Raw genomic sequence first — 57,671 nt, 5'->3', positions numbered from 1 at the left:
ATTAAACCCACGGACGCTCGAACAATACGGCTTCGGGCCGGCCCTCGAAGAACTCCTTGACCGGATCAATGCAACGGGTGCTATAGAGGCTCATCTCAGCCTGGATGATACGCTCACCCGGTTGCCTACCGACACTGAAACAATGCTCTACAGGATTGTCCAGGAACTGATCAACAATACGCTGAAACATGCCAACGCTACTCAGATAGATATTACTTGTCGCTACTGGGATGACCGGATCTACCTGACCTATGCCGACAATGGACAGGGTTTCAATTACGAGCGCGTTCGTCAGGGCTTAGGCATTGGCAACATTGAATCCCGGGTGGCTATGCTCCAGGGAGTTATTCAATGGCAAACGGAGCACGAAAAAGGAACGTCTGTAATGGTCCTGTTACCACTTCCTTACGCTGATAAAAAGCTACGACATATACAGACATCAATGAACATTCAGACCTCCTAGCTCTCTTTACCTGCCTCATTACCAATTTACTACACGTATCTGACAATAGTCTATACTATTAGAGACTCAATTAGTTGTTTGTAAATTGAATACTGCATATAAGTATTCATTTAGTTCGATAAAAGAGTTATAAGCAATCGAAAACAGCGCATTGGGCTCATCTTCTACATCCTTGAGGCGCTTCAAGACATTAACGTAGTGACCTTGGCGGAAAAGGAACGTCTGAGTTACAAATATTAGCTAATGCGCCTTTCATTATGGAAAAAGTAAGAAGAAATCGTGCTAAAACAACGCAGCGTATAATCGATGCCTTTGAGGAAGTACTCGCCGAGCGGGGCCTGCAGGCTGTTGGCGTAAATCGTGTTGCAGAACGGGCCGGTGTTAGTAAAGTGCTGATATACCGTTACTTCGGCGGATTAGAGGGTCTAATTGCTCATTATATACGAATGGGCCGTCTGTATCCAAGTTTCACGGAGGCTGTCTTACAACAGATACGCCCCAACAACGAGGATGAGCTCAGCCGTTTGTGGCATCGCCAGTTAACCCAGTTGTTCCGGCAGTTCCGCAATAACAAAGCGAGTCGGGAGCTTCTGAAGGCGAACACGATCGAAAACGACCCAATTGCCGACATCGCCAGCCAGGTACAAGACGAAGAAATCACTCGGCTTATCAACCAGTTTTCGTTTGTCGAGAATGTTGACAACGCCGCTATTTCGGCCGTCACATTCGGGGCAATGTCATACCTTACCTTGATGGCAGATAACAACCGGACCATGGCTGGCATTAATCTGCGCAGTGAGGAAGGTTGGAAACGTATTGAGAATGCGGTGAAACTGATTTATATCGCCCTTGGTGAAAAGGCTGTTCAGACGGAAGCCGTCACCTTTGTCAAGTCAGAAAGTGTAATGGACATACAATGGAAGTAAGTAGCGTTCGGCAGTGGCCCGGTTCTGAAGGGCCAACTGCCGAACATTACTTACTTCACAACGATTGTTCTGTGGTCTATGCCCACTCCCTTAATTGTTAATGACTTCCATTTTTTAGGAAGACGGCTTTTTAGCTGACCAATACCGGCGTCTGTAACATCTACCCCGCCAAAACCATTGATAACAGCTTGCAGCATCCCTCCAGCGCCTGTTGCAAAATAAGGATTCGTACCGCCTGCCGTTTCAGACAAGACGCCAAACGGGGGAACTTCATTAGGCTTATAGCTCCGCACAAACCATTCATAGCCTTTTTCAGGATCACCCGTTCGCGTATAGAGCGTCGATAAAACAGACCAGCCCATAGCTGGCCCCTCTGGTGAGTACCGGGGCGTGTAATAAGCCAAATCCTTCCGAATTTTGGCTTCGTCGGTCACGATCTTAAGTGGATAGGCCAGTAAGTTCACATCGGCCTGTTTAATCATTACACCATCGTAAGTTCTGTTTTCCTTCGTTGTCCCGTCCGGAAAGGTCAGAATCGGGATGCCTGCCGCAATTGCATTCCATTGGGCATTGGGTGCTATACCCAGTTCCTGAGCCGCCTTGGTTGCCATTCCCAGCACGGTCTTTACCATACCATTAGTGAACGCGTTATCATCAATGTTTTCCTGCCATTCGTTCGACCCGATCACGTTGTTGATATGGTACTGGCCGTCAGTGCCTTTCTCGACCCGGCTTACCCAAAAATCGGCTACTTCTTTCAACATGGGGTAGCCACGAGTACGAAGCCATTCTTTATCCTTCGTGATCTGATAATACGTCCAGAACGACCAGCCTACGCAGCCGGTAATATGGTGTTGAAACGGCCCTGTCAGTGCCCAGACCGGGGTAGCTTCCTGCCCGTCGGCATCTGATTCCCAGGGAAACATAACGCCTGTGTAGCCGTGACTGAACGCATTCTGACGAGCCATAGCCATACGTTCGTAACGGTACTCAAGCAACGATTTAGCCAGTTCAGGCTTAAGGATGGCCAGCGGCGGATACATCCAGAGTTCAGTGTCCCAGAAAACGTGGCCATTATAGCCAAGTCCCGATAACCCCATTGGCGATAGGCTGTAGGCTGTTCCTTCACGAGCAAACGAGTATAGGTGATACAAGGCCTGCCGAACGGCCCGCTGCGCATCCGGGTCTCCATCAATGATGATGTCTGACTGCCAAAGCTTATCCCATTCTGCATTATGGCGGCTTAGCAGTCGTTGAGTACGTTCCAAGGCGGCGAAGATGGTTAGCCGTTCGGCTTCATTATGCGGATCGGCCGTGTGGGCGGTCGACGATACCGAGCCAACTACACTGAATCGGTAAGTTTGCCCGGCTTTCAACTGCTTTTTGAATTTGGCCAGGTGCATATTATAATCCCAGTCTTCGTGAATCACGTCGGGTTCCTGACCGTGCGGTTCTTCGAACAGAAACGAGGTCGACGCAGCCACGGTATGCCGACCAGTTGGGCTTTTGGCTACCGACGTTAACAGGCGGATGGTCACGTGCGGCCGGTCTATTTCTGAATAAAAATTCTTTACCTCCTTCAGATTCTCCGGCGACTCGAGCACCGACATCGGAATTATTTCACAATCTTTCTTTGCCGTGATTTCCACCTGGGTGAGCGCCGAGAAAGGAAGGTGGCGCAACGCCAGTACCGTCTGCCTGACACTGACTTTATCGCTGAAATCGAAGGTAGTCGTCAGGGCTGCCTTCTGCATATCAAGTGTTTGCCGATAATTGGCAATGTTTCGCTGGCTAATGCGCTGGCCATCGACGTCGAGGTTCATATTAGCAAAATTGAACACCTTCAGGATATTCGAGACGCGCCCCCGACCATACGTGTCGAATGCACCGTTGAGCACCACGTCTTTGACCTTCATTGGTTCGGGCGACGATACGAGCCCGATCATGCCGTTAGCAACAGTGATACCGTAGTAGTTGGCTGGATTTATGTTTTGCGCCACAATTTGCCAATCGGCATTTTGGGCGTACCCAGAAACTGACAGCAATCCGACCAACCCACCGATTAAGGCAAGGCCTAACTTGTATTTACGTGTTATCATACTTTGTTTTAGTCAAAATAATGCCAAAATAAGCATAAAAAAGCATACCACGGCAGGATATAGCCCTTCCTTCTGCCTATTTGGACAGCCAACTCCCTGCCGAGGTAATGAGCTGGAGTAGCCGGTCAGTATATTTAGCTGGTCATTACTCTATTCAGGGGTACATTTCAGGTAGTTGGCAAAAACGTATATCCGTTTTACCAGTCAGACTTACCTGTGTAGATCATGCCAGAGGGAGACGCCGGTTCGAGTAAAGCGTATAGCAGTAGTGCATCTCCACAAGAACAACCCTTGACCAGGCCAAGGGCGAATGCCGTTTCGGAGCTTATTGGTCGAAATAAGATATGGTGCCCGGCCGCTGATGAGCATATGAAGAGTGTGGCCTCTGGGGCCGCTATGTACCTGAATGTTTACCCTGTGCTACTCTCTTTTGGAAAAAGAGAGTTGAAATCCTTTGCACCGTCTGGTAAACTCTATATTGTTTGTCATGGGCATGAAGCACTGCCTATTTTTACCAACTCAATGGGTAAATGGACGGCCGAAAACATCGCCGAAATGCTTGAATTAGATGGATTAAGCAAGGAGCAACAGGTAATTGAGTTGCTGGTGTGCTACGCTGGTTTATCCGTGAATAGTATTGAAAGGCTAAAGAAGATACAAGCTCTTCAGTCGGAAGCTGCCCGTCTTGGAGCGGGGAAAGAGCAGTCAGCCGCTATAGCTGCACTGGTAAGGATGCAGAAGGAACCTAGTGAGTTGAAACCTTACAGCAATCCGCAGCAGGTTATGCCCTTAGCCAACCAGTTGTTTAACGCACTGACATCCAGAGGTTACACAAAACTGAAACTGATCAGCTATAAAGCTAAAGTATCACAGGCAATTGATGCCAATGGGGTTCTAGTTGACCTACCGGGCTATGCTGGTCCAAAATCAGTTAAGCACCTGCCCGGCATTATTCACGTTCTAGAGCAGGCAAAACCGTCTGGTAGCTCAAGCAGTAGCGCATCCAGTAGTTCGAATGGTTGATTGGAACAACGCACAACGAGCCCATTAATCAGGCATGTAGGTTACTTGTACAACTAATGCCGATGTGCCATCCTGATTACTCCGTTGCCAGCCGATAGCTAACGGAAAACTTTTTGAGAGAAATACTTCCAAACCCAGCGCCAATTGACCCACATCATGCTGGCCCGAAATCCAGTCGCCAATCAAGTGCAGTTTCTGGTAAAATATTCCGGCTTCAAAGCCTGCCTGAAAGCCGATCTGCTGACCATCGCCCAGGTAACGAACATGTCCCGTATAGGCGCCAACGGTTAGTTTATAGTGGTCGTCGTGGAACTGCTTATTCAGGTTGACGTACCCATAGCCCACAAACCGGCGCTGGGTTTTATCGGGCGTCAGGTTGTATCCTGCCTGCCCGCCTACACCTACGTGAAAGCCGCTCGGCAACTTAAAAATTTTCTGCCCATTCAGCATGAACAGCGGTGAGTACGCCCGTTCGCTCGTTGAATCGTTGCGAAGGATACGGCTTTGATCGGGGTAATAATCAAGGTTAAGCAGATTCGCTCCGACCTCCCAATCTTTACCCAGCCCGTAGTCGAACGTGGTCAGCGAACGGTAGTAATCCTGAATCGAAAACTGCTGTTGTACCGTGAATTTGTGGGCTTTAGCTACATCTGATTCAGGTACGTTGAGGTACGATTCCTGGGCTAGTACGGTAGTCGTATAGAAGCAGAATATACTAAGTAGAAACGCTTGAATTAATCCGGTTTTCATACATACGTTGTGTTTAATCCTTTATTAATACTAATTACTACCACCAGTATACGTTCACTGTTTTGCGTATTAATTACCTTTTAATTACAAGTTTTTCCAGCATGTAGGATATTTGTGAGTTGCTTGGCCTCGTACTTGGTTAATGCACGTGCAGTGTCGATTTTAAAGTTTATTAACTCAGCCTCACATCGACACTCCACTAATTTTGTAGGGTAAGTGAGCCTTTCCTCCGTAACATGATTCGTAAATTAACCGCTCTATTTTGGGGCGTGGGTGCCCTCATCGTCACAACGGCAGCAACAGCGCAGGATACATTGTCGTTAACGCTGTTTCAGGCCGATAGCCTGTTTCTTCGGCATAACTTACAGGCCCTGGCAGGACGATTTCAGATCGAGTCGGCACAGGCACAAATTGTTCAGGCACAACTCTATGAAAACCCTATTGTCTCGCTTGAGTTCAACGCGTTCAACCCGGTGCTTGGGCAGGCATTCGATGTGGGGCAAAACGGCCAGAAAGCCCTGTCTGTCCAGCAAACGATTCTGCTCGCCGGCAAGCGCAGCAAACGAGTAGCCGTAGCCATTCAGCAGGCTCGCCTCACTGAACTTCAGTTTGCCGATTTGCTGCGCACTCTTCGTTTCGATGTCCATAGCCGGTTTTTCTCCGTCTTCTTCACAACAAATACCCTCCAGGTATACGCCCAACGGCGCATACGACTGACAGAAACGATTGCTGCTTTTGAAAGGCAATACGCCAAGACCAACGTCGCGCTGAAAGAGCTGGTCCGCCTTAAAGCCCTGCTGCTGCAACTGACCAATGACCAGTTGGAACTGCAAAATCAGTTGATCGATCAGCAACGTGACCTCCGCATTCTGCTTCAAACTACGCAGTCGATACGGCCGGTGCTGGCCGTTCGCGATACCGCCCGCTACAATCGGCCACTACCTACGCTGCAAAATGCGGTAAACTTCGCCTTCGATAACCGGCCCGACCTACAGGCAAGCGCCGTGGCTATTCAACAGGCTGATGCCAACGTAAATCTGCAACGGGCACTGGCAAAACCAGACCTGCGCGTAGGGGCGCTATACGACCAAAATGCCAGCTACGTAAACAACTACATCGGCCTGACAGTCGGTATGGATCTGCCGATCTTCAACCGGAATCAGGGCAACATCCGGTCGGCTATCGCACAGGGGCAGTTTACCCGGCTCGGGCAACGTACCCAGCAAACAGTGGTCGAGAATGAAGTGCGGGCTTCGCTGGAGCAGATTCAGCAGACCAATGCCGCCTTTCAAAGCATCGACCCCAATTTTCCGGCTCAGTTCGACGAGTTGAGCCAGAACGTATTACGCAATTTCGAGAAGGGAAATATCGCGCTCATCGAGTTTGTCGATCTCTTCGAAACGTACCTGGAAAACGTGCGCCAGCTAAATCGCCTCCGGGCCGACCGCATCACCGCCTACGAACAACTTACCTACGTAATAGGCACCGACCTGTTCAAGTAACCAATTCTCATGAAGCCATTTTTTTTACTGATTGCCTTGTCGCTGGTCGCCTGCTCCAAAGAGCAAAAAATGGCTACCGAAGCGCCCAAAACTGCTTTTTCGTTAACCGATACGATGGTAAGCCGCCTCCAGACGGAGGCTGTAAAGCCGTTGCCAATCCGTAGCCAGCTTCGACTGATCGGCCGCGTGGTGCCCGACGAAAACCGGCTTATCCGGGTGTTTCCGCTCGTGGGTGGTAATGTGCGCGATGTACGGGCAGAGCTTGGCGATTTTGTTACCAAAGGGCAGGTATTAGCCATCATTCAGTCGAGCGAGGTGGCAGGCTATAACAGCGAACTGGCTCAGGCTCAGGCCGAACTGCGATTAGCGCAAAAGAATTTACAAGTAGCGCAGGACCTGTTTGCCGACAAGTTAAGCTCAGAACGGGATGTAATTGCCGCCCGCAAAGAAGTGGAGCGCGAAGAGGCTGAGTTGTCTCGTTTGCGCGAAGTGTTGCAAATCTACGGAGCCGATGCAAAATCGCAATCGGTGGTAAAAGCACCCATTTCGGGCTATGTGCTGGAAAAGAATATTAACCGGGGTATGCAACTGCGTTCTGACGATGCCAATGCGGTCTTCACCATTTCGCAACTGAACGAAATCTGGGTAATGGCCAACGTCAACGAGTCGGATATTGGGCAGATTCGGCTCGGCCTTCCAGCGCAGATACGTACCCTCAGCTACCCGGACAAGGTGTTCCGTGGGGCGGTCGACAAGGTCTATAACGTGCTTGATCCGGCCACCAAAACCATGCAGGTACGTATCCGGCTGGCCAACGAACAGATGAAGCTAAAGCCCGGCATGAACGCAACGGTTCTGCTGGCTTTCGAAGAAGGGGGCTCTATGCCGACTATTCCTACGAAAGCGCTCATTTTCGATAAGAACAAGCAGTTTGTCATGATCTACCACGACCGACAGCATATCGACACCCGCGAGGTGCAGGTCTACCGATCATTGGGCGATATTGCCTACATCAGCAGCGGCTTGCAGGCAGGCGACAAGGTCATTACCCAGTCGCAGCTACTGATTTATGACGCGCTAAATGACTAAAGAGTAAAAGAAGCAACAAGCGAAAGGTGAACGTTTTATTACCCGAAAAAGGGCTTCAGCAAACTCATTCACTCTTTTGTTCTTTACCTCTTTTACTCATTGAGAGCTATGAATAACTTCATCAAGTCAATCCTGACGTTTTCTTTGAAGAACCGATTTTTCGTGTTTTTCATGGTTGGCGCACTTACCATTGCGGGGGTAGTCAGCTACCTGAAAACCCCCATCGAAGCCTTCCCAGACGTTACAAACACCCAGATTATCGTGGTGACGGAATGGAACGGGCGGAGCGCCGAAGAAGTCGAGCGATTCGTGACGGTGCCCATCGAAGTGGCCATGAACTCGGTGCAGCGCAAAACCAACGTGCGGTCGATCACGATGTTTGGGCTGTCGGTGATGAAGATCATTTTCGAAGACGATGTTGAAGATTTCTTCGCCCGGCAACAGGTCAACAACCTCCTGCGCACTGTTTCCCTTCCCGAAGGTGTAGAGCCTGATATTCAGCCGCCTTACGGCCCAACCGGCGAGATTTTCCGCTACACACTCAAATCACCCACCCGCGATACCCGCGAACTGTTAACCATTCAGAACTGGGTGATCGACCGGCAGTTGCGGGCCGTAGCGGGCGTGGCCGACATTGTGGCTTTCGGTGGCCGTGAAAAGACGTATGAAGTGAGCGTAAACCCGCTGCTGCTTCAGAAATACGGTATCACGCCCTCTGAAGTATACAACGCCGTAACACAAAACAACCTGAACGTTGGCGGTGACGTGATCGAGAAAAACGGACAGGCTTACGTCGTACGCGGAATCGGTCTACTGAACAACATCGATGATATTAACAACATTATTGTCGACGAACAGGGTGGATTACCGGTACTGGTGCGCGACGTGGCCGAAGTTATTGAATCGAATCAGCCGCGCGTGGGGCAGGTAGGCCTTGATAAAAGCGACGACGTGGTTGAAGGCATTATTGTGCAGCGTAAGGGCGAAAACCCGTCGGAGGTACTGGGTCGGGTGAAGGAGAAAATTGCCGAACTGAACGACAAAATTCTGCCCGACGACGTGGAGATGGTCACTTTCTACGACCGCGACAACCTGATGACGTTCTGTACCGAGACGGTATTGCACAACCTCGCCGAAGGCATTCTGTTTGTAACGGTGATCGTGTTTCTGTTCATGGCCGACTGGCGCACGACGGTCATCGTGAGCATTATTATTCCGCTGGCGCTGCTTTTCGCGTTTCTCTGTATGCGCTTGCGGGGTATGTCGGCCAACCTGCTGTCGATGGGGGCGGTTGATTTTGGTATCATCATCGACGGCGCCGTGGTGATGGTGGAAGGCATTTTTGTGGTGCTCGACCACAAAGCGCATAAGGTTGGCATGGAACGGTTCAACAAACTGGCTAAGCTGGGCCTTATTCGTAAGACCGGCGCTGAACTGGGCAAGGCCGTTTTCTTCTCGAAGCTGATCATTATCACCGCCTTACTGCCCATTTTTTCGTTCGAAAAAGTGGAAGGCAAGATGTTTAGCCCCCTGGCCTGGACGCTGGGTTTTGCCCTGCTCGGCGCACTTATTTTTACGCTGACACTGGTGCCGGTTCTGTGTTCGATGCTGCTGAACAAGAACGTAAAGGAGAAAAATAACTTCATCGTCAACTTTTTCAATCGTAGCATCACCAGCGGCTTCACCTGGACGTATGCCCATAAGAAAACCAGCATCCTGGCGGCGCTAATCTTCATGGGTCTCAGCTTTGGATCGGCCACCTTGCTGGGTACCGAATTTCTGCCTCAGTTAAACGAAGGCGCCTTGTGGGTAGAAGCCAAATTGCCCATGAGTTCGTCGCTGGGCGAGACCGTGAAGATGGTACACACGCTGCGCGGTAAACTGATGGAGTTCCCGGAAGTGCGGGGCGTTTTGTCGCAAACGGGCCGTTCTAATGACGGTACCGATCCGTCGGGCTTTTATTACGTGCAGATGCAGGTGAACCTTAAGCCCAAAAAAGAGTGGGCCCGCAAAATCACCACCGACGGTCTGATCGAAGAAATGGATGCCAAATTGAAGCAGTTCCAGGGCATCAACTACAACTATTCGCAACCCATCATCGACAACGTGGCCGAGGCCGTTGCCGGGATGAACGCCAGTAACGCCGTCAAAATATTTGGCAGCGACCTGGCCGAACTCGATAAATACGCCGATCAGGTAATTGAAGCCATCCGCGACGTACCTGGTATTAAAGACGTGGGTATTCTGCGAAATGTGGGTCAGCCCGAACTCAGTATTTATGTTGATAAACAGAAGATGGCGTTCTACGGCGTTCGGGTGGGCGATGCCGAGGCCGTAATTGAAATGGCAATTGGTGGAAAAACAGCCACGCAACTCTACGAAGGTGAACGCCGGTTCGACATTCGGGTACGTTACCTGCCCGATTATCGCAAAAACGAAGAGGACATCGGCCTGTTGATGGTTCCCACCATTCGGGGCGACAAGATTCCATTGAAAGAGATTTCGACCATCAAAACCCTGACTGGTCCTGCTTTCGTATATCGCGATAAAAACAAGCGGTTCATTGGCGTGAAGTTCTCGGTTCGCGAACGCGATCTGGGCAGCACCATCGTCGATGCCCAGCAGCGGGTACGCGAAAAGGTGAAGTTTGATAAAGGCTACGAGCCTGAATGGACGGGTGAGTTCGAGAATCAGGTACGTGCCTCGAAGCGACTTGGGCAGGTTGTACCGCTGAGCCTGATGGCCATCTTCGTAATCCTGTTTGTGCTCTTTGGCAATGCCAAAGATGCCGGCCTGGTGTTGCTCAACGTGCCGTTTGCCCTGATTGGCGGCATTCTGGCCCTGCATGCTACGGGCACGATCTTCGGCATTTCGGCGGGCGTGGGCTTCATCGCGCTCTTTGGTATCTGCGTTCAGAATGGCGTTATCCTGATTTCTGTTTTCAACGCCAACCTAACTGCCGGCATGACCCTCGATCAGGCCATCTCCGACGGGGTGCAGTCGCGCATCCGGCCCGTTGTGATGACGGCCATGATGGCGGCCATTGGGTTATTGCCTGCGGCCGTAAGTACGGGTATCGGCTCCGAAACCCAGAAACCGTTGGCCATCGTAGTTATCGGCGGACTTATCACAGCCACTATACTCACCCTCCTGATTTTCCCGATCATTTACCGATTCTTCAACCGGAACACAACGCATACAGCCCGTCGCGGTGGTAAAAAGCGCAGGCAAACGGCAGAAGTAGCGTAAGGCCGTAGTTGCCATTTACTGCACCCGCAAATCAACCGTGGCTTCGTCATCTTCACCCGTTGAGGTTGGATAGCCATTTCCGGGTGTGCTATCGGGATCGGCGGGCGTGGCAAAACGTACCTGAGCCTGGGTTTGCTTCAACCCGGCGGTTGTTACTTTGGCCCTGAAACTAAATAAACTGGAACCTCCAGCAGGTAGCGACAGGCTCGTTCCGGTGATACCGCCACCGCCAGGCCCCATATCGTTGCTATCAACGAATTGCATGCCCGTAGGCAAATAGGCCGTTGTGTTAACGTTACTGGCCGAAGAACCGCCTATGTTCGTCACAATGAGCGTGTAGGTAACTATGTCATTGAGGCTGGGGGTTCGATTACTCACCAGCATCCGCAAGCTAAGGTCGGCCAGATTGGCAACGGGCGTTGGCTGGTTATTCCGTACCGCAGGCAACGGCATTTGATTGGGGTTAGGCGACGCATACGTACCTGAGCCCGTCCCCACGCGCAGGTCAAGCTGGGTGGCATCATCCTGGCCATCGCCAGTGCCAGAGCCCGGTTGGCTGTCGGGGTCAGGGTTATCACTCTGTACAATCTCGGCGGCTACCAGGTACATTCCATCAGCGGTGGCCTGTATCCGAAACGATTGCGTTAGTTGCTGACCCGCTTCCAGAATAGGTAACGTACCTGACACCATACCGTTACTCACCGTTACACCGCCCGAAATGGCCGTCGCGATCAGGTTAGCAGGCAAGCGGCATTGCCAACGGGCATTCGTTGCCCGTACAGAGCCCGTATTTCCTACCGTCAGAAAAATAGATGTGGTATCATTCACTGAAAGAACCCGCCGGTGGGCTATACCAATCAAATCAAGATCGGCTTTCGGCAGTAATGTTACGGTCGGCGTCGGCGCTCCGGCCACTACCGGACTGGTCGAGACAACCCGTATGCGATACGTACCCAGCGCAAGCGAGTCGGGCCAGCGAACACGAATAGGAGAGGTGCTACCACGTCCCACTGTCGCGCGGAAGCGGCCCTGATTATCCAGAATCTGCACATCCCATGCATTGCCTGCATTGAACGTACCTGATTGCATAAAGGTGACTTTAACGCTATCCCCGGCAGAAAAAGCACCCCCATTGATTGCTGTTACATCACCCGTTGAGGCAAATAGAAGGGGTAGAATGGGCGCGGCCGTCTGAAAGAATGTGTCGTTCAGGCTATTGTTCCAGTTACGGGCAAAGCGGGAAAGCCCCATGTTGGCAGGAATAGCCTGCGGATTTAAAAAATACTGTGGATGAGGTGATGGACGAAGCGCGTTACTAAAATGAACATCCTGCTGCCCGCCATGTCGGTTGATGATGGTGTCGTTCAGCGGGCCTTCGAAGACATTGAAGCTTGGCGTTTGAATCACCTGCCTTTGCTGTGCTATCACGTCGCCGTTGGTTACCTCGCCTGTAAACGAAACGCGCGCCACCACCCAGGGCATCGACCGGTTATTGAAATCATGACGTACCTGCCGAATCAGTGAATCGAGGCGAGCCGCATAGAGGGGTATCGTCGATGGTCGAATATTTTCCGATTCGCCCTGATGCCATAAAACGGCCCGAAAACCGCCCGACGCACCGTAGTAGTTCATGATCTGCCGCAGATTAGTGTACGGCTGAAGGTTGGGCCAGTTCACAACGCAATAGAACAGATTACAGGCCGGAACGCCTTTGGCTGTATTGCTCCAGTTATCGATCGTCGACGCATCCCAGCCGGCGTTGTAGAACATGACAGGTACGTTGAACCGGTTAACTATGTAATCGCCCAACTCACCCCAGCCCCAAGAGCTTTCGCCCATTGGAAATACCCGTCTCCCAGCCGTTAGCGGCGTGTAAGGCGCAAATGGCATTGGATCGCCTGACGAAAGCAGGGCCAGATAGGGAGGCGGGTAATAATGGTTGATGGTGTCGATAGAACTGACCCGGTCAGAAACAGCTCCCAGATCGTTATCGCCGATACCGAAACCACGTGAGTTAGATTGGCCAGCCAGGATAAATACCTCGCCTATACCCACAGGTTGCACAGATGCCTGCGCTATTGTTACGCCACCGCGTATGGCTCGCACGGTCAGAACATACCAGCCACCAGAGCCTGTCACAGACCCCATCACTGCCCCCGCCAACGAATTTGACTGAATAGTCTGCCAGGCAGTAGCTGTTCCCTGCCCTGCAACAACCGGGCTGAGTTGCGCCTCCACCCGATCGGCGGGTTCACTTAAGCGGGCAGCAATGTAGACTCGCCCCTGGTTGTCCAGCCCTCGCTGAGTGACGAAACGGCTGGTCGGAAACTGAATGGACAACTGAGCCAGGGCAGACCAGGGAATAGCCAGCAGTAAGCAAAACGGACAGAGAACGCGGAGACAAATCATCAATGAACAGACAAACCTAGTGACATATGCATATAGTCTATTATCGGAAATCAGAGACAGGCTTATGCAAAAGTAGACTGGTCTGCATCTATTAAAAATCAAAGGTAATAGACTGAATTCGTACACCCAGATTAAACTATGCAACGACGTGCTCCCCCAATAGTACAATTAGGTATGATTGCTTATCTGGCCATGATGGTCTATACACTTCATTGACACTCAATATGTATACGGCAAAGATTATGTCTTCGCCTATCGGTTTTTGTCCTATGAATTAGTGAGAAAATTACAATTCACGATTTTTTTACACAAGAAGCGTGTCCGTATATGGACAGAAAAAACGTAGATTTGTAAGCGTGTTTAGTGGGCTTTTTCGGAATTTTATTTCCCAAAACGTCACAGTTGTAAAATTTTCACTTTTTTTACGTTCAAAACCTAACTTTCAATTCAACCCCAACAGTACACAGTTCAATGAAGACACAATCTGCAACCCCCGCACCCGCTAAGGCAGCCGCACCGAAGAAATCGTCAGGTGGTTTGAACCCAGTGTTTGTAATTCCCATTCTGTTCATCATCGCCGAATTGGTTTTCCACTTCATCTTTGGCGATGGTAAGCACTTCCAGGATGGCGACAACACGAAACTACCCCTACCCGGTGATTATTTTGGAACCGTTTACGCTGGTGGTTTTATCGTACCTATTCTGTTCACTTGCTTCCTTTGCGTGTTCGTTTTCTCAATCGAGCGTTTTATCACCATCGGCCGCGCCAATGGTTCAGGTTCTATTGACGACTTCGTTCGTAAAGTAAAAAGCCAGCTCGACCGGAATGAGGTGTCAGCCGCTATTGCTGAGTGCGACAAGCAGAAAGGCTCGATCGGCAACGTGGTGAAGACGGCTCTGCTGAAATATCAGCAACTGACGACAGAAACCAGCATGAACAAAGAGCAGAAACTGGTTGCTCTTCAGAAAGAAGTAGAAGAGGCTACTACGCTGGAATTGCCAATGCTGGAGAAAAACCTGACGATCATCGCTACGCTGGCATCGGTATCTACCCTGATCGCCCTGCTTGGAACGGTATTAGGTATGATTCGCGCCTTCGCCGCCATGGGTGCAACAGGCCAGCCTGACACAGGTGCGCTGTCAACGGGTATCTCTGAAGCCCTGGTAAACACGGCTATCGGTATCGGTACGGCAGCTATTGCTACGATCATGTACTCGTACTTCACGAGCCGGATCGATACGCTGACTTACAACATCGACGAAATCGGCCTGAGCATCCAGCAAAACTTTGCTGCGCATAACTAAGCCGGCTTCTGACGTTAGTTAACACGGGTGGCCCGCTCAGACGGGTGGGCCTACCCTTAACGGAACAATTCAATGCCAAAAGTTAAAGTTAAACGGGCCAGTTCATCAGTCGATATGACAGCGATGTGTGACGTAGCCTTCCTGCTACTCACCTTCTTCATCCTGACTGCCCAGTTTCGGTCGCAGGATGCTGCCGCGATCGAAACACCTTCGTCGATCTCGTCAATCAAGGTGCCCGATACGGACATCATGACGATTGCCCTCGACAAGGAAGGTAAGATCTACTTCGGTGTGGATGGACAGCCAACCCGTATCGCTATGCTCGAGAACGTAGCTGCCGCCAAAGGCATCACGTTCAATGACAAAGAGAAGAAAGAGTTTGCGCTGATGAGTAACTTTGGTATGCCCATTGCCCAGCTAAAATCATACCTGAACCTGCCTAAAGAGCAGCAGGCCAAGGTGAAGCAGCCCGGCATTCCAACCGATACTACGGGTGCAGGTCCAACCAATGAGCTTAAAGACTGGGTGTATAACAGCCGCAAGGCTAATAACGACCTCCGGATTGCGCTTAAAGGTGATAACCTGGCCAAGTTCACGAACTTCAAGAATGTTCTGAGTACGCTTCAGGCGCAGAACATCAACAAGTTCAACCTGATTACGGGTACGGAAGCTCCGCCAGCAGGCTGGAAAGCAGACTAATAGACACGTAGTTTATCTATTTGTCCTGTCCGTTTTGTGGAATTCAACACACAGTTGCATCCAATGAATGGATAACGATTAGAAACGATAAACACCTAAAACATTTTTTCTCATGGCAGAAATTAGCACCGGTGGTGGTGGCAAGCATGATGGTGGTAAGGTACGGTCCAAGAAAGCATCAACCCGTGTCGATATGACGCCGATGGTTGACCTCGGATTCCTACTGATTACCTTCTTCATCCTGGCTACCACCCTCAGCAAACCATCCTCGATGACGCTGAACGTACCGGATAAAACACAGAAAGAAGAAACGGAGCCGCTAAAGGCCTCCAACGTAATGACGGTTTTTCTGGGTAAAGACAACAAAGCTTACTACATCATGGGTAAGGCGGCGTCGGAAGATCCAGAAGTTAAAACCGTTTCAATGGGCTACGACCTTCGTAAGGCGATCCAGGAAAGCGCAAAATTAGCACCAGCTGATAAGTTCGTCGTAGTGCTAAAACCAACGAAAGAGTCTACTTATAAAAACATGGTAGATATTCTGGACGAAATGGCAATCATTAAAATCAAACGCTATGCGCTGGTTGATGTATTGACAGACGATGAGAAGACGCTGTTGAAAGACAAAGTAAAACTAGAGATCTAAGCCATGGCAGAAAACCCAAATCAGGCAACACTCGATGATATCGTGTTTGCCGACCGGAATAAGGCCTATGGTGCCTACGCCCTACGCAAAGGCTATCCCGCTGTTGTTACTCGTGCGCTTATCATCGGTTCAGCAATCACCGCATTGGCCCTGTTTGCGCCAACGCTGCTCGATATTCTGACGCCAGAAAAGACCGAAGAAGCAATGGTGGAGGTGGATTTGATGAAGCTGCCACCGCCGCCAATCGATCCAAACGAGCCGCCTCCACCGCCACCACCACCAGTTGAATTGCCGAAGGTGAACACGGTGAAATTCCTGCCGCCGGAAGTAAAGCCTGACGAAGAAGTACCCGAAGAAACGCCACCTCCTGCCGTTGAAGAACTGAAGGAAGCCGTAGCTGCGGAGAAAACCCAGGAAGGCGACCCTAACGCTGAAGAAGTTATTGCCGCGCCAGAAGAATCTGCTGGTCCATCGAAAGCCGAAGTAGTGGTTGAGGCACCTGCTCCTAAAGACGATGAAGTCTTCACGGTAGTAGAACAAAACCCGGAGTTTGTTGGTGGTCAGGCAGCTATGTACGCCTGGTTGGGCAAGAACATCAAATACCCGGCTGCCGCTTCGCGGGCCAACATTTCGGGTAAAGTGTTTGTAAGCTTCACCGTAAATACCGACGGGTCGATTACCGACGCTCAAGTGCTGAAAGGCCTTGGCTTTGGTACCGATGAAGAAGCGGTTCGGGTTGTAAAGTCAATGCCAAAGTGGAAGCCAGGCAAACAGTCGGGCCGCCCAGTTCGTGTAAAATACAACCTGCCAATTAGCTTCCAGTTAGAGTAAGCATGAACCGCGACACTAATCGCCTTGCCGAAACGCTCCGACTTACTTTGTCGGTTTTGGCATCGGTCGCATATCTGGGAGGAGGCATCGCACTGATGGCCTCCTCTCAGTCTTTTGGGATCGCCGCTTTAGAAGGGCCTTTGCGCTATGCACTAGCTGTTCTGTTGATCGTATACGGTGTCTACCGGGCCTACCGAGCCTATCAACAGTTTCGCGATCAATAGATTGCGTACAAATGAGTCATCCTACTATGAAAAAACCGTTGCCAGCGCATCTAACGGGTGTACAGGCAACGGTTTCTCTGTCTTACCGCCAACAAGAGTGATCTCACGCACATACCTTTTTTCCAGCCTTCTTGCCCTCGTATTGCTCGCGACAGGTTGCAAGAAAGAGAAAAAGCTGGACAGCCCTTCGCAGGGCCAGATTACGGTCGCCGCTGACGAATCGTACCAACCGTTAACGGAAGAAATTACGAGGACCTACGAATTGCTCTATCCACGAACAAAATTTGAACTGGTCTTTAAACCAGAGCGGGAGGCAATCCGTCTAATGCTTGAAGACAAAGCGCGGATTTGCATTGTGTCGCGAAAACTGAATGCGAACGAACAACGCGGGCTGGATCAGCACAAGATCATCGGCTCAGCTACCCGGATTGCTACGGATGGTGTAGCCCTGATTATTAATAAGGCGAATACAGACTCGTTAATGACTGTGCAGGAGTTGGCCGGACTGTTTACCAAACAAATTACGCTCTGGTCGCAGTTAAAGGGAGGAAACCAGTTGGCCCCGGTAACATTAGTATTTGATAACCCAAACTCGAGCAACCTTGATTATGTGTTGACCAAGTTTGGGGTTAAAAAGCTCGACGGATTGCGCATTACAACCGCCAATTCGAATCGGGGCGTGATTGATTACGTTCGGCAACATCCCGATGCCATCGGTTTTATCGGTGTCAACTGGATTAGCGACGGTGATGGGCCTTTATCGGCAGAATTGTCGAAAGACATTCGGGTAGTGGGACTTTCCGAGAAGGAAAATCCCGGTTCACGGGCTGATTATTTTCAGCCTTTTCAACAGTCCTTAGGATTAAAAGACTATCCTTTGCGTCGCGATGTGTATATTTTGAGCCGTGAAGCCCACCCTGGCCTCGGTAGTGGACTAACCAATTACCTGATTAGGGATGCGGGAAGCCTGCTTATCGAAAAATTAGGGCTTTGGCCTCAGGTACCGTATAATAGGGAAGTGCGTTTTAGATAAGCAGTCAATTTTTTCTGTTTACACGCAATTTTTTAGTTTTGCGGCTTGTTTTACGATTAAAGCACCCTTCGTTTTTTTAACAACCTACGAATGCGAATGAACCAACCCAAAAACGCCCTGCTGGCTACCTTGTTCATAGGTGCCGCAACGTTGGTACCAGCCACCGCTCAGGATATTGCATCAGGTTTGAAAGACCTTGAAGCTGAGCGCGTTCCGAAGGCCGAACAAACGTTCAAGCAATTGGCGTCAACGGCTCCAACCGCCGAGAACCAGTTTTATCTGGGCTATTTTCTGCTGAAAACAGGAAAGCCGGATGAAGCCAAAGCGGCTTTCGAGAAAGGATTAGCAGCTGACCCTAAGAATCAGCTCAATAACGTTGGTCTGGCCGGTGTAGCCTTGACCAAGAAAGATTTGGCTACCGCCAAAGCTAAAACAGACGAGGCTGTTGCCGCCACAAAAGGCAAAAACAGCGACGTTCTGTTCCGTGCCGGTGAGATGTACACGCTATTTGAAGGCGACAAAGGTGCTAATGATCCAGCTCGTGCTATCGAATTGCTGGAGCGCGCCAAGGTATTGGACAAGAAGAATCAGAACGTTGAGATTCCAATGGCGATGGGCGATGCCTATACCCTGCGGAATGAAGGTGGACCAGCCGTAAGTCGTTACGAAGAAGTAATTGATGGAGCAGTAGCCGCTGCAGCCAATAACACAACGAAAGCTGAATCCAACGCCAAAATTGGCCAGTTGTATCTGCGCAGTAAACAGTATAAGCTGGCTCAGGAGTTTTTCGAGAAAGCACTGGCTGCCGACCCTGAATTCGCCCCTACGTATCGGTCATATGCAGACGCACTTGTAGGTTCTAAAGCTTATAAGAAAGCGTCGGACATTTACGATAAGTACGTTCAGAAAAGCGGCACTAAAGATCCTGAGTTGCTGCTAAACGTAGCCAAGTACTACTTCCTGGCGGGCGATCACCAGAAGTCGCTCGACTACCTTGACAAGCTGAAAGGACAAGTTAAAGACCCGATCATTGATCGGATGACTGGCTGGTCAAGCTTCGCTTTGGGCCGCAACGACGTAGCTGTTGAGTCGCTGAACAAGTTTGTTAGCACAGCTCCTCAGAAAGTAATCTTTGACGATTACAAATACCTTGGCCGTGCCTATGCGCAACTTGGTACACCTGAAGGCGATTCGCTGGGTATCGTAAATCTGTTGAAAGCAGCTCCAAGCGATACAACTGAGAACCTGTACAAAGAGGTGGCTGATAAGTATTACGCTAATAAGCGGTACGACAAAGCGGCTCCTTACATGCAGCAGGCCATCGGTATGGAGAAAAAGCCAAGCAACAATGATTATTTAAGGCTTGGTTTGGCTTACTATCAGTATGGTCTTCAAGTGCCTAAGTTGATTGCTGATACCGCACAGCAGCAGGTTGCCCGTAAGCTGGCCTTCATGCAGGCAGATACGGCTTTTGCTCGCCTGGCAGAAAATGCAGAAAAAATCGGGACTCCTTATCCATTAGCGTATTATTACCGGGCACAGGCAACCTACTTTGCCAATGGTCGCGAAGCGTCATTGGTAAGCGGTGCTCCGGTTCCTCTCTATGAGAAGTTCATCGAACAGGCATTGGCAGCTCAGGCAAACCCTGAAACTGGCGCTACAACTCGTGAGCAGAACCGTAAATACCTGATTACGGCCTACCGGTATCTGATCAACAACAGCATTGCCAAGAAAGACGATGCCAAGGCGAAAGAGTATGCCAATAAGGTACTCGAGCTAGACCCGAACGACAAGGATGCAAAAGAATTTTTGAATCCTACACCGCCTCCGGCTCCAGCCAAACCGGCCGCAAAGCCAGCCACGAAAGCAGCTCCTAAAAAAGGATCAGCTAAGTAATAGTTAGTAACGAGTTTGAGCGGAAGGCGCGGGCAGGTTTGTCCGCGCCTTTTCGTTTTGTAAATTTGTCGCCGTTGCTTTTTTCAAACGCAACCTAGCATCCCCCCTTGTAGCCGTATGCTCAATCTTGTACTGTTTGGTCCGCCGGGTGCCGGCAAAGGCACACAGAGTGAAAAATTAATTCAGAAGTACCAACTCGTTCATCTGTCAACGGGTGATTTATTGCGGTCACAGATTGCAGCAGGAACGGAGTTAGGTCTGCGGGCCAAATCATTGATGGATCAGGGTCTGTTGGTTCCTGATGAAGTCGTGATTGGTATGATTGAAAGCAAACTGACTGATAATCAAGACGCTGCCGGTTTCATCTTCGATGGTTTTCCACGTACGGTAAAACAAGCCGAAGCACTTGACGACCTGTTGGCGCATCATGAAACAGGCATTACTACAATGGTGGCCCTAGTTGTCGACGAAGAAGAACTGATCCGTCGTTTATTGAAGCGAGGTGAAACATCTGGTCGACCGGATGATAAAGATGAAGCAACGGCGAGACGCCGGGTTAGCGTCTATAATAACGAGACAATGCCTGTCGCCGAACATTATGCGCAACAGGGTAAGTATGCGGCCATTAGTGGCGTCGGGACAATTGATGACATTTTTGAGTTGGTCTGCCAAAAAATTCAGCAGGCACAACTCAGTTGAGTACGCTGTTCATGTGTTTTACGTTTAATGCACCATTGCTGCGAACAGCCCACACATAAACAATTAAACAGCCTAACGGCTACTTCATGGCTTCATCCAATTTTATTGATTACGTAAAAATCAACTGCCGGTCGGGACATGGCGGCGCGGGGTCTATGCACTTTCGGCGCGAAAAGCACGTACCCAAAGGCGGACCGGATGGCGGCGATGGCGGACGAGGAGGCCACATTATCCTTAAGGCAAACTCGCAGTTATGGACACTGCTACACCTAAAGTACCAAAAGCATATCAAGGCAGACTCGGGAAACGGTGGTGAAGGAGGGAGGCGCACCGGTGCCGAAGGCAAAGACGTTTATATTGAGGTACCGCTAGGAACGATAGCCCGCCACGCCGAAACCAACGAGGTGATGGCTGAACTGACTGAAGACGGTCAGGAGATCATTTTGCTGCCTGGCGGACGTGGTGGCCTCGGCAATAGTCATTTTAAATCGTCTACTCAACAAACGCCTCAGCACGCCCAACCCGGCGAGTCGGGACGCGAAGAGTGGGTTATACTGGAATTAAAGTTACTGGCCGACGTTGGATTAGTCGGTTTCCCCAACGCGGGTAAATCAACCCTGCTCTCTGTACTGTCAGCCGCGCGGCCTGAAATAGCTGACTATCCTTTCACAACGCTGGTTCCCAATCTGGGCGTAGTGGCTTACCGGGACTACAAATCGTTTGTTATCGCTGATATTCCTGGTATCATCGAAGGGGCTTCACAAGGTAAAGGGCTCGGCCTTCGTTTTCTAAGGCATATAGAGCGCAATTCAGTCTTGCTCTTTCTAATTCCGGCGACAAGTGAGGATATAGCGGCCGACTATCAGGTATTGGCGAACGAGTTAGTCGCTTTCAACCCTGAACTGGCCGACAAGACAAGAATACTTGCCATTACGAAGATAGATCTGGCCAATGATGAGATACTAGACCAGATACGAAGTAATCTGCCGATTAATGTACCAACTGTATTTATTTCATCAATTCAACAGTATGGATTGATTGAATTGAAAGACCTGCTTTGGAAAACGCTGACTACACCTGTTGATCCAACCTGATTATAATTTTCACGAGTTACGCAGTTCTTTAGGAACCCGTAACTCAAACAAGCGTGTGGTCGCTCTAGATAACGCTTGACAAATGGCCGCTCATTTGCCCATGAAACAGTTCGCATTTAGTTGCACTTTAACTCTTTGTCTGCTCACTACTTTTGGTGCATTCGCTCAACTTCAGGTTACATTTCCGCTAAGCCGGGCCGTTTTTCAGCGCAATACAGCCAACAACGCTTCGGTCAGTATCACGGGTACGTATTCGACCAGCATCACGCGAATTGAAGCCCGGGCCGAAGCCCGCAATGGGCAGGGTACTTCTACAGATTGGCAAACTATTGTCGCCAATCCACAGGGGGGCGTGTTTACAGGTGCGTTGACCATGCAGGGTGGCTGGTATAACCTATCCGTTCGGCTCATGCGCGATAACCAGGAGGTAGGCACGCAAACGGTCGAGCGCGTTGGAGTAGGCGAAGTATTTATCGTTGCTGGCCAGTCTAATGCAGGGAGACTAGGCGAAAATGAACGGCGTGATGGTGTGTCAGCACAAGATGACCGGGTTAGTAGTGTCATTTTTCAGTATAATGATAGTCAGTATCCAGCTGATGCTCCTGTCCCTGTTTTTTCGCACTTGGATGGACCTAATGATATTGCTCCATGGGGAATTGGCTCGTGGTGCTGGGGACCACTTGGTGATTTACTGACAGCACGGCTGAACGTACCTGTGCTATTTTTTAACGCAGCCTTTTATGGAACATCCATTAGAAACTGGGCGGAGACAGCGACCGGTGAGCGAACGTTGAGTGATTACGTTCCTATTTATTATCCTCCCAAACAACCCTATTTCCATCTAAAACTAGCCTTACAGAATTATGCCAATATGATGGGAGTCCGGGCTATCCTTTGGCAACACGGCGAAGCTGACAATCAGTTTGATACCCCTGCAAACGTATATGCAGAAAGACTACAGATTGTCATTGATCAGAGTCGGACCGATTTAGGTAAAAATGTACCTTGGGTAGTTGCCCGTGCATCATATACCGATAGATTTCTGTCTGATAAAAACATAATCGACGGGCAAAATCTGGCCATTGCTAATAAACCCAATACGTTTGCTGGCCCTAACACTGATCTCATTCAGATTCCCAGATCACGAGCACCCCTATTTGATGATACACATTTCGATAATCAAGGATTAAAGGAAGTAGCTGCCGCCTGGGATGCCAGCCTGACCAGTGCGTTTTTCAGCAACGCCATCCCTGCCAACCCGGCACCGCCGCCAATACTGACTGTTGCCTGCGCAGGCAACAACGCGGTTACGTATTCCGTCACGAATTATCAGCAGGTCTTTTGGGATTCTGGAGAAACAAGTCAATCAGTGACAAAACCGGCGGGTAGTACCATACGCGCTAAGGTGAAAGATGCGCTCGGAAACCTCTACTATACCCCGGTAATTACGTTACAGGCTGCGCCAACCATTCAGGCCGACGGGCCAACTAAGTTCTGTGAGAACGGTCGGGTGAACCTAACCACAAGCAGCGATCAGAATTTTGTCTGGAGTAATTCATCGGTTAGTAAAACGATCAGCGTGACCAGTACAGGTACGTATTCCGTATCGGTAAAAGACGCCAGTGGCTGTACGTTTACGTCTAACTCAATCGCCGTTTCTATTAATCCGCTCCCGGCGAAGCCAACCATTACAACAGAAGGAGCACTCACTTCCTGTCAGGGCGATAATACAACACTGCTCGCTAGCCCGGCCGCCAGTTATAAGTGGAGCAACGGGCAGACTACGCAGCGCATAACAGTTAGCCAAACGGGCAGTTATTCGCTGACAGTAGCCGACGAGAACGGGTGCCTTTCGCCTGCTTCTGTGGTCGTTAATGCTACCGTTAACCCCCGCCCAAATCCGTTGTCTATTAGCTTTGCCGGGCCAACTACGTTCTGTGGCAATCAGGTATTGACGCTGAACGCCAGCCCCGAAGCCAACTACGAGTGGAGCAATGGGCAAACTACGCAAAGCATCGTGGTTAACCAGTCGGGCAGTTATACGGTTCGAACCCGAAATCAGTTCAACTGCCCGTCTGTGCCATCAAATGTGGTAGCTGTAACCGTCAATCCATTACCGGCTACCCCTATTGTCAGCAGTGAGCGAGCCACCACGTTTTGCCAGGGCGATAACACCGTATTGACCGTAGCCAATACGTCGGCCGCTGGTTATAACTGGAATAATGGAGCCCGTACCTCACGCCTAACCGTAACCCAGTCGGGCAGCTACTCGCTCACCATTTCAGATGGAAACGGCTGCGTATCGGCCCCCTCGAACGTGGTAAATGTGCTGGTCAATCCGGTACCGGCTACACCGCAACTGACAGCCAGCGGTAAAACTATTTTCTGCGCCAACGAATCCGTCACGTTGACGTCCAGCCCGGAAGCCAATTACGAGTGGAGCAGTGGACAGGCTACACAAAGTATCCTGGTAAACCAATCGGGTAGTTATTCGATACGTACCCGAAATCAGTTCAACTGTTTTTCAGAGCGCTCAGGTCCCATCAACGTAACCGTAAACCCGCTTCCGGCCCGGCCAACTATTACCAGTACGCAGGCAACAACATTCTGTCAGGGTGCTAACACTGTACTGGTGGCAAGTCCTGGGGTAGCTTATAACTGGAGTACCGGCGAGCAAACCCAACGGGTAACTATTAGCCAAAGCGGTAACTTCTCCTTAACCGTATCGGATGCTAACGGCTGTGTGTCGGTGCCTTCGGCCATAGTGCAGGTGGTTGTGAATCCGCTTCCCGAAACGCCCCGCCTAACGGCCAGCGGTTCCACTACATTCTGCGCTAATGAGTCAGTAACGCTAAGTTCAACCATTGAGGCCGCCTATCTCTGGAGTACTGGCCAAACTACGCGTAGTATCGGTGTCAACCAAATGGGAAGCTATTCGTTACGAACCCGGAACCAGTTCAACTGCGAATCGGCCCAGTCGAACGTTGCGGTAGTTCTCGTAAATCCGTTGCCAGCGGCCCCTATCATCACGGCCAGAGGAGCCCTTACGTTCTGCGAAGGTAGCAGCGTGACCTTACAAACAAATTCATCATTACGTACCATATGGTCGACCGGCGATTCCACGCAAACGCTGGTTATTATGCGTCCGGGCGTCTTTACAGCTCGCGTTCGGGATACCAACGGTTGCGTATCGCCCACTAGTTTGTCGATCACCACAAACACGCGTCTTCGGCCGCAGGCCCCACAGGTAACCCAAATTGGCACGTACCTGCTGGAGGCCAGTGGTGCGCCCACGAGCGAACGATATTACTGGCAGCGTGATGCCGATTCGTTAACTGTTGCTACGGCTCAACTGCGTGTGGCGCAAACGGGTGTGTATAGTGCACGAACCGCCATCACCTATGCGCCCTCGCTGGTTTGTTTATCATTACCCTCTACCAGTTTTACGTATCAGCTACCCATCGGCAATCAGAATATCAGCCTGTATCCGAACCCTAATCCTGATGGTAACTTTTTGATCGAAACGCTGATTGATCTGAGCAACACGACGGTTACGGTGTACACACTGAGCGGGCAAAAGGTCTATCAAACAACACCGACATTGCTGGATGGACGCCGACAGATTTCGTTGTCTATGCTATCTCCGGGGTCATACCTGATCCTAATCCAGTCGGGAGGTACTAAAGTGACGAAGCGTGTACAGATAGGTCTGTAATAATCACCGGCTGAACACGTTAACTTTGTGGCCTACTGGTAATAGCACCAGTGGGCTTCTTCGGGTATTGACCGTCGCTTGATTACCTCCAACTAACTTATGAAAAGCATTTCTATACGCTGGATTTTTTACGGACTTATAGCTTGTTTATTTACGTCTTCAGCCCTGGCTCAAACAGTAGCTACCGGTATAGACATTACATATCCTGAGAGCAGAGCCGTTTTTCAGCGCGACAACGACAATACCAGCACCATCTATGTATCTGGCTCGTATTATCAACCCATCGACAGCCTTCAGGTACGTTTAATCGCTGAAGTGGCCGGTCAGGGAATCAACACGGAATGGCGAACGCTGCAACGATCTGTTCAGGGCGGCATTTTTCAGGGACGAATAAAAGGAACGGGCGGGTGGTACCGGCTGGAAGTCCAGGGCTTCTACAATGGAGCTGTCATAGCTACCGATGTGGTTCGTAAAGTGGGCATTGGCGAGGTGTTTATCATCACGGGTCAGTCAAACGCACAGGGATTTCAGGATTTTGGTGCCATCGGTGCGGCCGATGATCGGGTAAACTGCGTTAGCTACAACAACACCATCGCCAACTCACTGGCCGACCCGCCTGCGCCCGTTTTCGAGCAGTTAAGTGCTACGTCAGTGATTGGTATGCGGGGGCAAAGTGCCTGGTGCTGGGGCCGACTGGGCGACCTGCTGGCTCAACAGTACAACGTACCTGTATTGTTTATCAACACAGCCTGGGCGGCCACAACCATTCAGAACTGGATCGAAAGCTTCGACGATAAGACCACGAAGAACATATTTGCGCTTGGCACACCAAATGAGAATATGCCCAAAGGAATGCCCTATGCCAACCTGCGTATTGCGTTGCGCTATTACTGTTCATTGCAGGGCTTGAGAGCCGTGTTATGGCACCAGGGCGAATTCGATAATTTCCCGCAGCAAACTGAACGTACCGCCTACCGACAAGCACTCGAAAGCCTGGTTGGCAAAACTCGTTTCGACACAAACCGCTACCCGGCCTGGATGCTGGCCCGCGCCTCGCGGACGGGCTTTCCTTCGCCTGGCTGTATTGCTAAATGCAACGGTAACCCAGCCTGCGAAAAACTATGCGCAGACACCAGCTTTGTCTCAGACAAAGTAATTCTGGGGCAGAATGATGTAATCAACTCCTTTAATAACAACGTCTATGCGGGACCCTTTACCGATAATATTCAGCCAAACCGCCCAGATGGTGTTCACTTTTCCGGCGATGGGCTAATTCAACTGGCCAATGCGTGGTATCAAAGTATGAGCCCCGTATTTTTCGCCAGTGCGATTCCATTACTTCCACAGCCACAGCCAGTTGCTACGGTAGCCTGCGGTCCGTCAGACAACAGCGTAAACATAAGTTTGCCTACGGGCTATAGCAGCTATACCTGGCGTACCGGCCAAACAGGCCGTACCCTAACCGTCACGCAGCCAGGGCAGTATGAAGCCACGCTGAAAGATGCGTATGGCAACACGTACCTCTCGCCAAAGATTGACGTGCGAGCGCCCATTCAACCAGTTGTTCCTACGGTGTCAGTGGCCAGCCAGGGCAGTGCTGTTGCCGCTACTCAACAGCAAATCTGCGCCGACTCTGTGTTGTCGCTTGTGGCTAACGTACCTGCACAAAGTGCGGCGCAATGGAATAATGGTATCAACCAGAAAGTGCTAAATATAGGAAATGCAGGCACCTACAGCGTGAGAGCCATAAACCCCTATGGTTGCCGCTCAGCCAACTCGCCCGGCATTAGTCTTACTATTCGCCCCAAGTTGGTAACGCCTTCGATCACGCAGTCTGGCATTTATAGCTTGCAGGCTACCCTGCCTGGTTACCCTAACAATGAACAGTTCGACTGGCGTCGGGGTACCACACTGCTCAACAATCAAAACAGCGCGGTAGCCAAAGTAGTCATCACAGGTACGTATTCGGCCCGGTCGAAGGCAACATTCACGCTGGCCGGTGTGCCTAACCTGACTTGTTACTCCAATTTCTCGAATGAGATACAATTTGTCTCTACAGAGAATTCAGAGGGGTTGAGCGTCTACCCAAACCCGTCGTCAAACGGTTACATTGCTGTTGAGACCATCGAAAACCTGCAAAACGTTGATTTAACAGTACATACGCTAGCCGGTCAATTGGTTTACTCAGCCAGAGTACCTTCGTTCGACGAACGGAAGCTGATCAGTGTAGCTGGTTTTACATCCGGCCAGTACATTGTTCGTTTAAAAACCGCTGGCTTCAACGTAGCTCGTCGCGTTCTGATTCTACAGTAAGCCGTTTTATGCCTAACTTGCAATCGTAATAAAGCCCGTTCGTCGTATGAACACCGCATCGTATTTGCCCTCCGATTATATACCCATCTTTATTCAGCTAGGCCTGGCTCTGGGATTCATCGTCACCACGATGATTGTTACCCACAGTATTGGCCCGAAGCGCCATAGCCAGAAAAAAGACGATCCATTCGAGTGTGGCATTCCAGCGCAGGGCGATGCCCGCGCCCCCATTTCGATCAAGTACTTCCTGATCGCTATTCTCTTCGTTTTATTCGACGTAGAAGTAATCTTTTTGTACCCCTGGGCTGTTAACTTCCTGAAGCTAGGTACCACCGGATTTATTCAGATGATCCTGTTTATGGGTCTGCTTCTGGCTGGCTTCTACTACGTTATTCGGAAAGGTGTTTTGAATTGGGAATAATCACCCTGAACTTTTTATTATGTCATCATCTGTTAAGATGGTAGCGTCTCCAGAAGGCCACGAAGGGTCAGGATTCTTTGCTACCTCTCTCGATAAAGTTGTTGGTATGGCCCGGGCAAATTCGCTCTGGCCTTTGCCATTTGCCACCTCTTGCTGTGGTATTGAGTTCATGGCCACCATGGGATCACATTACGACATTTCCCGGTTTGGTTCTGAACGTCCAAGTTTCTCGCCACGGCAGGCCGACCTGCTGATGGTGATGGGAACAATCGCTAAAAAGATGGCCCCGATCGTGAAACAGGTATACCTGCAAATGGCCGAACCCCGCTGGGTGATGGCTATGGGAGCCTGCGCCAGCAGCGGCGGTATTTTTGACACGTACAGCGTACTTCAGGGTATCGACCGGATCATCCCCGTCGACGTATACGTACCTGGTTGCCCACCCCGCCCCGAACAGGTAATTGAAGGGTTGATGCAAATTCAGGAAATGGCCCGTAACGAATCAACACGCCGCCGTAACACCGAAGAGTATCAGTTGCTATTGAATTCATACGGCATTCAGTAGTCGGCCTCTTCTAGTAAAAATCCCCACCCCTATGCTCACAAACCAGGCCGTAGCCGAAGACCTGATTAAGCAGTTTGGTGCCGACGTGTACGATTTTGATGAGCCTTATGGCCTTCTTACGCTGTCGACATCACGGGAACAGATTGTTCCTATTCTGCGGTATTTAAAAGAACATAAGACGTATCAGATCAATTTTTTGACTGATATAACCGGCGTCCACTATCCTGATGAGCCGGGTCGCGAATTCTGTGTTGTTTATCACGCCCACAGTCTGGCCGAGAACTTCCGGGTACGTATCAAAGTATTCCTGAACGAAGCTGACCTGCACATTCCAAGTATGACGGTGCTGTATGCCTCGGCCAACTGGATGGAACGTGAAACCTTTGATTTCTTCGGCATTCAGTTCGACGGTCACCCCAACCTGACCCGGATTCTGAACATGGAAGAGATGGATTACCACCCGATGCGCAAACAGTACCCACTGGAAGACGGCACCCGGGAAGATAAAATTGACGCGTTGTTTGGACGATAAATAGAGAGCGAAAGACTAAAAGAGCGCGCATCTGGCGGCCAATCAGTCTTTCACTATTTCACTCTTTGTACCATGACCACTGAAGATCTTAGTATAGACGCCGTTGGTGCACGTAATACGCCGGCAACACCGGAAGGCCCCATTCAGTACGTTAACGAACTGACGACGCTGAACCTGGGGCCTACGCACCCGGCTACCCACGGAATTTTCCAGAACATCCTGCAAATGGATGGAGAGAAAATCGTGTCGGGCGAACAAACGATTGGCTACATCCACCGGGCCTTTGAAAAAATTGCGGAACGGCGTCCCTTCTACCAGATCACCACGCTGACCGACCGGATGAACTACTGTTCATCGCCGATCAACAACCTCGGCTGGATGATGACCGTAGAGAAACTTCTGGGCGTGCAAACGCCAAAGCGCGCCGACTATATCCGGGTCATTATGATGGAGTTGGCCCGCATCTCGGATCACCTTGTCTGCAACGGCATCCTGGGCGTAGATACCGGCGCTTTTACCGGTTTTCTCTACCTGTTTGAAGAGCGCGAAAACATCTATGAGATCTACGAAGAGATGTGCGGTGCCCGCTTAACGACCAACATGGGTCGTATTGGCGGCATGGAGCGTGATCTGTCGGCCGAGGCAATTCGCAAGATTCGGAAGTTCCTGAAAGATTTCCCGCCGGTGATGAAGGAGTTTGAAAAACTCTTCAATCGCAACCGGATTTTTATGGACCGTGTAGTAGACGTAGGACCGATTACGGCTGAACGCGCCCTGAGTTACGGCTTTACAGGCCCGAACCTGCGCGCTGCCGGTGTTGACTACGACGTGCGGGCCATGAACCCGTATTCGTCTTACGAGGATTTCGAGTTTGAAATTCCCGTTGGCGAAAGCGGCGATACCTATGACCGGTTCATGGTGCGCAACGAGGAAATCTGGCAAAGTCTGCGCATCATTGAGCAGGCGCTGAATAAACTGCCCGACGGACCCTATTACGCTGATGCGCCTGAGTATTACCTGCCGCCAAAGCAGGAAGTATACAAGAACATGGAGGCCCTGATCTATCACTTCAAGATTGTGATGGGTGAAATTGACGCCCCCGTTGGCGAGGTATACCATGCCGTAGAAGGCGGCAATGGCGAGTTGGGTTTTTACCTGATCAGCGATGGCGGTCGGGCGCCTTACCGGCTGCACTTCCGCCGGCCAAGCTTCATTTATTACCAGGCGTTTCCAGAGATGTGCAAAGGCACCACCCTATCAGATGCCATCGTTATCATGAGTAGCCTGAATGTAATTGCAGGTGAATTAGACGCATAGATAATCATTCATGACCACCGAAGCGAACCCTAATGTTGCCTTCACGCCCGAGCGGCTGACGCTGGCGCAAGAAATTATTGCCCGCTATCCGGCTGGCAAGCAGAAATCAGCTTTGTTACCGCTGCTTCATTTATTGCAGGAGCAGGAAGGCTGGACCAGCCCCGAAGGCATGAACATGGTAGCTGGCCTGCTCGATATTCAACCTATTGAAGTATATGAGGTGGCTTCGTTTTACACGATGTACCACCTCGACCCAGTTGGCAAGCATGTCATCGAATATTGCCGTACCGGCCCCTGCTGCCTGATGGGTGGCGAAGAAGTATACGATCACCTGAAACAGACACTCGGCATAGAAGCAGGCCAAACTACCGCCGACGGCCTGTTTACGGTGAAAGAGGTAGAGTGTCTGGCTGCCTGCGGCATGGGACCTGTGTTTCAGATTCGGGAGCAGTACTACATGAACCTGACCAACGAGCGTGTCGATGAGATTATAGCCGAGCTGTCAAAATAACCTTTCGTTATGGGTAAGAAGATATTAACTGAGCACATCAACGTACCTGGTATCGAAACATTCGATGTGTACCGGAAGCAAGGCGGTTATTCGGCCGTTGAGAAAGCGTTGAAAACCATGACGCCCGAGGGTGTAGTGGAAGAAGTAAAGAAGGCTGGCGTACGTGGCCGGGGAGGCGCAGGTTTCCCGATGGGCATGAAGTGGAGCTTTTTGGCTAAACCCGAAGGCGTGCCCCGTTACCTTGTCTGCAATGCGGATGAGTCGGAGCCGGGTACATTCAAAGACCACTACCTGATGAAGAACCTTCCCCACCTGCTTATCGAGGGGATGATCATTTCGTCATTTGCCCTGGGCGCCAATACGTCGTTTATCTACGTACGCGGCGAACTGATGTACGTGATCCGTATTCTTGAAAAAGCGATTGCGGAAGCCAAGGCGGCGGGTTTTCTGGGGAAAAACATCCTGGGAAGCGGCTATGATCTGGAACTGGTTGTACAGCCCGGTGGTGGTGCTTACATCTGTGGCGAAGAAACGGCTTTGCTCGAATCGCTGGAAGGCAAGCGGGGAAACCCACGCAACAAACCGCCTTTCCCGGCGGTAAAAGGCCTATATCAGTGTCCTACCGTAGTCAATAACGTAGAGTCTATCGCCACAACGTCCTGGATCGTCAACAACGGTGGCGATGCCTACGCAGGCATCGGCATTGGTCGTAGCACGGGCACGAAACTGATTTCTGCCTCGGGCCATATCAAAAAGCCGGGTGTGTATGAAATTGAGTTGGGCGTACCCGTCGAAGAATTTATTTATTCCGATGAATGGTGCGGTGGTATTCGCGATGGGCATCATCTGAAAGCACTGGTTGCGGGCGGGTCGTCGGTACCCATTCTACCGGCTGAACTGTCGTTGAAGTTAGCCAACGGCGAGCCCCGCCTGATGAGCTACGAATCGTTGTCGGAAGGTGGTTTTCAAACGGGTACCATGCTGGGTTCGGGTGGTTTTATTGTCTTCGACGAAACCGCCTGTATCGTTCGCAACACCTGGAATTTCAGCCGGTTCTACCACCATGAATCCTGCGGGCAGTGCAGCCCCTGCCGCGAAGGAACGGGCTGGATGGAAAAAGTACTGCACCGGATCGAACACGGCCACGGCAGTATGCACGACATCGACCTGCTTGTCGACGTTGCCAAGAAAATTGAAGGGAATACGATTTGCCCATTGGGTGATGCGGCTGCCTGGCCTGTTGCCAGTGCTATTCGTCATTTCCGCGATGAGTTTGAGTGGCATATTACCAATCCATTTGAGGCCACTCAGCCCGGGGCCGTGTATCAGGGTCATCTGTCATTGGTATAACCGATGATCAGGTCATATCAGTATCATTGACTATACCGGGGCAGCTTACGTACGTAGGTTGCCCCTTCTTTTTCTGTACGTACCTGCCGTTTCAGCAACGTGATGCACACATCTCCACCTGCTTTTGTTACTTCAATTTACAACTTCGTCAAGAACAATGCTCATACTATTGCGCTGTCTTTCAGCGTCTTGTGTGTAGTGATTCTATTGGTAATCAAGACTGCATTTTCTGTTAGCCGCCACCCGGACCTTTCAGGTAGTGAACGAAGCAGTACCTACGGTGTGCAGATCGTAGCCGACCGAATGCCACTGTTCGCCGAACCCGATCAGCCGCCTTACTTCATCGCCCAGTACTCGCCGGCTTATTACTACCTGGTGGGCATTCCGTACCGCCTGCTTGGCTGGGACCCGGCCGAAATTTACCGGATTCAGTTTCTGAGCCGGATGGTCTCGTTTGGACTGGTATTACTGGCTATGGGCATCGCTTTCTACACCGCCCGACGGGTACTGGGCGTTTCCACAACGTTCTCATTGCTCATGGTGTGCAGCCTGTTTGCGCTCCTTCAACAATGGCTATTAACCAACTCACGGGTAGATAGTCTACTGTTTTTCAGCACGGTCTGCTTCGTGTATGCGGGTTTGAGGGCCGCCAAAGAGCCCACCGACTGGAACAGGTACGTTGTGCTGGCCGGTGTATTTGCCGTATTTGCTTTTTTCTCCAAACAAAGTGGCCTGATTCATAGCATCGTCATTCTTGGGTTTCTGATCTACCAACGCCGCTGGTCTGCGCTTGTCAGGCTGGTGCCCATCATGGCCAGCGTATTTGTAGTACTGATGATGCTCTTCAGCGGTGGGCAACCCCGGCTGTTTTTTCTGAACCTGTTTGGCAGTATTGCCGTACCCGTCATGCCTAGCTGGTTCTATTACAACACCTTCAAACACATGATTCCCGCTTTCAGCCTGATGCTGATTACCAGCCTGTTGATCGCCATTTCCTGGTTCGTCAGGGCAACAGACAACCGTAAAGTGTTTTTAGGCATTAGCACGCTGTTGTTTTTCGGCTTCTCGTTTGGCACCACGTTCAAATATGGGGCGGGCATTGGTTATTTCCACGAGTTCGGTTACGTAAGCCATCTGGCGATTGCCTGGTTTTTTTACGAATACCTCATGGCGCAACAGGTACGTCGATTTTCATACTACCTGTTTCCAGCCCTGATCATGGTGGGCATGTTGTATGTGACGAGTCAGCAAATTGAGACGTACGCCAAAACGAACTTCTCGAAACTGGACAATGACTATGTGGAGCAGAAACACGTGCAAGCCTACATTCAACCGCGTATCACCCGGCAGGATAAGGCACTGGTGATTATGGGGGCACATGAGCGTGGCTGGATGCTTCAGCAGCTATTGTTTCGCCACCAACTGGCTTATCAGGACGACGTGGTGCGGTTACTATACGAAGCTAAAACCTTCGATTACAGCTCGTTCAATGCGCTCGTTGCCCGGGGCGACGTAAAATATATTATCCTCCCGGAACCGGGTCCGCTGCACTTCAACGCCTTTGATTACGATTTCGACCCGGCAAAGTACACGCTCGAAAAAGTGATCGACGGCTACCAGATTTACCGGCTTAAAACCAGTTGAGCCGGACGTCGGTTCCCCCGAACGCTCATAATTCTCGGCCTGATACGCGTAAAGCATTAACTTGCAGTTTCATTACCACTACCCATTATGCCTACCGGACGAGTGAAGGATTTTGCGGGCATCCTTTTTGTACTGCTAAGTGGCTTAGTGCTGACCTATAAAATTACCCAGCGTATCGATGTTGTTGCCACCGACGACGATGTGTATTTTCATAATGGGCTACTAGCTACCTGGCACCAGTTGCCTCCCATTCAGATGGCTCCGCTGTTCAGTGCCTGGTACTTGCTGATCCATAGTTTTACAGGTGATGTGATTGATACGTATTACGTGAACTGCACATTGCTGTCTGTTCTGCCTGGTCTGCTCTTTTACTTTTTATTCCGAAGCCTGAGGGTGAATGTGCTCATCAGCGCGGTGCTGTCGATCTGCTTTCTCTTCTGTCAGCTCAATCTTCCGTTACAACCCAAGGTATCGGTTTTTACCATGCTTTTCCTGATGGGTGGACTGATTGCGGCCAATTACCAAACCACACCAGTCAGAAAACTAACCGTTGCCGCCTTCAGTGCCTTGCTGGCTGCCTATGGCCGCCCCGAGTTTTTTCTGTCGTTCCTGCTCCTTTGTGGTATTGCGCTGGCCTGTTATGCCTGGCAACGCCGTCGGATAGCTCAGCCGGTTCCTTATTCTCTGATTGGCATTATGGGTCTGGGCGCTGCACTCGTGCTGATCTTCGGCTCGCCATTGGCAGGCGGGCGTAGCGTGATTGCCTTTGGACAGCATTTTGCGCTGAACTACTCGGTCTGGCATCCCGAGATTCCCGCGTCGCCCTGGATGCATTCAGGTACGTTCATCAAGCACGGGTTTGGGCGGGAAGTTACATCGATGTCCGACGCCTTCTTCTTAAATCCAGCCCTGTTCATGCGTCATATTGGTGCCAATATCGCCAATCTGATCAAAAGCACGGGCATAAACCTATTCGATATACTGATCAGGCCCTGGTTATCGCTGCTGGTGTTTCCAGGCCGTCGTTACGTACTGATTGCCATAGTCGTGGCACTGGTAGGTTTAACCAACTGGACGCAAACGGTACGGAATGTCTGGCAGGGATTGCGCGAACACGGGTGGTACTGGCTGTGCGTGGCCGTTATGCTGGTGTCTACCTACATTTCCTGCATCCTGATTTACCCCCGCGAGCACTATATCCTGTTTCAGATTATGCTCTATCTAAGTCTTGTTGGGGTTGTCTTACAGGCATTCAGGTTTCGTTCGTTGCCAATTCCCAGCCTCCCCTGGGTCGCCCGATATGCCGCCTTTAGCGCTATTCTGCTTCTTTTCCTGGCTCCCTATTGGCGGGCCGATAACCAGCCTCAACCAACGCCAACGGTTGATCTATTGCGCTTTTTGCAGAAAATTCCGGTAAAAGGGCCGATTAGTATGACGGGCAACGCACCACTTATGTACGATCTTTACCTGGGCGATAACTGGAAGTTCTGGTACCTGGAACGATACCATCCGGACGATATGCAGGCGTTCTTCAAGCAGTTTACCATCAACTGTATTCACGTTCGGCCCGACATGCTGGATATCTATCAGAAGGACCCCTTCTTTGCCAATCTCATTGCCAATCCAACTGCTTTAGACTTTGTTCGATACAATACTGACAAGCCCGACCAGTACGTGCTTGTTCAGCGTCAACTACCTTCAGTAGTACATACCCCCCACCCTCACTGACGTGCTTTTCTACGAAAATAACTTCGCCATTGTTACACCGATGGCGAATGAAGAGAAAGAATTTGCTGAGTACACATCGGCACTCGCCACAGAGTTAGACAAGCTGCAGTGCGGGTGCGTCTACATGGTAATTGATAGTGTAACCAAAGACCGGACGCTTGATCTGGCCAGGGCTTTATCGGCCCGCGACAAGCGATTTATCACGATCTGGGCCCCCGAAAATCGGAACATCGTTGATGCTTACCTGCGCGGCTACCGGGAAGCGCTGAAGAATGGCCACGACATCATCATCGAAATGGATGCGGGCCTTTCCCACGATCCACGTGCCATTCCTATGTTTCTGCGCGTTTTGAATGAAGGTAATGAATGCGCGTTTGGCAGCCGGTTCATCAACGGCGGATCAATCTACAAGTCGAATTTCAAGCGCACGTTCCTGTCGAAAATTGGTACGATCATGTCAAACGTGCTGCTGGGCAGCAATATGCACGACATGACGTCGGGTTTTCAGGGATTCCACGCCAGTACAGTAGCCGAGTTTACCGCTTACCCGTTGAAATCGACAGCCCACTTTTACCAGACAGAACTACGGTACCTGTTACGAAAGAAACGCTTTGCCGAAATTCCCATTCACTACCGGGCCCCATCGCCCAGCGTGTCGGATAATGCCATAAAAAATTCATTATCAACACTTTGGTATTATTTTAAATTGCGCCTTGCGGGTAAAGCAGCCCTGATCGAATAGAAAGACATGAACAAGAATACATTTTTAGTCATAACGTCCATATCAGCACCCAACGCTGTGTTAAAAGACTGCGCTGACCAGTCGGTAGCTAATGGAGTTAACTTCGTGGTGATGGGCGATACCAAATCACCGGCTCAGTTTGATCTGCCTGGTTGTGATTTTTGGGATATTGACCGTCAGTTGGGTCTACCGTTTTCGCTGGTTAACGACCTGCCTACGCGCCATTATGGCCGAAAGAACCTCGGCTATTTGGTGGCCATGCAGCAGGGTGCAGAGGTCATTCTGGAAACAGACGACGATAATTATCCGCGTGCCCCCTTCTGGGAAAGCCGGGAACATACCCAGCAGGCCCACGGCCTCACCCAAACTGGCTGGACAAACGTCTATAAATATTTCACCGACATTCACATCTGGCCTCGAGGCTATGCGCTTGAACACCTGCACGATCCGCTCCCGGAATTACCCGGCCTGACCGATGTGCTATGTCCCATTCAGCAGGGCCTGGCCGACGAGAACCCCGACGTTGATGCCATTTACCGCTTAACCCTGCCTCTGCCCGTTTCATTTGAGCAACGCGACAGTGTGGCGCTGGGCAATGGAGCCTGGTGCGCGTTCAACAGCCAGAACACAACCTGGTTTCCTGAGGCATTTCCGCTGTTGTATCTACCCTCGCATTGTAGCTTCCGAATGACCGATATCTGGCGCAGTTACGTGGCGCAGCGCGTAGCCTGGACATGCGGCTGGAGCATCCTGTTTCATAAGGCAACCGTTTGGCAGGAACGCAACGAGCATAACCTAATGCGCGACTTTGAGGATGAAGTAAGCGGGTACACCCAGAACCTGCAAATCTGCCGCGATCTGGCTGATTTAGACTTACCGCTGGGCACCGAAAACATCCATGCTAACGTACTTCGGTGCTATCAGTTGCTAACCGAGAAAAACTATGTGGGCAAGGCCGAAATGCCGCTGGTCGAAGCGTGGATCAGCGACATTCAAAAGTTGGGTTTCTGACGGTTGTGTCGTTATTTTACAGTTAAAGAAAAGTCCTTAGATAGGCCAGGCAACTGTTCTGTCGTTATCTATAGTAGCTACCCCCTTTTGGGCAAGCGAACTGCCTTCATAACATGGTTGACAATCAAGTTCAGTTAGTTAAAGTAACCGTCGACGGCATCGAGGTCGAAGTTGAGCCGGGGACAACTATCCTTCAGGCAGCCCGTAAAATTGGTCCCGAAGTTGCCCCACCGGCCATGTGCTACTACGAGCCGTTGAAAGGCAGTGGTGGTAAGTGCCGGGCCTGTCTGGTGCGCGTGGCAGCCGGATCAGCCAAAGATCCGCGCCCAATGCCGAAACTGGTCGCTTCCTGCATTACGCCCGTGCAGGACGGTATGGTGGTCGAAAACTTCTCGAACCCGGCCGTATTGGAAGCCCGCAAAGGCATTGTTGAATTCCTGCTCATCAATCACCCCCTCGACTGCCCGGTATGCGACCAGGCTGGTGAGTGCGATTTGCAGAACTTTGCGTTCGAGCATGGGGCCGTCCAGACCCGTTACGAAGAAGAACGGCGCACGTTCGAGAAAACCGATATTGGTCCGTATATCCAGTTGCACATGACGCGCTGCATCCTGTGCTACCGCTGCGTATATACTGCCGATCAGATCACTGAGAAGCGGGTGCACGGCGTATTGAACCGGGGCGATGCCTCGGAGATAGGTACGTATATCGAAAAGGCCATCGACAACGATTTTTCAGGCAACGTAATCGACGTTTGCCCCGTTGGTGCCCTGACCGATAAGACGTATCGGTTCAAAAACCGCGTGTGGTTCACCAAGCCCGTTGATGCGCACCGCGACTGCCCTACCTGCTCGGGTAAGGTTTCGCTTTGGTATCGCGGTGATGAGGTGATCCGGGTAACGGCCCGCAAAAACGAATGGGGCGAGGTGAAGGAGTTTATCTGTAACACCTGCCGCTTCGACAAAAAAGATACGGCCGATTGGGTGATTGAAGGGCCAACGAAGATTTCGCGGGCATCAGTGATTTCAGCTAATAAGTACCCGAAAAATCTGACTGTTCCTTCATTCGGAGCCAGACTGGCCGCTGCCGAGTACAAACCCATCGATGATGCGCGCGACACCTCACAACTCGGCATTCAACAGTTACCACCCGAACGTTTTGCCAAAACACTGCCTTCGGCAAAAGAATAGTTTACTGTCTTCTGTCTTCCGTCTTCTGTTGCTTCGCTAACGTACCTGAGTTTGGTTTAGTAAAGCAATAGAAGACGGAAGACAGAAAACTCTTCAACAGTAGTTTATGGATCTTACCGTTCTCATTATCAAGTCGCTCGTGATTCTGGCTATTTTCGGAATCACCCTGCTGATTGCTACCTACTCGACCTATGCCGAGCGGAAGGTAGCCGCGTTTTTGCAGGATCGAATCGGCCCAAACCGGGCTGGCCCACTGGGCCTGCTACAACCCATTGCCGACGCTGGAAAAATGTTCTTCAAGGAAGATTTCATTCCCGCTCAGGCCAGTAAATGGTTATTTATTCTCGGGCCGTGTCTGGCGATGCTCACGGCACTGATGTCGAGTGCCGTGATTCCCTTTGGCGATAGTATCCGCTACGGTAGCTTCGACGTACCTGTGCAGGGCCTTGACGTGAACGTGGGCATCCTATACGTTTTCGGCGTGGTTTCGCTGGGTGTATATGGCATCATGATTGGCGGCTGGGCGTCCAACAACAAGTTTTCGCTGCTGGGTGCCATTCGTGCGGCTTCCCAAAATATCAGCTACGAAGTAGCTCTGGGCCTGTCGATCATTGCCATTCTGATGATGACGGGCTCGCTGTCGCTAAGGACCATCGTAAGTGAACAGGCAAATGTCTGGGAATGGAACGTCTTCACACAACCGCTGGGCTTTGTGATCTTCCTCACCTGCGCTTTTGCGGAATGTAACCGTACGCCGTTCGACTTACCGGAGTGCGAAACCGAACTCGTGGGCGGTTACCATACCGAATACAGCTCGATGAAGCTGGGTTTCTACCTGTTCTCGGAGTACATCAACATGTTCACCTCGTCGGCCGTGATTTCTACGCTGTATTTTGGTGGCTTCCATTATCCGTTCATGACGCAGGTGCATGATGCGCTGGTTGGTTCGCTGGGCAACGTAGCCGGTCATAACGTAGCCACGCTGATTGGTACGGTTGTTCTTTTTGCCAAAATCTTCTTCTTCATCTTCTTCTTCATGTGGGTACGTTGGACGGTTCCCCGTTTCCGCTACGATCAACTGATGAACCTTGGCTGGAAATCGCTGATTCCGCTCTCGATCCTGAACGTTATTCTGACCGGCGCGGGACTTCTTTACAATATCAAGTATGCCACGTGGGCGATCGTTCTGGTGATGGTGGTTCTGGCCGCAACCAACGCCATTAAAGCCCCGCGTCGCAAGCCAGTGGCTGTGCCACAAGTTTAAGTTAAACAAGTTTACTGTCTTCTGTTGCTTCGCTTAGTTGAGGTACTCAAAAAGCGGAGCAACAGAAGACAGAAAATAGTAAACACTTTCAAATGTTAACGAACCGATCAAAACAAGTCAGCAATAAGGAAATGACGCTGGCTGAGCGGATGTACCTGCCCGCTGTTCTTGGCGGACTGGCCATCACGATCCGGCACTTCTTCATGAAGAAGGCAACCATTCAATACCCGGAAGTGAAGCGGTACCTGGGGCCTGTTTTTCGCGGGCATCATGTGCTGAAGCGCGACGAGCAGGGGCGCGAACGGTGTACGGCCTGTGGCCTGTGCGCGGTGGCCTGTCCGGCCGAAGCGATTTCGATGGTAGCGGCCGAACGGAAGAAAGGCGAAGAAACGCTCTATCGCGAAGAGAAATATGCGGCCGTTTACGAGATAAACATGTTGCGTTGCATCTTCTGCGGCCTTTGCGAAGAAGCCTGCCCCAAACAGGCCGTTTACCTTCGCCACGACCGTATGGTGCCCGTAGTGGTTAGCCGTGAAGACGTGATCTACGGAAAAGACAAGCTCGTTGAAAAACTCGACGACAGGTACGTTCGCAACAACCCCGACGTGAAAGCAACGCCAACAGAACCTACTCTCTCACGATCGGTGGCCTAATTATACGTTTGTTGGTTGCGGTTTGTGGGTGCGCTTCTAATGAGTGAAGCAACCACAAACCGCAACCAACAAACCATACAGACAAACTCATGCACCAATTCGACTCTTTCCTGGCCCACCTTAAAACCCTGACCACCGCCGGTTATCTGTTCTACGGACTTGGGTTTATCACGCTACTGAGTGCTATTTCGGTCGTTACAGCCCGGAACCCTATACACAGCGTACTGGCTTTGATCTTCACCTTTTTCTGTCTGACGGGCCACTATATGCTCCTCAATGCACAGTTCCTGGCTATCGTGAATATCATCGTGTATGCCGGAGCCATCATGGTTCTGTTCCTGTTTGCCATCATGTTCCTCAACCTGAAGCAGGATGATGAAGAATCGAAAGTGACGATTACCAAAACGGCGGGCGTTATTGTCGGCGGCGTGCTGATGGTACTGCTCCTCTCGATTTTCAATGCAGCACCGGCGGGGTCATACAATCCGGCAGCTTTCGACGCTCAGACCGGTCTGGTTGAACGGCTCGGTATTGTACTCTACAGTGACTACATTCTGCCGTTCGAGCTAGCCTCGGTACTCTTCCTTATTGCGATGGTTGGGGCAGTTATGCTTGGCAAACGCGAAGCAGGCGACCCTCATTTCTGATTACAGAAAGTTACTTATAGTTCGCTAGCCGCTCATCAAGAGCGGCTTTTTTTCTGCCTTTTACAGAATAGTATGCGTGCATACTATTTTTTCTATCTTTGTACTATTCCAAATCAACTTTTGTTAATAAGGTAAAGACGTACCTGGCCACCGGCTGGTTTGCGTCTCAAACTCGAAACATCAAACGCCCTTTCTATGGACGCATATATTGTAGCTGGTTTCCGTAGCCCCGTTGGTAAAGCCCCGCGTGGTGGTCTGCGGCTAACCCGCCCCGACGATCTGGCCGCCGAAGTGATCAAACACTTGCTGGCCCAGGTGCCAAACCTTGACCCTGCCCGCGTTGAAGACCTCATCGTGGGTAATGCCGTGCCCGAAGCCGAACAAGGCATGCAGATTTCGCGGTACATCGCCCTGCTTTCTTTACCCAGTAGTGTACCCGGCATGACCATCAACCGCTATTGTGGCTCAGGTCTGGAGGCGATTGCCATTGCCTCGGCCAAAATTCACGCGGGTATGGCCGACTGTATTATCGCCGGCGGCACCGAATCCATGTCGATGGTGCCGGTGATGGGCTGGAAAACGGCTTTGAACTACGACATTGCCAAATCACATCCTGATTATTATATCGGTATGGGCCTGACTGCCGAGCAGGTAGCCGACCAGTTCAAGATCAGTCGTGACGCACAGGACGAGTTTGCGCTGGAATCGCACAAGCGGGCGTTGGCAGCGCAGGCAGCCGGTAAATTTACCGACGAGATTGTCCCCATTGCCGTAAAAGAGACGTACTTCGACGAAGCCAGTGGCAAGAAGAAGACGCGCGAATGGACCGTTGCGCAGGATGAAGGTCCACGGAAAGACACGAGTGCTGAAGGCCTCGCCAAACTACGGCCCGTTTTTGCCGCAGGTGGCTCCGTAACAGCCGGCAACTCATCACAAACGTCTGATGGGGCGGCTTTCGTGATCGTCATGTCGGAACGGTTGGTAAACGAACTGAATCTGAAGCCAGTTGCCCGGATGATGTCTTATGCGTCGGCTGGTGTTGAGCCACGGATCATGGGCATTGGGCCAGTAGCGGCTATCCCCATTGCCTTGCAGAAAGCAGGTTTGAAACAGGATGATATCGACCAGATTGAATTGAACGAAGCCTTTGCGGCCCAATCACTGGCCGTTATTCAGGAACTGGGCCTTGATCGCAGCAAAATCAATCACAATGGCGGAGCTATCGCTCTAGGTCACGCCCTCGGTTCAACGGGTGCCCGGCTGTCTGTACAATTGCTGAATGAAATGCGTCGCCGGGATGAGAAATACGGCATGGTGTCGGCCTGCGTAGGTGGCGGACAAGGCGTAGCCGGTATTTTCGAACGGCTGAATTAATGTATCTGACGCGGATTTGAGTCCGCCTGTCAATGAACAAAAATGCGGACTGAAATCCGCGTTACATAGTAAAAAAGCCCTGCCTTACCGATGTCGGTAAGGCAGGGCTTTTTTAAGACTAATCAAAAGTCATTTATACCACCTGCGCAGTTTCGCCAACCAGCTCGTGCTTCAGCAGGTATTCGGCGATTTGTACAGCGTTAGTAGCGGCTCCTTTACGCAGATTATCGGCTACGATCCAGAGGTTCAACGTGTTGTCTTGACTTTCATCGCGGCGGATTCGGCCAACGAATACTTCATCTTTACCATGCGCAGTGAGGGGCATGGGGTAGATTTTGTTGGCTGGATCATCCTGCACAATAACGCCCTCGGCCCGGGCAAGCAACTCGGTTACTTCCTTCAGATCGAAGTCGTTCTCAAATTCAATGTTTACCGCTTCTGAGTGGCCGCCGATGGTTGGAATACGAACGGTAGTGGCCGTTACCCGAATCGAGTCATCACCCATGATCTTGGTCGTTTCCTTCACCATCTTCATTTCCTCTTTCGTGTAGCCATTATCGAGGAACACATCGATATGTGGCAAGACGTTCAGGTCGATTGGGTGCGGGTACACTTTGGCTACCGAATTATCGCCATTTCGTTCAGCAAACAACTGATCAACAGCCGCTTTCCCCGTTCCGGTAACAGACTGATACGTTGAGACAACTACCCGTTTGATCTTGTATTTCTCATGTAGCGGCTTCAACACCACCACCATCTGAATGGTTGAACAGTTGGGGTTGGCAATGATCTTATCATCGACCGTCAGCGTATCGGCGTTTACTTCGGGAACAACCAGTTTTTTGGTTGGGTCCATGCGCCAGGCCGACGAATTGTCGATCACGGTAATGCCAGCCTCGGCAAAGCGCGGAGCCAGTTCGAGCGAGGTGCTTCCGCCAGCCGAGAAGATGGCAATCGCGGGTTTGCGGGCGATGGCCTCATCGTAGCCGACTACCGTGACGGGTTCGCCCTTGAACATCACCTGTTTACCAACCGACCGCTCTGACGCGACAGGAATGAGTTCAGTGACCGGGAAATTCCGTTCGGCCAGTACCTTCAGCATCTCGCCACCGACTAAGCCCGTGGCCCCAACGACTGCGATTTTCATAGAATTTTCGACGTTTTATTGAAAAATTGACCGCAAAAGTACGGCGAAAGCCGATAACTTGTCGCTTAAACAAACAAAAAGCCTGTCTGATTTATACCAGACAGGCTTTTCACGAATAGGACAAGCTTTCACTTATCGACCACCAAAGAAATAGCCTACAGATAGGCCATAGGCAGTCGTCTTGGCTGTGACATCTTTGTCGCTGCTGATACTAGTTAAACCAGGTGAGAAATAGCCTGATACTAACAGACCTGACGACAGCTCGTAGCCAGCAGATATATGTAGACCTACGTCGATCCGCTTTAGGTCGTCTTTGTCATCGAAGGTAAATTTTGTTGTTTCTGACTGCCCATTAAATGTTGATACAGAGCTGCCACTCAAAGCATAACCCACGTAAGGACCAGCACCTAGAACAACCCGGCCCTCACCTGCCTCAAATCCGTAGGTTAGTTGAACCGGAATTTCCAGGTAATTGATCATTGCTTTTTGTTCTAAAGTAATGCCCTGCGCACTGGCGCTTTGTTTGGCACCTTTAACAGAGTACAGCAGTTGCGGACGCAGCGATATCTCGTCAGTAATAGGCAGGTCGAGCATTAAGCCCGCCTGAAAGCCTACCAGGCTCGACGCTTGTTGAGAGGATGGGGTAATCGTAATATTTGATAGCTGCAAACTGCCTTTAACGCCTACAGCAACCTGGCCAAACGAGGTGGTGATACTGCCCAAGAGCAAAAAGGCACAAACTGAAAGTAGATTACGTAACATTGTAAATAGGGGATTGTAAGTGTGTAAATGGATTGAGCCTGAAAAGTAGGCGAAAACCAAGTACAATCCCCCATAAAGCAATTATAAATACTGCTTAATCTACTAAGCGTAGTTAACAAGTAGTTTTTCTGTTAATGGTGATCCAAAAAGTAGCCAATAGAGATGCCATAACTGCGGTTTCGTAACGTTCCGCCAAAGGCAGATGGGTCTAACGATGCAGTCGGGTTCGTTGGGTTAAGAGCGGCAAAGTTTGGCGTCGAGTTTTTTGAGAAGTTGGTCAGCCCGTGGGTGTAGTAGGCCGAGAAGGTGAGCCCAACAGGCAGTTCATACCCAAGCGAAGCCGTTGCGCCCAGATCGTGTTTATGAAAATTACTGGTATCAAAGTTGATCGACTCCCCGTTGATCGTACCACCCACAGCCACGGCCGCATAGGGCCCTGCGCCAACAACCAGCCGCCCCGGCCCCGCCTCGAAACCATACGTAACCATCACCGGCAACTCAATATAATTGACCACCACTTTCGAGATTGGGGTGCCAATTGATAATGTTGAACTGGGCAAACCAACTCGGGTGAGGGCGTTGGCGACGAACGTACCTACGTCGACATTGCCGCCTTTCACCGAATACAGCAGTTGCGGCCGCACAGAGAGCCGATCTGTAAGCGGAATATCAGCCATCAGCCCGGCCCGGAAACCTACCCGCTGATTGATTGGCACCGCCAACGTACCCAGAGTTGGCCCTAGTGATGTAAGATCCACTGTTGAGGCAACGTTACTCGCCTGAACGCTGCCCATAACGCCGTAACGTATCTGAGCAGTGGCGGTAGCTGAATACAACGAGAACAGAAGCAGGGTTACACAGAGGCGTTTCATAGGAGTCAACAGGCTGTTTTGCGACTGCAAAAAACGGAAGAAGCAGCCAGACGCCAACCTATCTTCCTACTGTTATGCCTAAAACCACCATTGCTTTTCTGGCGAAATACATCCATCCAACCGCACATCCGTCTGTTCTACACCACTTATATGGTCTAGCGGCTCGAAAAATGATAGGCCTATTTTCAAACAGTCAGGGCCAGCCTCGGCCAGAAAACGGTCGTAGTAGCCACCACCGTAGCCAACGCGGTGCCCTTGCTTATCGAAAGCCAGAAGCGGAACAATGACCAGATCAGGCTGGCCGACAACGGGCTCAAACGTACCTATAGGCACCGGAATCCCCCATTTCGTTTCAGTCAGTGGCGTCTCGGTCGTCAACGGAAAGGACTGTAGCGTATTCGTGTCTGCATCAGTCAGCGACGACCAGATACGTACCTGCGGGAAATCGTCCCAAAGTCGATGAATGATGGGCCAGGTATCCACCTCCCGTTGCCGCCGGATAGGCAGGTACGTATGCACGACCGCACCCGGCCGATGTAGACAGGCCATGATGCGGGGATCTGAAAAAAATAGCTGCTGTATCCCCTGACTTTTTATAACCCTCTCCGATAAAGGGACGTCGCGTCTTCTTTGCCGGTACTCAAGTCGAATTGCCTGTTTATCCATCGGGGATTTATCTTATTCTATCCATTTAAACCGCTGTAGTATGCAAGTAACAGTAGCCAACATTCTCCAGCGTCTGGCTGGTATGCGCCGAGGGGCGTTGCTTGGCCCGCCACCGGGGCACTACTACAGTCCTATAGTAGACAGTAGACAAAAATGACATGCGCCGCCGGGCCGATGCGCTTTTTGCTTCTTCTGTTCGTACTGTAGCCGGGATAGACCTTAGAGAAGGCAACCAATTTTTGAGCCATGATTCTGATTTCGAGATCATTGCTTTTAACACCTTTCTGGAAGAATTTCGCGCCCAGCGCTTCGCTGGGCATATGCCCATCTGCCTCGACAATAAAGGAGGAAGCATCTGGATCAGACGAAAATAGCTATTCAGTCACCTCGCTCAGCTTTCCAGGCAAACCTGCATCTGGAACTTGAGCGGGTCGAAGTTGGCGAGCAGCTTTTGTAGAAACGTGGGGTCGTTAAGGTAGAACGTCAGGAAATTATCGGCGCGTTCCTGGGGCGTACCACTGGGGAATAACTCTTCTTTCACAGCCAGTAGTTGCCGAACGCCTGTCTCCTGATTATGCTCTTCAGCGCGGCGCATCTTTTTTTCCAGCCGAACCACGGCATTGGCAAACCGCTTGGTTTCGGCCAGAACGGCTTTTTCCAACGTCGGGTCAACGAGTTGCGCTTTTTGCAGAATAGTGGCCAGCGCCTTGTTTACTACTTTATTCTCGGCGTCGAACTTGAGGCTGTGTTCAGTATGATGCTCAACGTACGCCCGTTTCAGGGCCACCACATCCTGAAACATATCGGTAACGGTCAGGCCAAGTTTGTTGATCCGCCGGGCGGCTACTCTGGGTACGTATAAGGCAAAATTCCGGGGCATCAGCATCGGAAACGCCAGTTTGTAATGATCAAACTCGGCCTTCAGTTGTAACCAGTAAGGCACTTCAGAAGGCCCGCCAATGTAAGCGAGGTTTGGCAGAATGGTTTCCTGGTACAACGGGCGCATCACTACGTTGGGGCTGAATCGTTCGGGGTTCTGCTCCAGTTCTGCCAGCAGTTCGGCCTCCGTAAACCGCAGTTTCGTGTTCAGCACGTCATAGCCGTCGTCGGTACGGGTGATTCGCTCACGAAGCCCGTCGAGGAGGTAAAACAGGTTGATATCGCGGGGCGAAATCGGTGTTTTATAGCCCAGTTCGTTCAGCGTTTCGGTGGTTTTGTTCACCAGCGCACTGGTTGTTTGCTGTAGCAGTTCATCGCGGATAATGGGCGAGAAAATCCGTTTCAGTGCAGCATCGTCAGCATCCAGGCAAATCAGCCCTTCGGCCCCGAACAGCTCGTGCATGTAGAACCGAACGGCGTCGGCCAGGGAATCGTGGTTCAGGTATGCCTCTTCAAAGAGGGGCAGTTTCTCAGGAATAGTTTTTAATACGTCGGCCAGTTCGCGCGGGTTCATGCGCCCCACGGCCCCACGCTGTTCGGTTTCCCAACTGTGGGTACGTCCGAAAAGCCGAAAATGATTGATTTCGGCAAAATCGTGGTCTTCCGACGCCATCCAGTAAACCGGCACAAAGTTATAATCCGGGTACGCCTCCTTCAGCTTTTTGGCCAGATTCAGGATCGTCACAATTTTGTACATGATGTACAATGGCCCCGTAAATATATTCAGTTGATGACCCGTAGTAACCGCAAACGTGTTTGGTTGCCGCAGCGCGTCGATAGCAGGCACTGTCTGCCCTGCTACGGCGGGGTTGTTAAGCCGGGCATATTGGCGCGTCAGCACATCGGCCAGGATATTCCGGTTTTGGTCAGAGAACTGTTTCTGCTTAATCTGTCGGGGAAAGGCGTCGAGGGTTGGAAATTCGCCGTAGAACGGTTTTACGGCGGAATGTTGATTCAGGTAATCGAGGAATAGAGACGAAAACTGGCCAGTGGCCGAGAGGGGCACGTATTGACACTCCATGCAGGCAGAACGAATGACGGGTTACAGGTGCTTGAACGTGCTTAGTGGGTTTCAAGTTTCACCCCCAACTCTCTAAAGAAGGCTAAAGCTCTGCCCAAGGTACACTTGCATCAGCTTTAGCCCCCTTCAGGGGGTTGGGGGTGAAACCAAAGCCTTATCTTTGCCCTGATGCAAACCGAATCGACCGTAGTCTACACGCCCACAACCCAATACGAAGCCGTTATTGGGCTGGAAGTGCATTGCCAACTGCTTACCCAAAGCAAGATGTTTGCCGCCGATGCCAATGCGTTCGGGGCGGATCCCAACACGCAGGTGAGCGTGATTACCCTGGCACATCCGGGCGCGCTGCCGAAAGCCAATCGGGTGGCCGTTGACTACGCCGTCAGGATGGGCATTGCCTGTGGCTGCGAGATTACCCGCCGCAACGTATTTGCCCGTAAAAATTATTTCTACCCCGATCTGCCAAAGGGCTATCAGCTATCGCAGGATAAAGGGCCAATTTGTGTGGGCGGCGGCATTCTGGTGAAAGCCCGCGATTTCGACGGGGTCGTTCGCGACACCACCATTCAACTGCATCATATTCACCTCGAAGAAGACGCCGGCAAGAGCATTCATGACGCCGACCCTGCGGCCACCTGCCTTGACTATAATCGCGCCGGTACGCCGCTGATCGAGATGGTGACGGAACCCTGCCTGCGCTCGGCCGATGAAGCAGGGCAGTTTCTGACCGAGGTTCGGCGGCTGGTTCGCTACCTCGGCATCTGCGACGGCAACATGGAAGAAGGCTCACTGCGATGCGACGTGAACGTATCGATCCGGCCGCGCGGTGCCACCGAACTGGGCACCAAGGTGGAAGTAAAGAACCTGAACTCGATTCGCAACGTGCAACGGGCCATCGACAGCGAATTCAGCCGACAGGTGGCGGTTACGGAAGCAGGTGGCCGACTGATTCAGGAAACCCGCACGTTCGACGCGGCTACGGGGCAAACGCTGGGCATGCGCGAAAAAGAAAGCATGAACGATTACCGGTATTTCCCTGACCCGGACCTGATGCCGGTGGTTATTTCTGACGAATGGCTGGCGGAGATACGTACCCGGATGCCCGCTCTTCCCCGCGAACGCTACCTGAAATTCACGAATCAGTACGGCCTGCCCGAGTATGACGCAGCCCTACTGACCGACACCCGCGAACTGGCCGATTTTTACGAAGCTGTTTGCCACGAGACCCCGAATTTTAAAGCAGCCTCCAACTGGGTGATGGGCCCGTTGAAAGCCCAGCTTACCGAACGGATGACGCGCGAGAATCAGTTTCCCGTGTCGGCATCGGCCCTGGCTTCGCTGATTCGCCTGATCGACGATGGAACGGTTAGTCAAACCGCCGCGCAAACCATCTTCGGCCTGATGGTGGATCAACCCGACGCCAGCCCTGCCGAACTAGCAACGGCTAATGGCTTGTTACAGAACCGTAATACAGACGCGTTACAGTCGTTAATAGACCAGACGCTTGCTGCCTGGCCCGACAAAGTGGAACAGTACCGAAAAGGAAAAAAGAACCTGCTCGGTCTTTTCGTTGGTGAGGTAATGAAAAAGTCAAAAGGGTCGGCTGATCCGAAATTGGTAAATCAATTAGTGGTTAAAACGTTGGGCTGATTTTTGCTTTGCGTCATTAGCCTTTGGCGTCATTAAGTAGTCATTATGCTTCGCTGTCAGTAGGTAGTCATTTTTCGCGAAAACAATGAATGCCCGCCTAATGACAGCGAACATAATGACGTATAGCGATTGGCAGCGTAGCGTAATGACCATAAATGATAACTTATAAAACATGAAACACGTATTTCTTGGCCTGTCCTTCCTGCTGGTTGGTGTGGCCGCTCAGGCACAGAAGCAGGCGACCGTAGCGGGCCTGCTGAAAAACGCCGTTCCGGGCAGCAAAGTGTATCTGGAATCGAACAACGCCCCCACCGTACGGCTGGACTCGACTGTTGTTGGTCCCGAAAGACGGTTTTTGTTGAAGACCAACGTACCTGAAGGGGGCAACATTTACATTGTCAATGTGGGCGGAACAACCAAAATGCCCGTTTTGCTCGAAGGCGGTGAAACCATTGAGGTACTGGTTGAGCCGGGCATCAAAGGCAAAGAGAAAAACGCCCCAACCCCCAAGCCAAAAGTGACGATGAGCGGGGCTAAAACGAACGATCAGTTCCGGGTGCTGTACCAGATGCAGACCGATTTGCAGGCGAAAGGCCAGGATCTGATGAAATCGTATCAGGAAGCCCAAACCCGCAACGATGCCAAATCGATGAGCCAGATCGAGAAGAGCTTTGATGAAGCGTCGCGGGCAAATACACAGAAAGTGAAGGCCATGCTACCTGAGCTGGGTACGTCGCTGGCGGCTTTATACGCAACGAACTTCCTGAGCACGGAAACCGATTTTCCCACGCTGGACACACTGGCCCGCCGCTTCGAGAAAGAAAATCCCAATAGCGTACATGCCAAAGCGTTTATGGGCAACATCGCCCGGATTCGGGGGGTAAACGTAGGCTCGGAAGCACCAGAAATTGCCCTGGCAGATACCAACGGCACCACCGTTCCCCTGTCATCGCTGCGCGGTAAATACGTCCTCATCGACTTCTGGGCTAGCTGGTGCGGACCTTGTCGCAACGAAAACCCGAATGTGGTTCGGATGTACGACAAGTTTAAAGAAAAGGGATTTGCTATCTACAGTGTCTCGCTCGATAACCCCGGTAAGCGCGAAGCCTGGGTACGTGCCATCCGCAACGATAATCTCACCTGGACGCACGTGTCGGACCTGAAAGGGTGGCAGTCATACGCCGCTCAGCAATACGGCGTCAGCGCCATTCCGGCTACCTTCCTGCTTGATCCAAGCGGTAAGATCATCGCCAAAAACCTGCGTGGTGAAGCCCTGGAGGCCAAACTCGCCGAAATGTTGAAATAAATCAATAAATCAATAGAACGCAGATTAAACGGATTGAGCAGATCATCACTGATCTGCTCAATCCGTTTAATCTGCGTTCTATCAATCAGTCTTTTATGAAAATAGCTATCCTTGGCTGTGGTAACATGGGCATGGCGTTTGCCAAGTCCTTTTTGCAGTATGACCTCGTAAAAAAGGACAACCTAACACTGATCGAAAAGAGTGCTGAGCGGTCTGCGGCCCTGCGGTCTGAAAAAACGGGCGTTGTCGTTGACACAATAGGCCCGCGCGTTGGCGAAAGCGATCTGATTATCCTGTCGGTGAAACCCCAGGATTTTGCCTCGGCGCAGGATGAGCTACGGGCCGTGATTCAGCCCCGGCAGGTGGTGCTATCTATCATGGCGGGCATCCCGATCAGTCTCATCCAGGAACGGCTCAGCCACCGCATGGTGATTCGCGCCATGCCCAACACACCCGCTATGCTGGGCATGGGTATTACTGGCTTTACGGCCTCGCCCGAAGTAGACGCAGCCAGTTTGCGGAAGGTCGAGAACCTGATCAACGCTACGGGCCGGTCTATTTTCCTTGAAAACGAGGCCATGCTTGATGCCGTTACAGCCCTCAGCGGTAGCGGTCCGGCCTATTTCTACTATGTGGTGAAGGCGATGGTGGAAGCCGGCAAGCAAATGGGATTCGACGAAGGCACGGCCTCGCTCCTGGTGAAGCAAACCATGCTCGGCTCGTACCACCTGATCAACAACGCCGATAAATCGCTCGACGACCTGATCAAGGCTGTAGCCAGTAAAGGCGGCACCACCGAAGCCGCCCTTCGCACATTCGAAGCAGGTACGTTGTCAGAGACGTTACAAGCGGGTATTCACGCCGCTCAGGTACGTGCCACTGAGCTGTCGAAGGGATAAAGTTCGGACTTAAGTTTGTTATCCTGCTACGTCAGGTTAATCGGCTATAAGTAAGGACAGGTATGGATGAGGTAATCGAATTGCATTACGACCGTTTGCGGCTCAACGACGATGAATTTTACGAATTTTGTCAACAGAACGATAATCTCCGTTTTGAACGTGAGCCAAACGGTACTATTTTAATTATATCGAATACAGGTGGCGAATCCGGGGTTCGTAATGCTGAAATAATGTTTCAACTAATGTCATGGAACAAGCAGGCGAAACAAGGGCGAATTTTCGATTCATCGACTGCCTTCCGGTTACCTTCCACCGCCGTACGTTCTGCTGATGCCGCTTTTGTAACCACTACCCGATGGCAGGCACTGACCGATGAACAACGGAAGAAATTTCCACCTCTCTGCCCCGATTTCATTGTCGAACTGCGCTCATCAACCGATTCTATTCCCTCTCTGCAACGTAAAATTCAGAACAATTGGCTGGCAGCCGGTTGTCGATTAGTCTGGCTCATTGATGCGGAAGCCGAAACGGTCTACGTATATCGAGCTGATGGTTCTGTTCAAATTCTCCGATCATTCGACGAGCTGCTTACTGGCGAGGATGTGTTGCCGGGCTTATCTTTCGTACTGAGCGATCTACGTCTGTCATGAAGCCGAAACATCCTGCGTCTCTACACGCCCGTATACGTAAACGGCGTGATGGTGCGTAGTTCCGTTTTGATGGCATCAGACACGTTGAGGCCGTCGATGAATTCGCTGATCGTGGTGGCGGTAATGGCTTCGTTTTTGCGCGTCAGGGCTTTCAGGGCTTCGTAGGGCTGCGGGTAGCCTTCGCGGCGCAGCACCGTTTGAATGCCTTCGGCAACCACAGCCCAGTTTGCCTCCAGATCGGCATTGATGGCCGCCTGATTCAATTCCAGCTTGTTCAGGCCCCTCAACGTAGCATTCAGGGAGATGACCGAATGAGCGAAGGGTACACCGATATTTCGCAATACGGTTGAATCGGTCAGGTCGCGTTGGAGGCGCGAAATTGGGAGTTTTGCCGAGAGGTGCTCAAAAATGGCGTTGGCAATACCCAGATTCCCTTCCGAATTCTCGAAGTCGATCGGGTTCACTTTATGCGGCATGGCTGATGAGCCCACTTCCCCTTCCTTGATCTTCTGCTTGAAATAATTCATCGACACATACGTCCAAACGTCGCGGTCGAGGTCGATCAGGATGGTGTTCAGGCGCTTGTAATTGTCGAAAAGGGCGGCCAGCATATCATAATGCTCGATCTGGGTAGTAAACTGACTGCGTTCCAGCCCCAGGTTTCCAACAAACTCATTGCCGAACGACTGCCAGTCGATAGCTGGGTAAGCTACCTTGTGGGCATTGAAGTTGCCCGTGGCCCCGCCAAATTTGGCAGCGGCAGGTACGTCGGCCAGCATACCCAACTGCTTTTCCAGCCGCTCGCAGTAGACCATCAACTCTTTGCCAAGGCGCGTGGGCGAGGCTGGCTGCCCGTGGGTACGTGCCAGCATCGGTACGTCGGCCCACTGATTGGCTAGCTCCTGCAAGCGCATATAAATCTGTCGGTAAGCGGGCTCGATCTGCTCGGTTAGTGCTTCGCGCAGCAGCAACGGAATGGCCGTATTGTTTACATCCTGCGAGGTGAGGCCGAAGTGAATAAATTCCAGGAACGGCTCGACCGACAGGCCTTTCAGCTTTTCCTTGATGAAATACTCGACCGCTTTTACGTCGTGGTTGGTCGTGGCTTCGATCGTTTTCACCCGCTGTGCGTCTTCCTCCGAAAACTGCTGGTACAGTGCCCGCAACGCTGGGTACGTCGCCTTATCAACGTCTGCCAGTTGGGGCAGCGGCAATTCACAAAGCGCAATGAAATACTCGATTTCGATCCGTACGCGGTAGCGAATCAGGCCAAGCTCCGAAAAGTAAGGCGCCAAAGCCGCTACTTGTTTGGCGTAGCGGCCGTCGATGGGCGATATAGCGGTAAGTGACATAACAAAAGAAGTTTACTGTTTTCGGTTTACTGTTGCGCTGCTAAAGCGCGTATTACTGAATTAACAGCGTAACAGTAAACTGAAAACAGTAAACTGATTTTTAAAATGGGTTAAAATAAAGGCCAATGCCGGCCCATGACACGGTTTGGTATTCGTATTGGCCGTAGGGCCGGTAACCATAATACAGATCGAGTAGAACAGTCAGGTTTTGGGTAGAGCGACCTAATTCGTAGCCAACACCCGCGTGGATACCGGGTTTGAAGTTGGTTTGTTGCCAGAATTTAGCGTCGATACCGCCCACAATCCGTTGCCGTTTGTTGCCCGGTTGCCGGTAGTAGGCTCCCACCTCCACATTGAACCGTTGCCGTTCTGTCTGGCCCCGCAGGCACACGCCCGCGTTGCCGTATACGCGTAGCCCATTGGGCAGGTCGCGGCTGGCGGTGAAGTCGATTAGTTCGTAATTAACGGCGTTTGGCGTGTAGTAATTGAGCTGATACCGAACAATATAGTCGTCGCCGAGGTGCGATGAGATGTGGTACAGACGGACCCGATAGCTGTTACGGCCTTTCCGCAGATTATACCAGAAGCTGAGTTTGTAATCGTTGTTGATGATCTTATACACCACCTGGCCGGGCTTTTTGGCAAATTTCGTTGTGTCGCTAAAGACCTGAAACTGGGTGAACGACCCCACGTCGAGTCCCCACTCGTGCGCCTGGCCGGGAGCGGTGGTGACGCGGTAGAAGGGTTTGTGAAAACCAAAGGCAAAAGGAACAAATGTGCCCTGATTCAGGTCTTTATCGCGGGTATCGGTTTCGGTCAATCCCACTTTTCGTTCGCCGGTTGTGTTGAAGACGGGGAGCGCACTACCATAGACCTGTGCTTCGAGGGGGTCGAGTAGGATGGGCGAAAACAGGTGCCCTTTCGGAAACCACTCTTTGCGCGGATAAGCGGTTGTATCGGTTGCCGATTGCGACCGGGCGGTGAGGCAAAAGAGGCAAAACGCACTGGTCAGTAAACCTAGTCTCATTCGGGTGGGGGAAAAACAAACAGCAAAGGTATTGAAACCTCTTCCGCATTTTAACCTTGATTAACACACATTTTTGTGCTGTGTGAACGAACTTTAGGGGTATGTTCTCTAAACAGTCATCGCACACATGAACAAACTATCACTTCTTGGCTTTTCACTTATGTTTGGCACCACCGCCGCACTGGCCCAGTCCGGTCGATCCGTCGCACCGCCATTAACGTACCCAGTTACCCGCAAAGTCGATCATGTCGACAATTATCACGGAACCAGCGTGGCTGACCCGTACCGCTGGCTCGAAGATGACCGGTCGGCCGAGACAGCCGCCTGGGTGAAAGCCGAAAATGAAGTAACCCACTCTTTTCTGGAGAAGATTCCATACCGAAAACAGTTGCAGGACCGGCTCGAGAAGGTGTATAACTACCCGAAATATTCGGCCCCTTCCCGCAAAGGCGACTATTTCTATTTCTCGAAAAACGACGGTCTCCAGAACCAGTCAGTGCTGTATCGGCAGAAAGGGCTCGACGGCACGCCCGAAGTGGTCATCGACCCAAACAAACTCTCGGCCGACGGTACTACCCGGCTGGGTGCTTTTTCGCTGTCGAAAGATGGTAAATACGCCGTTGTAGGTACGTCGAAAGGTGGTTCCGACTGGCAGGAATACCAGATCATGGACCTGGCCACGAAGCAGTATTTGCCCGAGAAACTGGAATGGGTAAAAATTTCGGGGGCGGCCTGGCAGGGAAATGGGTTTTACTACAGCCGGTATCCCAAGCCGGAGGGATCAGCCCTGGCGGCCAAGAACGAGAACCACCAGGTTTTCTTTCACCAATTAAATACGCCACAATCGGCTGATCGGCTGGTGTTTGAAGATGCCAAAAATCCGCAGCGTTTTCATACGCTGGGTACGTCCGACGATGAGCGATTTGCGTTTCTGACCGTTAGCGACCGGGGTAAAGGCAAAGACGGCAACGCCCTGTACTTTCTGGATGCCACGGCAAAATCATCGATTTTCCAGCCGGTTGTGTCGGAGATCACCAACTTCCAGTACGGTGTGATCGACAACATCGGCGGCGATCTGCTCATCGAAACCAACGCCGACGCGCCAAACAACAAAGTGATGCGCTTTAGCACTACTACGAACATGTGGACGGTGGTTATTCCTGAAAAGCCGGAGCCGCTCACAAACAGCGGTAGCGCGGGCGGTAAACTGTTTGTTCAATACTCAAAAGACGTGACCTCGCGCGTATACGTGTATGACATGAACGGCAAGCTGGAGAACGATATCCAGTTGCCGGGTATCGGCTCGGCGAGTGGCTTCGGCGGCGAGCGCGACGACAAGTTTGTGTTCTACACCTTCACGTCGTTTACCTTCCCGCCTACTATTTACCGGTACGATATCGCGACCAAGAAGAGCACGGTCTTTCGGCAACCCGAGGTTGATTTCAAACCGACCGATTATGAGACGAAACAGGCTTTTTATACCAGCAAAGACGGAACAAAGGTGCCCATGTTCATCACCTATCGTAAGGGGATGAAACTCGACGGCAGCAACCCAACCATTCTGTACGGGTATGGCGGGTTCAACATCAGCCTGACGCCATCGTTCTCACCGTTGCTGATTCCATTCCTCGAGCAGGGTGGCGTGTATGCGCAGGCCAACTTACGGGGCGGTAGCGAATACGGGGAAAAATGGCATGAGCAGGGCATGAAAGCCAAAAAGCAGAACGTATTCGACGATTTCATTGCCGCTGGTGAATACCTCATCAAGGAAAAGTACACTTCGTCGGCCAAACTGGCCATTCGGGGCGGCTCAAACGGTGGTTTGCTGGTAGGTGCGGTTATGAATCAGCGGCCCGACCTGTTCCGCGTCGCTATTCCGCAGGTGGGTGTGATGGACATGCTTCGGTTCCACAAGTTCACCATTGGCTGGAACTGGATTGCCGACTATGGTAGCGCCGACAACGCCGACGAGTTCAAGTTTCTGTATCCTTACTCGCCCATTCACAACATCAAGCCCGGCCTGAATTACCCCGCCACGCTCATCACCACCGCCGACCATGACGACCGGGTGGTACCTGCGCACTCATTCAAATACGCGGCTACGTTGCAGGAGGCGTACAAAGGGCCAAACCCCATCCTGATTCGTGTAGACGTGAACTCAGGCCACGGAGCCAGCAACACGAAGAAGAATATCGAGCAAACCGCCGATATCTATTCGTTCATCCTCTGGAACATGGGCGTGGGTACGTTGAAAGAGATAGCCAGCAAGTAGGCTGGTAAGTAAACTTTATCAGTTTTAACACAAAAATGCCCCGACCGTTTGGCCGGGGCATTTTTGTGTATGAAAAGTAGATCTATTGACCCAGCTTGAACGTAATACCTAGTTTGAGAACAGATATTGACGAGCCTAACTCGGCAAATACACCCGTTTTTTCGGCAAACATATACCGGCCGCCAAGGTGGATG

48 protein-coding genes (2 of these 48 cut by a window edge) are annotated in these 57,671 nt (G+C 51.2%); 37 read left to right on the top strand and 11 right to left on the bottom strand.

Going from position 1 to position 57,671, the window contains the following annotated elements; genetic code table 11:
• Positions 1-463: the end of a two-component regulator propeller domain-containing protein gene (locus ACFE8Q_RS20625; protein WP_375447330.1), read on the top strand. 2,741 nt of this gene lie to the left of the window's left edge; 463 of the gene's 3,204 nt are visible here — the last part of the coding sequence; the start codon falls outside the window, past its left edge; it ends in the stop codon at positions 461-463.
• A gap of 257 nt (positions 464-720) precedes the next feature.
• On the top strand, positions 721-1,389 hold the full coding sequence (locus ACFE8Q_RS20620) for a TetR/AcrR family transcriptional regulator (protein WP_375447329.1): 669 nt from the start codon (positions 721-723) through the stop codon (positions 1,387-1,389).
• A 50-nt stretch (positions 1,390-1,439) separates the two neighbouring features.
• On the opposite strand, the gene ACFE8Q_RS20615 is transcribed toward ACFE8Q_RS20620, so the two are convergent.
• Positions 1,440-3,488 (bottom strand): glycoside hydrolase family 65 protein, encoded by a 2,049-nt coding sequence (locus ACFE8Q_RS20615; protein WP_375447328.1) that lies wholly within the window; start codon positions 3,486-3,488, stop codon positions 1,440-1,442.
• Between the two features lie 417 nt (positions 3,489-3,905).
• Here ACFE8Q_RS20615 and ACFE8Q_RS20610 point away from each other — a divergent pair, with 417 nt between their 5' ends.
• Positions 3,906-4,511 carry a hypothetical protein gene (locus ACFE8Q_RS20610; protein ID WP_375447327.1) on the top strand — a complete coding sequence of 202 codons (606 nt, stop codon included), beginning with the start codon at positions 3,906-3,908 and terminating at the stop codon, positions 4,509-4,511.
• 24 nt (positions 4,512-4,535) lie between these two features.
• Here ACFE8Q_RS20610 and ACFE8Q_RS20605 read toward each other — a convergent pair whose 3' ends face one another.
• Positions 4,536-5,261, bottom strand: coding sequence for a hypothetical protein (locus ACFE8Q_RS20605; RefSeq protein ID WP_375447326.1), 726 nt, complete (start codon positions 5,259-5,261; stop codon positions 4,536-4,538).
• 236 nt (positions 5,262-5,497) lie between these two features.
• On the opposite strand from ACFE8Q_RS20605, the gene ACFE8Q_RS20600 reads away from it, so the two are divergent.
• The 3 genes from ACFE8Q_RS20600 to ACFE8Q_RS20590 all read left to right on the top strand — a co-directional run bounded on the left by ACFE8Q_RS20600 (position 5,498) and on the right by ACFE8Q_RS20590 (position 11,101).
• On the top strand, positions 5,498-6,763 hold the full coding sequence (locus tag ACFE8Q_RS20600; RefSeq protein WP_375447325.1) for a TolC family protein: 1,266 nt from the start codon (positions 5,498-5,500) through the stop codon (positions 6,761-6,763).
• Between the two features lie 9 nt (positions 6,764-6,772).
• Entirely contained in the window at positions 6,773-7,852 is a 1,080-nt protein-coding gene (locus ACFE8Q_RS20595; protein WP_375447324.1) for an efflux RND transporter periplasmic adaptor subunit, read from the top strand.
• A 108-nt stretch (positions 7,853-7,960) separates the two neighbouring features.
• The gene (locus tag ACFE8Q_RS20590) at positions 7,961-11,101 is read left to right on the top strand and encodes an efflux RND transporter permease subunit (protein WP_375447323.1); all 3,141 of its coding nucleotides are present in this window, start codon (positions 7,961-7,963) and stop codon (positions 11,099-11,101) included.
• Positions 11,102-11,116: 15 nt separating this feature from the next.
• Here ACFE8Q_RS20590 and ACFE8Q_RS20585 read toward each other — a convergent pair whose 3' ends face one another.
• Positions 11,117-13,510 carry a sialate O-acetylesterase gene (locus tag ACFE8Q_RS20585; RefSeq protein WP_375447322.1) on the bottom strand — a complete coding sequence of 798 codons (2,394 nt, stop codon included), beginning with the start codon at positions 13,508-13,510 and terminating at the stop codon, positions 11,117-11,119.
• A gap of 471 nt (positions 13,511-13,981) precedes the next feature.
• On the opposite strand from ACFE8Q_RS20585, the gene ACFE8Q_RS20580 reads away from it, so the two are divergent.
• The 25 genes from ACFE8Q_RS20580 to ACFE8Q_RS20460 all read left to right on the top strand — a co-directional run bounded on the left by ACFE8Q_RS20580 (position 13,982) and on the right by ACFE8Q_RS20460 (position 42,914).
• A complete protein-coding gene (locus ACFE8Q_RS20580; protein WP_375447321.1) occupies positions 13,982-14,815 on the top strand; it encodes a MotA/TolQ/ExbB proton channel family protein in 834 nt (277 codons plus the stop codon).
• Between the two features lie 72 nt (positions 14,816-14,887).
• Complete coding sequence (locus ACFE8Q_RS20575; RefSeq protein ID WP_375447320.1) at positions 14,888-15,514, top strand: ExbD/TolR family protein; 627 nt, start codon at positions 14,888-14,890, stop codon at positions 15,512-15,514.
• 112 nt (positions 15,515-15,626) lie between these two features.
• Positions 15,627-16,160 (top strand): ExbD/TolR family protein, encoded by a 534-nt coding sequence (locus tag ACFE8Q_RS20570; RefSeq protein ID WP_375447319.1) that lies wholly within the window; start codon positions 15,627-15,629, stop codon positions 16,158-16,160.
• 3 nt (positions 16,161-16,163) lie between these two features.
• Positions 16,164-16,991 (top strand): energy transducer TonB, encoded by an 828-nt coding sequence (locus ACFE8Q_RS20565; protein WP_375447318.1) that lies wholly within the window; start codon positions 16,164-16,166, stop codon positions 16,989-16,991.
• Between the two features lie 366 nt (positions 16,992-17,357).
• Complete coding sequence (locus ACFE8Q_RS20560; RefSeq protein WP_375447317.1) at positions 17,358-18,248, top strand: PstS family phosphate ABC transporter substrate-binding protein; 891 nt, start codon at positions 17,358-17,360, stop codon at positions 18,246-18,248.
• Positions 18,249-18,344: 96 nt separating this feature from the next.
• Positions 18,345-20,144 (top strand): tetratricopeptide repeat protein, encoded by a 1,800-nt coding sequence (locus ACFE8Q_RS20555; RefSeq protein WP_375447316.1) that lies wholly within the window; start codon positions 18,345-18,347, stop codon positions 20,142-20,144.
• Between the two features lie 117 nt (positions 20,145-20,261).
• Positions 20,262-20,843 (top strand): adenylate kinase, encoded by a 582-nt coding sequence (locus tag ACFE8Q_RS20550; RefSeq protein ID WP_375447315.1) that lies wholly within the window; start codon positions 20,262-20,264, stop codon positions 20,841-20,843.
• A gap of 86 nt (positions 20,844-20,929) precedes the next feature.
• Positions 20,930-21,937 carry a GTPase ObgE gene (obgE, locus tag ACFE8Q_RS20545; protein ID WP_375447314.1) on the top strand — a complete coding sequence of 336 codons (1,008 nt, stop codon included), beginning with the start codon at positions 20,930-20,932 and terminating at the stop codon, positions 21,935-21,937.
• A gap of 100 nt (positions 21,938-22,037) precedes the next feature.
• On the top strand, positions 22,038-25,652 hold the full coding sequence (locus tag ACFE8Q_RS20540) for a sialate O-acetylesterase (RefSeq protein WP_375447313.1): 3,615 nt from the start codon (positions 22,038-22,040) through the stop codon (positions 25,650-25,652).
• 99 nt (positions 25,653-25,751) lie between these two features.
• Positions 25,752-27,965 (top strand): sialate O-acetylesterase, encoded by a 2,214-nt coding sequence (locus tag ACFE8Q_RS20535; RefSeq protein ID WP_375447312.1) that lies wholly within the window; start codon positions 25,752-25,754, stop codon positions 27,963-27,965.
• Positions 27,966-28,011: 46 nt separating this feature from the next.
• Positions 28,012-28,386 carry an NADH-quinone oxidoreductase subunit A gene (locus tag ACFE8Q_RS20530; RefSeq protein ID WP_375447311.1) on the top strand — a complete coding sequence of 125 codons (375 nt, stop codon included), beginning with the start codon at positions 28,012-28,014 and terminating at the stop codon, positions 28,384-28,386.
• Positions 28,387-28,405: 19 nt separating this feature from the next.
• Positions 28,406-28,951: an NADH-quinone oxidoreductase subunit B gene (locus ACFE8Q_RS20525; protein WP_375447310.1), complete on the top strand. Its 546-nt coding sequence runs from the start codon at positions 28,406-28,408 to the stop codon at positions 28,949-28,951.
• A 31-nt stretch (positions 28,952-28,982) separates the two neighbouring features.
• Positions 28,983-29,483, top strand: a complete 501-nt coding sequence (locus tag ACFE8Q_RS20520) for an NADH-quinone oxidoreductase subunit C (protein WP_375447309.1) — start codon at positions 28,983-28,985, stop codon at positions 29,481-29,483.
• Between the two features lie 72 nt (positions 29,484-29,555).
• Complete coding sequence (gene nuoD / locus ACFE8Q_RS20515; RefSeq protein WP_375447308.1) at positions 29,556-30,800, top strand: NADH dehydrogenase (quinone) subunit D; 1,245 nt, start codon at positions 29,556-29,558, stop codon at positions 30,798-30,800.
• 10 nt (positions 30,801-30,810) lie between these two features.
• Positions 30,811-31,311 (top strand): NADH-quinone oxidoreductase subunit NuoE, encoded by a 501-nt coding sequence (gene nuoE, locus ACFE8Q_RS20510; RefSeq protein ID WP_375447307.1) that lies wholly within the window; start codon positions 30,811-30,813, stop codon positions 31,309-31,311.
• A 9-nt stretch (positions 31,312-31,320) separates the two neighbouring features.
• Positions 31,321-32,661, top strand: a complete 1,341-nt coding sequence (nuoF, locus tag ACFE8Q_RS20505; RefSeq protein ID WP_375447306.1) for an NADH-quinone oxidoreductase subunit NuoF — start codon at positions 31,321-31,323, stop codon at positions 32,659-32,661.
• 102 nt (positions 32,662-32,763) lie between these two features.
• Positions 32,764-34,305 carry an ArnT family glycosyltransferase gene (locus ACFE8Q_RS20500; RefSeq protein ID WP_375447305.1) on the top strand — a complete coding sequence of 514 codons (1,542 nt, stop codon included), beginning with the start codon at positions 32,764-32,766 and terminating at the stop codon, positions 34,303-34,305.
• Positions 34,306-34,392: 87 nt separating this feature from the next.
• Positions 34,393-36,033 (top strand): hypothetical protein, encoded by a 1,641-nt coding sequence (locus ACFE8Q_RS20495; RefSeq protein WP_375447304.1) that lies wholly within the window; start codon positions 34,393-34,395, stop codon positions 36,031-36,033.
• Position 36,034: 1 nt separating this feature from the next.
• On the top strand, positions 36,035-36,775 hold the full coding sequence (locus tag ACFE8Q_RS20490; protein ID WP_375447303.1) for a glycosyltransferase: 741 nt from the start codon (positions 36,035-36,037) through the stop codon (positions 36,773-36,775).
• 6 nt (positions 36,776-36,781) lie between these two features.
• The gene (locus ACFE8Q_RS20485; protein WP_375447302.1) at positions 36,782-37,786 is read left to right on the top strand and encodes an STELLO glycosyltransferase family protein; all 1,005 of its coding nucleotides are present in this window, start codon (positions 36,782-36,784) and stop codon (positions 37,784-37,786) included.
• 113 nt (positions 37,787-37,899) lie between these two features.
• Positions 37,900-38,976 carry a 2Fe-2S iron-sulfur cluster-binding protein gene (locus ACFE8Q_RS20480; protein WP_375447301.1) on the top strand — a complete coding sequence of 359 codons (1,077 nt, stop codon included), beginning with the start codon at positions 37,900-37,902 and terminating at the stop codon, positions 38,974-38,976.
• A gap of 106 nt (positions 38,977-39,082) precedes the next feature.
• Positions 39,083-40,240, top strand: coding sequence for an NADH-quinone oxidoreductase subunit NuoH (gene nuoH, locus ACFE8Q_RS20475; protein WP_375447300.1), 1,158 nt, complete (start codon positions 39,083-39,085; stop codon positions 40,238-40,240).
• Positions 40,241-40,332: 92 nt separating this feature from the next.
• Positions 40,333-40,893, top strand: a complete 561-nt coding sequence (locus ACFE8Q_RS20470; RefSeq protein WP_375447299.1) for a NuoI/complex I 23 kDa subunit family protein — start codon at positions 40,333-40,335, stop codon at positions 40,891-40,893.
• 89 nt (positions 40,894-40,982) lie between these two features.
• Entirely contained in the window at positions 40,983-41,540 is a 558-nt protein-coding gene (locus ACFE8Q_RS20465; protein WP_375447298.1) for an NADH-quinone oxidoreductase subunit J, read from the top strand.
• Between the two features lie 195 nt (positions 41,541-41,735).
• On the top strand, positions 41,736-42,914 hold the full coding sequence (locus ACFE8Q_RS20460) for an acetyl-CoA C-acyltransferase (RefSeq protein ID WP_375447297.1): 1,179 nt from the start codon (positions 41,736-41,738) through the stop codon (positions 42,912-42,914).
• 133 nt (positions 42,915-43,047) lie between these two features.
• Here the strand turns inward: ACFE8Q_RS20460 and ACFE8Q_RS20455 are convergent, their stop codons facing one another.
• The 4 genes from ACFE8Q_RS20455 to ACFE8Q_RS20440 all read right to left on the bottom strand — a co-directional run bounded on the left by ACFE8Q_RS20455 (position 43,048) and on the right by ACFE8Q_RS20440 (position 46,361).
• A complete protein-coding gene (locus ACFE8Q_RS20455; RefSeq protein WP_375447296.1) occupies positions 43,048-44,061 on the bottom strand; it encodes an aspartate-semialdehyde dehydrogenase in 1,014 nt (337 codons plus the stop codon).
• Positions 44,062-44,193: 132 nt separating this feature from the next.
• Positions 44,194-44,823 (bottom strand): porin family protein, encoded by a 630-nt coding sequence (locus ACFE8Q_RS20450; RefSeq protein ID WP_375447295.1) that lies wholly within the window; start codon positions 44,821-44,823, stop codon positions 44,194-44,196.
• A 131-nt stretch (positions 44,824-44,954) separates the two neighbouring features.
• The gene (locus ACFE8Q_RS20445) at positions 44,955-45,695 is read right to left on the bottom strand and encodes a porin family protein (RefSeq protein WP_375447294.1); all 741 of its coding nucleotides are present in this window, start codon (positions 45,693-45,695) and stop codon (positions 44,955-44,957) included.
• Between the two features lie 78 nt (positions 45,696-45,773).
• Positions 45,774-46,361 (bottom strand): 5-formyltetrahydrofolate cyclo-ligase, encoded by a 588-nt coding sequence (locus tag ACFE8Q_RS20440; RefSeq protein ID WP_375447293.1) that lies wholly within the window; start codon positions 46,359-46,361, stop codon positions 45,774-45,776.
• 158 nt (positions 46,362-46,519) lie between these two features.
• On the opposite strand from ACFE8Q_RS20440, the gene ACFE8Q_RS20435 reads away from it, so the two are divergent.
• The gene (locus ACFE8Q_RS20435) at positions 46,520-46,735 is read left to right on the top strand and encodes a hypothetical protein (protein WP_375447292.1); all 216 of its coding nucleotides are present in this window, start codon (positions 46,520-46,522) and stop codon (positions 46,733-46,735) included.
• A gap of 17 nt (positions 46,736-46,752) precedes the next feature.
• On the opposite strand, the gene bshC is transcribed toward ACFE8Q_RS20435, so the two are convergent.
• Positions 46,753-48,321 carry a bacillithiol biosynthesis cysteine-adding enzyme BshC gene (bshC, locus tag ACFE8Q_RS20430; RefSeq protein WP_375447291.1) on the bottom strand — a complete coding sequence of 523 codons (1,569 nt, stop codon included), beginning with the start codon at positions 48,319-48,321 and terminating at the stop codon, positions 46,753-46,755.
• A 168-nt stretch (positions 48,322-48,489) separates the two neighbouring features.
• Between bshC and gatB the strand changes: the two genes are divergently transcribed.
• The 4 genes from gatB (at position 48,490) to ACFE8Q_RS20410 (ending at position 52,826) form a co-directional block, all read left to right on the top strand.
• Complete coding sequence (gene gatB, locus ACFE8Q_RS20425) at positions 48,490-49,971, top strand: Asp-tRNA(Asn)/Glu-tRNA(Gln) amidotransferase subunit GatB (protein ID WP_375447290.1); 1,482 nt, start codon at positions 48,490-48,492, stop codon at positions 49,969-49,971.
• A gap of 172 nt (positions 49,972-50,143) precedes the next feature.
• Positions 50,144-51,277, top strand: coding sequence for a redoxin domain-containing protein (locus ACFE8Q_RS20420; protein WP_375447289.1), 1,134 nt, complete (start codon positions 50,144-50,146; stop codon positions 51,275-51,277).
• A gap of 95 nt (positions 51,278-51,372) precedes the next feature.
• Entirely contained in the window at positions 51,373-52,176 is an 804-nt protein-coding gene (gene proC, locus ACFE8Q_RS20415) for a pyrroline-5-carboxylate reductase (protein ID WP_375447288.1), read from the top strand.
• A gap of 62 nt (positions 52,177-52,238) precedes the next feature.
• Positions 52,239-52,826, top strand: coding sequence for a Uma2 family endonuclease (locus ACFE8Q_RS20410; RefSeq protein ID WP_375447287.1), 588 nt, complete (start codon positions 52,239-52,241; stop codon positions 52,824-52,826).
• A gap of 20 nt (positions 52,827-52,846) precedes the next feature.
• Here the strand turns inward: ACFE8Q_RS20410 and purB are convergent, their stop codons facing one another.
• Both purB and ACFE8Q_RS20400 read right to left on the bottom strand, forming a co-directional pair.
• The gene (gene purB / locus ACFE8Q_RS20405) at positions 52,847-54,178 is read right to left on the bottom strand and encodes an adenylosuccinate lyase (RefSeq protein WP_375447286.1); all 1,332 of its coding nucleotides are present in this window, start codon (positions 54,176-54,178) and stop codon (positions 52,847-52,849) included.
• A 100-nt stretch (positions 54,179-54,278) separates the two neighbouring features.
• A complete protein-coding gene (locus ACFE8Q_RS20400) occupies positions 54,279-55,205 on the bottom strand; it encodes a DUF1207 domain-containing protein (protein WP_375447285.1) in 927 nt (308 codons plus the stop codon).
• 127 nt (positions 55,206-55,332) lie between these two features.
• Here ACFE8Q_RS20400 and ACFE8Q_RS20395 point away from each other — a divergent pair, with 127 nt between their 5' ends.
• Positions 55,333-57,477 carry a prolyl oligopeptidase family protein gene (locus ACFE8Q_RS20395; protein WP_375447284.1) on the top strand — a complete coding sequence of 715 codons (2,145 nt, stop codon included), beginning with the start codon at positions 55,333-55,335 and terminating at the stop codon, positions 57,475-57,477.
• 82 nt (positions 57,478-57,559) lie between these two features.
• Here the strand turns inward: ACFE8Q_RS20395 and ACFE8Q_RS20390 are convergent, their stop codons facing one another.
• Positions 57,560-57,671, bottom strand: the 3' portion of a protein-coding gene (locus tag ACFE8Q_RS20390) for a hypothetical protein (RefSeq protein ID WP_375447283.1). It continues 392 nt past the right edge of the window; 112 of the gene's 504 nt are visible here — the last part of the coding sequence; the start codon falls outside the window, past its right edge; its stop codon occupies positions 57,560-57,562.

Origin of the sequence: uncultured Fibrella sp. (assembly GCF_964250085.1) — a bacterium.
In the GTDB taxonomy this organism is placed as follows: Bacteria; Bacteroidota; Bacteroidia; order Cytophagales; family Spirosomataceae; genus Fibrella.
Note: the sequence above shows the minus strand (reverse complement) of the source record. Positions and strands in the feature narration are given on the sequence as shown.

Bases quoted from the DNA above. Each gene is read 5' to 3' on its own strand.
- ACFE8Q_RS20620 (WP_375447329.1), top strand. From the start codon at position 721: ATGGAAAAAGTAAGAAGAAATCGTGCTAAAACAACGCAGCGTATAATC.
- ACFE8Q_RS20615 (WP_375447328.1), bottom strand. From the start codon at position 3,488: ATGATAACACGTAAATACAAGTTAGGCCTTGCCTTAATCGGTGGGTTG.
- ACFE8Q_RS20605 (WP_375447326.1), bottom strand. From the start codon at position 5,261: ATGAAAACCGGATTAATTCAAGCGTTTCTACTTAGTATATTCTGCTTC.
- ACFE8Q_RS20600 (WP_375447325.1), top strand. From the start codon at position 5,498: ATGATTCGTAAATTAACCGCTCTATTTTGGGGCGTGGGTGCCCTCATC.
- ACFE8Q_RS20595 (WP_375447324.1), top strand. From the start codon at position 6,773: ATGAAGCCATTTTTTTTACTGATTGCCTTGTCGCTGGTCGCCTGCTCC.
- ACFE8Q_RS20590 (WP_375447323.1), top strand. From the start codon at position 7,961: ATGAATAACTTCATCAAGTCAATCCTGACGTTTTCTTTGAAGAACCGA.
- ACFE8Q_RS20585 (WP_375447322.1), bottom strand. From the start codon at position 13,510: ATGATTTGTCTCCGCGTTCTCTGTCCGTTTTGCTTACTGCTGGCTATT.
- ACFE8Q_RS20580 (WP_375447321.1), top strand. From the start codon at position 13,982: ATGAAGACACAATCTGCAACCCCCGCACCCGCTAAGGCAGCCGCACCG.
- ACFE8Q_RS20575 (WP_375447320.1), top strand. From the start codon at position 14,888: ATGCCAAAAGTTAAAGTTAAACGGGCCAGTTCATCAGTCGATATGACA.
- ACFE8Q_RS20570 (WP_375447319.1), top strand. From the start codon at position 15,627: ATGGCAGAAATTAGCACCGGTGGTGGTGGCAAGCATGATGGTGGTAAG.
- ACFE8Q_RS20565 (WP_375447318.1), top strand. From the start codon at position 16,164: ATGGCAGAAAACCCAAATCAGGCAACACTCGATGATATCGTGTTTGCC.
- ACFE8Q_RS20555 (WP_375447316.1), top strand. From the start codon at position 18,345: ATGAACCAACCCAAAAACGCCCTGCTGGCTACCTTGTTCATAGGTGCC.
- ACFE8Q_RS20550 (WP_375447315.1), top strand. From the start codon at position 20,262: ATGCTCAATCTTGTACTGTTTGGTCCGCCGGGTGCCGGCAAAGGCACA.
- obgE (WP_375447314.1), top strand. From the start codon at position 20,930: ATGGCTTCATCCAATTTTATTGATTACGTAAAAATCAACTGCCGGTCG.
- ACFE8Q_RS20540 (WP_375447313.1), top strand. From the start codon at position 22,038: ATGAAACAGTTCGCATTTAGTTGCACTTTAACTCTTTGTCTGCTCACT.
- ACFE8Q_RS20535 (WP_375447312.1), top strand. From the start codon at position 25,752: ATGAAAAGCATTTCTATACGCTGGATTTTTTACGGACTTATAGCTTGT.
- ACFE8Q_RS20530 (WP_375447311.1), top strand. From the start codon at position 28,012: ATGAACACCGCATCGTATTTGCCCTCCGATTATATACCCATCTTTATT.
- ACFE8Q_RS20525 (WP_375447310.1), top strand. From the start codon at position 28,406: ATGTCATCATCTGTTAAGATGGTAGCGTCTCCAGAAGGCCACGAAGGG.
- ACFE8Q_RS20520 (WP_375447309.1), top strand. From the start codon at position 28,983: ATGCTCACAAACCAGGCCGTAGCCGAAGACCTGATTAAGCAGTTTGGT.
- nuoD (WP_375447308.1), top strand. From the start codon at position 29,556: ATGACCACTGAAGATCTTAGTATAGACGCCGTTGGTGCACGTAATACG.
- nuoE (WP_375447307.1), top strand. From the start codon at position 30,811: ATGACCACCGAAGCGAACCCTAATGTTGCCTTCACGCCCGAGCGGCTG.
- nuoF (WP_375447306.1), top strand. From the start codon at position 31,321: ATGGGTAAGAAGATATTAACTGAGCACATCAACGTACCTGGTATCGAA.
- ACFE8Q_RS20500 (WP_375447305.1), top strand. From the start codon at position 32,764: ATGCACACATCTCCACCTGCTTTTGTTACTTCAATTTACAACTTCGTC.
- ACFE8Q_RS20495 (WP_375447304.1), top strand. From the start codon at position 34,393: ATGCCTACCGGACGAGTGAAGGATTTTGCGGGCATCCTTTTTGTACTG.
- ACFE8Q_RS20485 (WP_375447302.1), top strand. From the start codon at position 36,782: ATGAACAAGAATACATTTTTAGTCATAACGTCCATATCAGCACCCAAC.
- ACFE8Q_RS20480 (WP_375447301.1), top strand. From the start codon at position 37,900: ATGGTTGACAATCAAGTTCAGTTAGTTAAAGTAACCGTCGACGGCATC.
- nuoH (WP_375447300.1), top strand. From the start codon at position 39,083: ATGGATCTTACCGTTCTCATTATCAAGTCGCTCGTGATTCTGGCTATT.
- ACFE8Q_RS20470 (WP_375447299.1), top strand. From the start codon at position 40,333: ATGTTAACGAACCGATCAAAACAAGTCAGCAATAAGGAAATGACGCTG.
- ACFE8Q_RS20465 (WP_375447298.1), top strand. From the start codon at position 40,983: ATGCACCAATTCGACTCTTTCCTGGCCCACCTTAAAACCCTGACCACC.
- ACFE8Q_RS20460 (WP_375447297.1), top strand. From the start codon at position 41,736: ATGGACGCATATATTGTAGCTGGTTTCCGTAGCCCCGTTGGTAAAGCC.
- ACFE8Q_RS20455 (WP_375447296.1), bottom strand. From the start codon at position 44,061: ATGAAAATCGCAGTCGTTGGGGCCACGGGCTTAGTCGGTGGCGAGATG.
- ACFE8Q_RS20450 (WP_375447295.1), bottom strand. From the start codon at position 44,823: ATGTTACGTAATCTACTTTCAGTTTGTGCCTTTTTGCTCTTGGGCAGT.
- ACFE8Q_RS20445 (WP_375447294.1), bottom strand. From the start codon at position 45,695: ATGAAACGCCTCTGTGTAACCCTGCTTCTGTTCTCGTTGTATTCAGCT.
- ACFE8Q_RS20440 (WP_375447293.1), bottom strand. From the start codon at position 46,361: ATGGATAAACAGGCAATTCGACTTGAGTACCGGCAAAGAAGACGCGAC.
- ACFE8Q_RS20435 (WP_375447292.1), top strand. From the start codon at position 46,520: ATGCGCCGCCGGGCCGATGCGCTTTTTGCTTCTTCTGTTCGTACTGTA.
- bshC (WP_375447291.1), bottom strand. From the start codon at position 48,321: ATGGAGTGTCAATACGTGCCCCTCTCGGCCACTGGCCAGTTTTCGTCT.
- gatB (WP_375447290.1), top strand. From the start codon at position 48,490: ATGCAAACCGAATCGACCGTAGTCTACACGCCCACAACCCAATACGAA.
- ACFE8Q_RS20420 (WP_375447289.1), top strand. From the start codon at position 50,144: ATGAAACACGTATTTCTTGGCCTGTCCTTCCTGCTGGTTGGTGTGGCC.
- proC (WP_375447288.1), top strand. From the start codon at position 51,373: ATGAAAATAGCTATCCTTGGCTGTGGTAACATGGGCATGGCGTTTGCC.
- ACFE8Q_RS20410 (WP_375447287.1), top strand. From the start codon at position 52,239: ATGGATGAGGTAATCGAATTGCATTACGACCGTTTGCGGCTCAACGAC.
- purB (WP_375447286.1), bottom strand. From the start codon at position 54,178: ATGTCACTTACCGCTATATCGCCCATCGACGGCCGCTACGCCAAACAA.
- ACFE8Q_RS20400 (WP_375447285.1), bottom strand. From the start codon at position 55,205: ATGAGACTAGGTTTACTGACCAGTGCGTTTTGCCTCTTTTGCCTCACC.
- ACFE8Q_RS20395 (WP_375447284.1), top strand. From the start codon at position 55,333: ATGAACAAACTATCACTTCTTGGCTTTTCACTTATGTTTGGCACCACC.